The organism is Streptomyces sp. NPDC031225, from assembly GCF_055570355.1.
On the sequence record NZ_JBVIHJ010000001.1, the window covers coordinates 311,474 to 367,456 of the forward strand.

50 protein-coding genes and 2 pseudogenes (1 of these 52 running past the window's edge) are annotated in these 55,983 nt (G+C 70.8%); 20 read left to right on the forward strand and 32 right to left on the reverse strand.

The features are described from left to right. Positions 1-124 precede the first annotated feature (124 nt). From ACZ48Z_RS01460 to ACZ48Z_RS01475, 4 genes are all read left to right on the forward strand, one after another. The gene (locus tag ACZ48Z_RS01460) at positions 125-598 is read left to right on the forward strand and encodes a nitroreductase/quinone reductase family protein (RefSeq protein WP_468733740.1); all 474 of its coding nucleotides are present in this window, start codon (positions 125-127) and stop codon (positions 596-598) included. Positions 599-807: 209 nt separating this feature from the next. After that, a complete protein-coding gene (locus ACZ48Z_RS01465; RefSeq protein WP_468733741.1) occupies positions 808-1,446 on the forward strand; it encodes an NAD(P)-dependent oxidoreductase in 639 nt (212 codons plus the stop codon). Positions 1,447-1,460: 14 nt separating this feature from the next. Further along, positions 1,461-2,228 carry an SDR family NAD(P)-dependent oxidoreductase gene (locus ACZ48Z_RS01470; protein WP_468733742.1) on the forward strand — a complete coding sequence of 256 codons (768 nt, stop codon included), beginning with the start codon at positions 1,461-1,463 and terminating at the stop codon, positions 2,226-2,228. A gap of 102 nt (positions 2,229-2,330) precedes the next feature. After that, the gene (locus ACZ48Z_RS01475; RefSeq protein WP_468733743.1) at positions 2,331-3,974 is read left to right on the forward strand and encodes a tannase/feruloyl esterase family alpha/beta hydrolase; all 1,644 of its coding nucleotides are present in this window, start codon (positions 2,331-2,333) and stop codon (positions 3,972-3,974) included. Positions 3,975-4,968: 994 nt separating this feature from the next. Here the strand turns inward: ACZ48Z_RS01475 and ACZ48Z_RS01480 are convergent. After that, positions 4,969-5,784 (reverse strand): annotated as a pseudogene (locus tag ACZ48Z_RS01480) (carbohydrate binding domain-containing protein); the annotation flags it as partial. A gap of 139 nt (positions 5,785-5,923) precedes the next feature. On the opposite strand from ACZ48Z_RS01480, the gene ACZ48Z_RS01485 reads away from it, so the two are divergent. Beyond that, positions 5,924-6,373: a DUF6314 family protein gene (locus ACZ48Z_RS01485; RefSeq protein WP_468733744.1), complete on the forward strand. Its 450-nt coding sequence runs from the start codon at positions 5,924-5,926 to the stop codon at positions 6,371-6,373. Here ACZ48Z_RS01485 and ACZ48Z_RS01490 read toward each other — a convergent pair. Next, the gene (locus ACZ48Z_RS01490; protein ID WP_468733745.1) at positions 6,370-6,963 is read right to left on the reverse strand and encodes a histidine phosphatase family protein; all 594 of its coding nucleotides are present in this window, start codon (positions 6,961-6,963) and stop codon (positions 6,370-6,372) included. The two genes, ACZ48Z_RS01485 and ACZ48Z_RS01490, sit on opposite strands and share 4 nt — an antisense overlap. A gap of 73 nt (positions 6,964-7,036) precedes the next feature. Then, positions 7,037-7,477, reverse strand: coding sequence for a GNAT family N-acetyltransferase (locus ACZ48Z_RS01495; protein WP_468733746.1), 441 nt, complete (start codon positions 7,475-7,477; stop codon positions 7,037-7,039). Between the two features lie 84 nt (positions 7,478-7,561). On the opposite strand from ACZ48Z_RS01495, the gene ACZ48Z_RS01500 reads away from it, so the two are divergent. Then, positions 7,562-8,188 carry a DUF6461 domain-containing protein gene (locus ACZ48Z_RS01500; protein ID WP_468733747.1) on the forward strand — a complete coding sequence of 209 codons (627 nt, stop codon included), beginning with the start codon at positions 7,562-7,564 and terminating at the stop codon, positions 8,186-8,188. On the opposite strand, the gene ACZ48Z_RS01505 is transcribed toward ACZ48Z_RS01500, so the two are convergent. Further along, the gene (locus ACZ48Z_RS01505) at positions 8,185-9,618 is read right to left on the reverse strand and encodes an aminotransferase-like domain-containing protein (protein ID WP_468733748.1); all 1,434 of its coding nucleotides are present in this window, start codon (positions 9,616-9,618) and stop codon (positions 8,185-8,187) included. The genes ACZ48Z_RS01500 and ACZ48Z_RS01505 overlap by 4 nt on opposite strands. On the opposite strand from ACZ48Z_RS01505, the gene ACZ48Z_RS01510 reads away from it, so the two are divergent. After that, entirely contained in the window at positions 9,617-10,528 is a 912-nt protein-coding gene (locus tag ACZ48Z_RS01510) for a DMT family transporter (protein ID WP_468733749.1), read from the forward strand. The two genes, ACZ48Z_RS01505 and ACZ48Z_RS01510, sit on opposite strands and share 2 nt — an antisense overlap. Positions 10,529-10,620: 92 nt before the next feature. After that, on the forward strand, positions 10,621-10,815 hold the full coding sequence (locus ACZ48Z_RS01515) for a DUF1918 domain-containing protein (RefSeq protein ID WP_468733750.1): 195 nt from the start codon (positions 10,621-10,623) through the stop codon (positions 10,813-10,815). Position 10,816: 1 nt separating this feature from the next. On the opposite strand, the gene ACZ48Z_RS01520 is transcribed toward ACZ48Z_RS01515, so the two are convergent. Beyond that, complete coding sequence (locus ACZ48Z_RS01520; protein WP_468733751.1) at positions 10,817-12,043, reverse strand: glycoside hydrolase family 10-like protein; 1,227 nt, start codon at positions 12,041-12,043, stop codon at positions 10,817-10,819. Between the two features lie 148 nt (positions 12,044-12,191). On the opposite strand from ACZ48Z_RS01520, the gene ACZ48Z_RS01525 reads away from it, so the two are divergent. Both ACZ48Z_RS01525 and ACZ48Z_RS01530 read left to right on the forward strand, forming a co-directional pair. Next, positions 12,192-13,097: a 3-hydroxybutyryl-CoA dehydrogenase gene (locus ACZ48Z_RS01525; protein ID WP_468733752.1), complete on the forward strand. Its 906-nt coding sequence runs from the start codon at positions 12,192-12,194 to the stop codon at positions 13,095-13,097. A 225-nt stretch (positions 13,098-13,322) separates the two neighbouring features. After that, complete coding sequence (locus ACZ48Z_RS01530; RefSeq protein WP_468733753.1) at positions 13,323-13,580, forward strand: hypothetical protein; 258 nt, start codon at positions 13,323-13,325, stop codon at positions 13,578-13,580. 114 nt (positions 13,581-13,694) lie between these two features. Here the strand turns inward: ACZ48Z_RS01530 and ACZ48Z_RS01535 are convergent, their stop codons facing one another. The 10 genes and pseudogenes from ACZ48Z_RS01535 to infC form a co-directional block, all read right to left on the reverse strand. Then, entirely contained in the window at positions 13,695-14,234 is a 540-nt protein-coding gene (locus ACZ48Z_RS01535; protein ID WP_468733754.1) for an NUDIX hydrolase, read from the reverse strand. A 73-nt stretch (positions 14,235-14,307) separates the two neighbouring features. Beyond that, entirely contained in the window at positions 14,308-15,648 is a 1,341-nt protein-coding gene (locus ACZ48Z_RS01540) for a transcriptional regulator (protein WP_468733755.1), read from the reverse strand. 272 nt (positions 15,649-15,920) lie between these two features. After that, on the reverse strand, positions 15,921-16,994 hold the full coding sequence (locus ACZ48Z_RS01545; protein ID WP_468733756.1) for a PP2C family protein-serine/threonine phosphatase: 1,074 nt from the start codon (positions 16,992-16,994) through the stop codon (positions 15,921-15,923). A 261-nt stretch (positions 16,995-17,255) separates the two neighbouring features. Then, entirely contained in the window at positions 17,256-19,754 is a 2,499-nt protein-coding gene (gene pheT, locus ACZ48Z_RS01550; protein WP_468733757.1) for a phenylalanine--tRNA ligase subunit beta, read from the reverse strand. Further along, complete coding sequence (pheS, locus tag ACZ48Z_RS01555; protein WP_468733758.1) at positions 19,754-20,875, reverse strand: phenylalanine--tRNA ligase subunit alpha; 1,122 nt, start codon at positions 20,873-20,875, stop codon at positions 19,754-19,756. The genes pheT and pheS overlap by 1 nt, the downstream gene beginning before the upstream one ends. A gap of 189 nt (positions 20,876-21,064) precedes the next feature. Continuing rightward, a complete protein-coding gene (locus ACZ48Z_RS01560; RefSeq protein WP_468733759.1) occupies positions 21,065-22,183 on the reverse strand; it encodes a sensor histidine kinase in 1,119 nt (372 codons plus the stop codon). A 49-nt stretch (positions 22,184-22,232) separates the two neighbouring features. Next, positions 22,233-23,078, reverse strand: coding sequence for a TrmH family RNA methyltransferase (locus ACZ48Z_RS01565; protein WP_468733760.1), 846 nt, complete (start codon positions 23,076-23,078; stop codon positions 22,233-22,235). 155 nt (positions 23,079-23,233) lie between these two features. After that, complete coding sequence (gene rplT / locus ACZ48Z_RS01570) at positions 23,234-23,617, reverse strand: 50S ribosomal protein L20 (RefSeq protein ID WP_468733761.1); 384 nt, start codon at positions 23,615-23,617, stop codon at positions 23,234-23,236. A gap of 101 nt (positions 23,618-23,718) precedes the next feature. Next, a complete protein-coding gene (gene rpmI / locus ACZ48Z_RS01575) occupies positions 23,719-23,913 on the reverse strand; it encodes a 50S ribosomal protein L35 (protein WP_328745753.1) in 195 nt (64 codons plus the stop codon). A gap of 108 nt (positions 23,914-24,021) precedes the next feature. After that, positions 24,022-24,742, reverse strand: a pseudogene (infC, locus tag ACZ48Z_RS01580) (translation initiation factor IF-3). 339 nt (positions 24,743-25,081) lie between these two features. Here infC and ACZ48Z_RS01585 point away from each other — a divergent pair. Next, positions 25,082-25,447, forward strand: a complete 366-nt coding sequence (locus tag ACZ48Z_RS01585; protein WP_468733762.1) for a DUF1844 domain-containing protein — start codon at positions 25,082-25,084, stop codon at positions 25,445-25,447. Between the two features lies 1 nt (position 25,448). Here the strand turns inward: ACZ48Z_RS01585 and ACZ48Z_RS01590 are convergent, their stop codons facing one another. After that, entirely contained in the window at positions 25,449-26,180 is a 732-nt protein-coding gene (locus ACZ48Z_RS01590) for an SseB family protein (RefSeq protein ID WP_468733763.1), read from the reverse strand. A gap of 149 nt (positions 26,181-26,329) precedes the next feature. Between ACZ48Z_RS01590 and ACZ48Z_RS01595 the strand changes: the two genes are divergently transcribed. Beyond that, on the forward strand, positions 26,330-27,310 hold the full coding sequence (locus tag ACZ48Z_RS01595; protein ID WP_468733764.1) for a serine hydrolase: 981 nt from the start codon (positions 26,330-26,332) through the stop codon (positions 27,308-27,310). A gap of 16 nt (positions 27,311-27,326) precedes the next feature. Here the strand turns inward: ACZ48Z_RS01595 and mycP are convergent, their stop codons facing one another. Further along, positions 27,327-28,508: a type VII secretion-associated serine protease mycosin gene (gene mycP, locus ACZ48Z_RS01600; RefSeq protein WP_468733765.1), complete on the reverse strand. Its 1,182-nt coding sequence runs from the start codon at positions 28,506-28,508 to the stop codon at positions 27,327-27,329. Next, positions 28,505-29,362, reverse strand: coding sequence for a hypothetical protein (locus ACZ48Z_RS01605; protein WP_468733766.1), 858 nt, complete (start codon positions 29,360-29,362; stop codon positions 28,505-28,507). Before ACZ48Z_RS01605 ends, mycP begins: the two co-directional genes overlap by 4 nt. A 1,534-nt stretch (positions 29,363-30,896) precedes the next feature. Here ACZ48Z_RS01605 and ACZ48Z_RS01610 point away from each other — a divergent pair. After that, a complete protein-coding gene (locus ACZ48Z_RS01610; protein WP_468733767.1) occupies positions 30,897-32,099 on the forward strand; it encodes an amino acid deaminase/aldolase in 1,203 nt (400 codons plus the stop codon). A 1-nt stretch (position 32,100) separates the two neighbouring features. Here ACZ48Z_RS01610 and ACZ48Z_RS01615 read toward each other — a convergent pair whose 3' ends face one another. Genes ACZ48Z_RS01615 through ACZ48Z_RS01630 form a run of 4 tightly spaced genes read right to left on the reverse strand, consistent with a single transcriptional unit; the run spans position 32,101 to position 36,465 of the window. After that, positions 32,101-32,904 carry a DUF2510 domain-containing protein gene (locus tag ACZ48Z_RS01615; protein WP_468733768.1) on the reverse strand — a complete coding sequence of 268 codons (804 nt, stop codon included), beginning with the start codon at positions 32,902-32,904 and terminating at the stop codon, positions 32,101-32,103. A 21-nt stretch (positions 32,905-32,925) separates the two neighbouring features. After that, positions 32,926-33,717: a 3-oxoacyl-ACP reductase gene (locus ACZ48Z_RS01620; RefSeq protein ID WP_468733769.1), complete on the reverse strand. Its 792-nt coding sequence runs from the start codon at positions 33,715-33,717 to the stop codon at positions 32,926-32,928. Next, positions 33,714-35,087: an aldehyde dehydrogenase family protein gene (locus ACZ48Z_RS01625; RefSeq protein ID WP_468733990.1), complete on the reverse strand. Its 1,374-nt coding sequence runs from the start codon at positions 35,085-35,087 to the stop codon at positions 33,714-33,716. Before ACZ48Z_RS01625 ends, ACZ48Z_RS01620 begins: the two co-directional genes overlap by 4 nt. 19 nt (positions 35,088-35,106) lie before the next feature. Further along, complete coding sequence (locus tag ACZ48Z_RS01630; protein ID WP_468733770.1) at positions 35,107-36,465, reverse strand: glutamine synthetase family protein; 1,359 nt, start codon at positions 36,463-36,465, stop codon at positions 35,107-35,109. A gap of 95 nt (positions 36,466-36,560) precedes the next feature. Between ACZ48Z_RS01630 and ACZ48Z_RS01635 the strand changes: the two genes are divergently transcribed. Together ACZ48Z_RS01635 and ACZ48Z_RS01640 are read left to right on the forward strand one after the other, a co-directional pair. After that, entirely contained in the window at positions 36,561-37,298 is a 738-nt protein-coding gene (locus tag ACZ48Z_RS01635; RefSeq protein ID WP_468733771.1) for a FadR/GntR family transcriptional regulator, read from the forward strand. Positions 37,299-37,365: 67 nt separating this feature from the next. Beyond that, complete coding sequence (locus ACZ48Z_RS01640; RefSeq protein WP_468733772.1) at positions 37,366-38,055, forward strand: gamma-glutamyl-gamma-aminobutyrate hydrolase family protein; 690 nt, start codon at positions 37,366-37,368, stop codon at positions 38,053-38,055. 155 nt (positions 38,056-38,210) lie between these two features. On the opposite strand, the gene ACZ48Z_RS01645 is transcribed toward ACZ48Z_RS01640, so the two are convergent. Continuing rightward, positions 38,211-39,137 carry a LysR family transcriptional regulator gene (locus ACZ48Z_RS01645; protein ID WP_468733773.1) on the reverse strand — a complete coding sequence of 309 codons (927 nt, stop codon included), beginning with the start codon at positions 39,135-39,137 and terminating at the stop codon, positions 38,211-38,213. Between the two features lie 70 nt (positions 39,138-39,207). Here ACZ48Z_RS01645 and ACZ48Z_RS01650 point away from each other — a divergent pair, with 70 nt between their 5' ends. Further along, positions 39,208-40,332 (forward strand): TDT family transporter, encoded by a 1,125-nt coding sequence (locus ACZ48Z_RS01650; protein ID WP_468733774.1) that lies wholly within the window; start codon positions 39,208-39,210, stop codon positions 40,330-40,332. Here ACZ48Z_RS01650 and ACZ48Z_RS01655 read toward each other — a convergent pair. From ACZ48Z_RS01655 to ACZ48Z_RS01670, 4 genes are all read right to left on the reverse strand, one after another. Continuing rightward, the gene (locus ACZ48Z_RS01655) at positions 40,244-40,960 is read right to left on the reverse strand and encodes a helical backbone metal receptor (RefSeq protein WP_468733775.1); all 717 of its coding nucleotides are present in this window, start codon (positions 40,958-40,960) and stop codon (positions 40,244-40,246) included. The genes ACZ48Z_RS01650 and ACZ48Z_RS01655 overlap by 89 nt on opposite strands. Then, positions 40,957-41,526, reverse strand: a complete 570-nt coding sequence (locus ACZ48Z_RS01660) for a helix-turn-helix domain-containing protein (protein ID WP_468733776.1) — start codon at positions 41,524-41,526, stop codon at positions 40,957-40,959. The genes ACZ48Z_RS01655 and ACZ48Z_RS01660 overlap by 4 nt, the downstream gene beginning before the upstream one ends. 293 nt (positions 41,527-41,819) lie before the next feature. After that, a complete protein-coding gene (locus ACZ48Z_RS01665) occupies positions 41,820-44,429 on the reverse strand; it encodes an ABC transporter permease/substrate binding protein (RefSeq protein ID WP_468733777.1) in 2,610 nt (869 codons plus the stop codon). After that, the gene (locus ACZ48Z_RS01670) at positions 44,422-45,471 is read right to left on the reverse strand and encodes a quaternary amine ABC transporter ATP-binding protein (RefSeq protein WP_468733778.1); all 1,050 of its coding nucleotides are present in this window, start codon (positions 45,469-45,471) and stop codon (positions 44,422-44,424) included. Before ACZ48Z_RS01670 ends, ACZ48Z_RS01665 begins: the two co-directional genes overlap by 8 nt. A gap of 196 nt (positions 45,472-45,667) precedes the next feature. Here ACZ48Z_RS01670 and ACZ48Z_RS01675 point away from each other — a divergent pair, with 196 nt between their 5' ends. After that, entirely contained in the window at positions 45,668-46,597 is a 930-nt protein-coding gene (locus ACZ48Z_RS01675; RefSeq protein ID WP_468733991.1) for a 5'-3' exonuclease, read from the forward strand. A gap of 91 nt (positions 46,598-46,688) precedes the next feature. After that, positions 46,689-47,534 (forward strand): siderophore-interacting protein, encoded by an 846-nt coding sequence (locus ACZ48Z_RS01680; RefSeq protein WP_468733779.1) that lies wholly within the window; start codon positions 46,689-46,691, stop codon positions 47,532-47,534. Positions 47,535-47,700: 166 nt separating this feature from the next. Here the strand turns inward: ACZ48Z_RS01680 and ACZ48Z_RS01685 are convergent, their stop codons facing one another. The 3 genes from ACZ48Z_RS01685 to ACZ48Z_RS01695 form a co-directional block, all read right to left on the reverse strand. Continuing rightward, complete coding sequence (locus tag ACZ48Z_RS01685) at positions 47,701-48,477, reverse strand: ABC transporter permease (protein ID WP_468733780.1); 777 nt, start codon at positions 48,475-48,477, stop codon at positions 47,701-47,703. Then, the gene (locus ACZ48Z_RS01690) at positions 48,474-49,475 is read right to left on the reverse strand and encodes an ATP-binding cassette domain-containing protein (RefSeq protein WP_468733992.1); all 1,002 of its coding nucleotides are present in this window, start codon (positions 49,473-49,475) and stop codon (positions 48,474-48,476) included. Before ACZ48Z_RS01690 ends, ACZ48Z_RS01685 begins: the two co-directional genes overlap by 4 nt. 240 nt (positions 49,476-49,715) lie before the next feature. Next, a complete protein-coding gene (locus ACZ48Z_RS01695) occupies positions 49,716-50,330 on the reverse strand; it encodes a PadR family transcriptional regulator (protein ID WP_468733781.1) in 615 nt (204 codons plus the stop codon). A 211-nt stretch (positions 50,331-50,541) separates the two neighbouring features. On the opposite strand from ACZ48Z_RS01695, the gene ACZ48Z_RS01700 reads away from it, so the two are divergent. Next, on the forward strand, positions 50,542-52,122 hold the full coding sequence (locus ACZ48Z_RS01700; RefSeq protein WP_468733782.1) for an amino acid permease: 1,581 nt from the start codon (positions 50,542-50,544) through the stop codon (positions 52,120-52,122). A gap of 96 nt (positions 52,123-52,218) precedes the next feature. Here the strand turns inward: ACZ48Z_RS01700 and ACZ48Z_RS01705 are convergent, their stop codons facing one another. Continuing rightward, positions 52,219-53,580, reverse strand: coding sequence for a cytochrome P450 (locus tag ACZ48Z_RS01705; protein WP_468733783.1), 1,362 nt, complete (start codon positions 53,578-53,580; stop codon positions 52,219-52,221). A 58-nt stretch (positions 53,581-53,638) separates the two neighbouring features. Beyond that, positions 53,639-54,679 (reverse strand): terpene synthase family protein, encoded by a 1,041-nt coding sequence (locus ACZ48Z_RS01710; protein ID WP_468733993.1) that lies wholly within the window; start codon positions 54,677-54,679, stop codon positions 53,639-53,641. Positions 54,680-55,509: 830 nt separating this feature from the next. On the opposite strand from ACZ48Z_RS01710, the gene ACZ48Z_RS01715 reads away from it, so the two are divergent. Continuing rightward, positions 55,510-55,983, forward strand: partial view of an RluA family pseudouridine synthase gene (locus ACZ48Z_RS01715; protein WP_468733784.1) — the 5' portion only. 468 nt of this gene lie beyond the right edge of the window; only the first 474 of its 942 coding nucleotides appear in the window; its start codon is at positions 55,510-55,512; the stop codon falls past the right edge of the window.

Consider the following 55,983-nt stretch of genomic DNA (forward strand, 5'->3'; position numbering starts at 1 on the left):
GGGGTTGGAACCGTCGCATCAGGCGCCCCCTCCAAGACCATCCTGTCGTTCTCCCCCCCCCCCCCCCCCCCCGCCCCCGGCCCGGTCCTTGCCCACCACCAGGCATTCCCCCACTGGAGCCCTGATGAGCCAAGCCGACACCACCCGACGCAAGCGGCCCCCGGTCGCGTTGTTCCGGGCGGCCAACCGCCTGGTCCGCCCGCTGCTCGCCTCGCGTCTGCACGGCATCCTCAGCAGATTCCTGATGCTGCTGACCTACACCGGCCGCAAGTCCGGGCGCCGCATCACCATCCCCGTCGGCTACTTCGACTGGGAGCCGGGCACGGTCCTGGCCACGTCCTCGCAGAACACCTGGATCCCCAACCTGCGCACCGGCCCGACCGTCCACCTGCGCATCCGCGGCCGGGAGTACGTGGCCGTGCCCACTGTGATCGAAGATCGCACCGCGATCACCGCCCTGCTCGCCGAGTTCGCCGACCGCAAGACGCCGCGCGAGGCGAAGATGCTCGGCCTGCCCGGCGACCGCAAACCCACGCCCGAAGAGCTGAATGCGGCCGGCGGACGGAGCCGCTTCGTCCTCTTCCGGCTCCAGACCTGAACGGCGCGGATGACGCTGGCGGAGCGCGGTCTGGCCCCCTTTCGGACCGACCTGCCACCGCTCACGGATGGATCCATCAGCCGTGTCGCTCATCACGGGTGCCACCGACCCGCGAGTCCTCACCCGCAACGCCGTACTGCCGCTCATGGCTGTCGTCATCGGGAGCCCTCGGCTCCCACCCCTTCTGAACCTCACTGTTGGAGCACCTGATGCATGTCACCGTCTTCGGCGCCAGCGGCACCATCGGCCACCTGGTCGTCCATCAACTGCTGGACGCCGGGCACCACGTCACCGCCTACGTCCGGACCCCCGCCAAACTCACCCTCGCCGACGAGAACCTGACCGTGGTCACCGGCCAACTCACCGACACCGCAACAGTCCGCAAGGCCGTGGCGGGCGCGGACGCGGTGATCAGCGCACTCGGCCCGTCGCTGAAACGGTCCGAGAAGGGCACCGCCATCACTGACGGCACCCGCACCATCGTCGACGCCATGCGCGCCGAGGACATCACCCGGTTCATCGGCCTGGCCACCCCCTCGCTGGCCGACCCCCACGACAAACCGCACTGGAAGCCCAAGGTCCTGCCCGTCATGGCCAAGCTCGCCTTCCCCAATGCCCTGACCGAGCTGAAGGGCATGACCGAGGCCGTCACGTCCTCCCCGCTCGACTACACCATCGCCCGGATCACCAACCCGGTCGACAAACCCGCCACCGGCCGCATCAAGTCCGGCTTCCTGGGCCACGACAAGGTCGGTTCGGCGATGACCCGCGCGGACATCGCCTCCTTCCTCGTCTCTCAGCTCACCGACCCGCGTTACCGCCGCGCCATGCCCGCCATCAGCAACTGAAGGAGAACCCAGCCGTGAGACTCAGCACCGGATTGTCCGGCAAGGTCGTCGTCATCACCGGCGCGGGCTCGGGCATCGGCCGCGCCACCGCCCTGCGCTTCGCCGCACAGGACGCACGCCTCGTCCTCGCGGACATCAACGCCGACGGTGCCAAGACTGTGGCCGACGAGATCACCGTGGCCGGCGCCACCGCCGTCACCGTGATCGGGGACCTCAGTGACCAGCACGTCGTCAACCAGGTCGTCACCACCGCCAACGATGCCTTCGGCGGCATCGACGTGCTGGTCAACAACGCCGGCATCATGGACAGGATGTCCGCCGCCGCCGACACCGGCGACGACGAGTGGGAGCGCGTACTGCGGATCAACCTCACGGCACCGTTCCTGCTCACCCGCGCGGCACTGCCCCACCTCCTCGCCGGCGGCAACGGCGCCATCGTGTTCACCGCCTCCGAGGCCTCCCTGCGCGGCAGCGCCGCCGGCACCGCGTACACCGTCTCCAAGCACGGCATCGTGGGACTGACCAAGTCCCTCGCCGTCATGTACCGCGACAAGGGCATACGCACCAACGCCATCGCGCCCGGCGGCACGGTGACCGGCATTGAGGTCGACGCCGAGGAAAGCGCTCATGGCCCGTCCGTGATCGGCCGCTACGCCGGCAACTTCGGCCGCCCGGCAAGTGCCGATGAGCAGGCTGCCGCCATCGTCTTCCTTGCCTCCGACAGCGCCAGCAACATCAACGGCGTCATTCTCCCGGTCGACAACGGCTGGTCCGCAGTCTGAGCCCTTCGGTCCCTTCCTCTGTGGACGCGATGGCGACTGCACCGCTCCGTGACGGCATGACCGTGTACACAAATTCGATCTTTCAGCGATGAAAGGCACAGCATGAGCGATCACCTCCGCATCGCCAAAAAGAGCCTCACGGAATGGGTCTCGATGGACCCGCCGTCCAGGCCACCGAACATTGCCGACCGGTGCACGGTGCAGGCCGTTCAGGACGCCATTGCCCATCTCGGCGCAGTCACGGTCGTCTCGGTCACGCTGAACACCAGTGGCGAGTTCACCACGCCGTCGTCCGGCATGGGGCTGCCCCTGCCCACTTCCGTCATCAGCGGGCTACCGGAGTTCTGCGATGTGCTCGTCGAGCAGCAGACTCCGGGCGGGCACGTCGCGCACATCACGGTCTGGGTACCGCTCGACTGGAACGAGCGCTTCTTCGGCGTCGGCGGCGGCGGCACCCGCACCACGCTCGGGTGGCTTTCGCACCCGTTGATGCGGATGATGACGCTGCCCACCGCGATCCGCAACGGATTCGCCGCGGCCATGACGGACGCCGGCAACCGCGACCCGCGCGAGAACGAGTGGGCGCTCGACGCGAAGACCGGAGAGCTGGACCAGGAGCTGATCCGCAACTGGGCACATCGCAGCACCCACGACATGACGGCGATAGGCAAGGCGGTCACGGAGGCCATCCACGGCCGCTCACCGCGCTACTCCTACTTCCAGGGCGAATCCGGCGGAGGCCGACAGGCACTGGCCGAGGCGCAGCGCTACCCCGAGGACTACGACGGCATCTGGGCAGCGGACCCTGCCGTCAACTGGACGCGGATGATCCCCGCCGGCATATGGCCCGCACTGGTCATGAAGGAACACGACAACCCCCTGCCCCCAGCCAAACTGCGGGCGTTCCGCGCGGCGGCCATCGCCGCCTGCGACGGAGCCGACGGCCTCAAGGACGGAATCCTCGGCCCCTTCGAGCCCAGCGAGTTCGATCCCCGTCAGCTCGTCGGGACGCAGACGGCCGCGGGCCAGATCACCGACGCCGACGCCGACGTCATCCGCGAGATATGGGACGGCCCGAGAACCTCGACCGGCGAGTGGCTCTGGTACGGACTGCGCCCCGGCACCGAAAGCTGGGGGGACAACGTCCTGGGCATGGGCCTGTGCACGACGGCCGAAGTCGACGGCAGGCTCGCCGCCGTGCCGTTCTACATCGTCGAATCGTGGTACCGATGGCTGCTTCGCGACCCGGCCTGGGACTGGACCACGCTCACCTTCGAGCAGTTCGAGGAACTCTTCCAGCAAGCGGTGGACGAATTCACCGAGGTCGCCACCGACGATCCCGACCTCTCCCGCTTCTACCACAACGGCGGCAAGCTGATCATCTCGCATGGCGGTGACGACCAGCTGATCCTGCCGCAGGGAACGATCCACTACTACCAGCGAGTCCAGGAAACCATGGGCGGCGAGGAAGAGACGGCGAGGTTCGCGCGCCTGTTCGTCTCCGCGGGTGACGGCCACGCCTTCCCCACCCCCGGCCCCGGCCTGACCCTCGCCAACGGCGTCATCGCGCTCATGGAGTGGGTCGAGAACGCCAAGGCCCCCGACCTCATCATCGGCGAGGGCCACGACCTCGCCACCGGACAGATCACCACGACCAGACCGGTATACGCCTACCCGACCGTCCCCCTCTACGACGGCCAGGGCGACCCCAACGACGCCTCGAGCTTCACCGTCGGCGCCGTTTGAGCTGGTGCAGATCGCACGAGACCTGCCGCACCCCACTCGTGTGCATGCGGTCCCTGTTCCCCGACAAGGCACACACCGCCGGTCTGGTCCACTCCAGCGGACTGGACTGGACGCCGGTCCACCCCGGCAAGTCACCAACGGTCCCGCGACCGGCAGATTCCACTGTGCCCGGAAGAGCTGCCGGTTAAGGCATGCCCGGCCGTCTCACTGGACTTGAAATCTTCCGCGATCCCTGTCAGCGATCCCCATCGCCATCCTGACGCGCGAGCTCACAGGCATCACAGTGAAACCGGCGTTCCGGACGGAGCAGACCCATTTTCCCGCCTCCACGGCGGCCCGCGCAGCGGCCTGGGTTCCTGACGCGTAAATACGAACCGGCGTGGGCAAAACCGCAGGTAGCTGACCTCGCCTCCTGTGTTGCCGCCCCGCGGCGCGGTGTTGATCAAGGGTTACGGGGTGTGCGTCCTGCCCATTTACTCGCCCCACGGCGGGCGGCGAAGCCGCCCTGGGCCGCTGGCCTGCAAGAATGCGGAGCGGCAGACGAGCCGGGCCGTACGCCGGGTTTAATCCGAGGCGTAGTCAAACATGCGCGATATGCCCGGCGCAGGACCACCAGTACGACGAGGCTCCGGGCCTGTCGACAGGGTCAGGTCGGACAGGGAGACGATGCACGCCTTGGACAGGCGGAGTGCGTTCGTCGGCACCGGCCCCCGATCAAGATCCGGACCATTCCCGGGCCGACAAGCCGCTCTCCGCCTCGATTGAGGCTACATCCGCTGCTCAACGGCCTACCAACCGTGTACCACCCGCAGACCAAGGACCCGCTCGCAGGCTCCGCACTTCCGTCAGCATCCCGCTCCGCGTCCTGGCCCGCGCGTGTCAGAAATACCGACTACTGAAGTAGTCATTAGCCTTTTTCGCCCCCACTTCGACCCCGCACCTCCGCGTCATTGCCCTGACCTGCATAAATGAGACACCAGAAGATCAGAAGCTACTTCTCCTGGTACGACCGCTTGCGCTGGTAGCCCGAGGCCTCGCTGTAGTCCTCCATGGAGCCCGTGTTCACCAGGCAGCCGCCCGGGAAGCGCACGAAGCCCGGGTGCAGGGCGGCGATCTTCTCGGCGAGGTCCCTGCGCAGGCCGTTGGGTTCACCGCGGTAGGTGTCGCGCGGGAAGAGGGACACCATGTCGAGCGCGGCCGCGGCGGTGGAGGCCACGGTGAGGCGCCCCCCGGAGCTGGTGCGGGTGGCGGTGAAGGTGGCCGTGTACCGGGCCCAGCCGCTCTTCGTCACGGTCACCTTGCGGGCGGTGGCCAGGGTGCCGTCGGCGTCCTGGAGCGACACGTTCAACGCGCTGCCGGCCGCGGCCCGGGCCCACACCGAGAAGTCGTACTTCTTGCCCTCGTCGATGTGCAGCCCGGTGTTGTATCCGGCGTTCGTGACGGACGAACCGGCCGTCAGGGAGAGGTAGTTGCGGTTGCGCGCGTTCAGCCGTCCGTCGTCGTCCACGACCTGGGCCGCGCCGTCGACCGTCCACGAGGTCAGCGGGGTGTACGAGGAGTTGTCGGCGGTCGAGTACTCGAAGGACCGGTTCTGCACGAGTTCGGCGTACAGACCGCCGTCGGCGGCCCGGTTGATGTCCTCGAAGAAGACGCCGTACATGGTGTCGTCGATCTTCGCGCCCTTGGCGGACGGGTCGACGGTGATCGCGTAGTCGGTGACGTCCTCGGCATGGGCGGGGGCGGGGACCAGACCGGCGGCCACCAGCAGGGCGGTGGCGCTGAGACCGAGTCTCCAGCGGGTGCGTGACATGGATGCTCCGCGGCTCTCTGTCGAAAGGGGTGTTCGAGATATCGGACTGCGATCAGCACTTCGAACGGCAACATAGGGAGAGGGAAACCGGAGCGTCAACGGGGCGCGTGGTACCGAAAGTGTCGGAAGTGAGGGACCGGTGGATGCGTTCTGGCCAGTGGCGGATGCGTTGAGCTATCTGGCCGGGAGCTGGCGGACCGAGCGAACCGTTCGGGATCTGGCGAGCGGTGACGAAGGGCGCTTCTCCGGTACGACCGCTTTCGGCCAACTGGAGGGCGGCGGCCTGCTGTCCGAGGAGTCGGGCACCTTCACCTGGCGGGACGTGCCGCGCCCCGCCGAACGGACCCTCCGCTTCCTGCCGGGCGCGACACCGGGCACGGTGGACGTCCGCTTCTCCGACGGGCGCCCCTTCCACGGCCTGGATCTGACCCGCGGGCACCATGTCGCCGACCACCCGTGCGCGGCAGACCTCTACCGCGGCGAGTTCACCGTCCTGGACGCGGACCACTGGCGCACGGTGTGGCGGATCGGCGGCCCGGCCAAGGACCTCGTCCTGACGACGGACCACACCCGCGAGACCGCCGGCTAGGGTCGCGCGGGCTGGACCGGCACCCCCTCGAGGCGCAGGCTCCAGCGGCGGGCGCGGCCGGTGACGGTGATCGCCGACAGGGGACGTACGTCGATGTTCCAGTAGCTCGACGGCGGTGCCTTCAGGGCGTACACCATGGCGGCGCGGATCACGGCGGGTTCGGCGACGGCGACGATACGGCCGCCGTCACCGACGGGCCGGGTGTCGAGCCACTCACCGACGCGGGTGATGAAGTCGAGCAGCGACTCACCGCCGTGCGGGGTCGCACGCGGGTCCGCGAGCCAGGCGTCCACGGCCTCCGGCTCCCGGGCCATCGCCTCGCCGAGCGTCAGCCCGCGCCAGCGCCCCATGTCACAGTCCCGCAGGGCGAGTTGGACCAGCGGGGAGTAGCCGAGGGCGTCCCCGGTGGCGCGGCTGCGCGGCGTCGGTGAGCAGTAGCGCAGCTCGGCCGCCGCGAGCGGCAGCAGATCGCGGGCCGCAGCCAGCACCTCGTCCCAGCCGGCCTGGTCGAGCGGGCGGTCGTCCTCGAAGCGCTCGGTGAGCAGCGAGGAGCTTCTCGCGGCGGCGACGAACGTGACCCGAAGTTGCATGCGGCGATCGTGAGCCGCGAAAGTGCGCAGGTCAAGAGGCGTTACCGGGGAGTTACCCAGGATGCGAACGGCCTCACCGGTCGAAGAGCAGAGCCATCCACCGATCCGGCTCGGCCAGCGGCGCGAACCCCAGCTTCTCGTACACCCCGTGGGCGTCGTGGGTGGCGAGCAGGATGCGCCGGAGGTCGTACGGCCGCAGGTGCTCACGCACGGCGCCGACCAGCGCCGTGCCGATCCCCTTGTCCCGCACGGAACGGTCCACGTACACGTCGCACAGCCACGCGAAGCTCGCCAGGTCGGTGACCACTCGGGCATAAGACACCTGATCACCCGAAACCACCTCGTACACCCCGAAGTTGAGCGACGCGGCGATCGCCCGGTCCTGCTTCTCCCGTGACCGCCCGAGCGCCCAGTACGCGTCGGTGGACAGCCACCGGTGCACACGTCCGGCGTCGACGCGGCCTGTGTCGGTGGAGATCTCGTAGCCCTCGGCGAGGGGCGGGGTGTCGGTCATGTCGGCAGATTTACAGGCCGTGGATGTCGGCGTCGAACGGTTTTCCCGAGGGCCGTTGTCAGTGCCGGGTGCGATGCTGCGGACATGACGGCAATGACGACCGCCACGGACTACGGGTGGCTGAAGGAGCGGTACGAGTTCCTGATGGAGGCGTACTGCGTCACGCTGGTCCGCGACATCACGCCCGAGGAGCTGCTGGAGGAGCTGGGCGCCGAAGGGCGGAGCCGGATCGTCGGCGTGGAGGCGCTGGGCGGTCCGTCGTACGAGGTCGCCGAGCCCGGCCGGCTGTTCGTCTGCGCGACGGCGGTGGCCGACTGGACGCTGATGGTCGAGTACAACGGCTTCCTCGGCGTCACCCACGAGGCCATGCTGCCCGTCTCACGCGGCCGCAGGGTGGTCTCGCACTTCCTCAACGTCAACGCCGTGGACCACTTCTGCTGGTACGAGAACGGCGATCTGCGCCTGCACTTCGAGCCCCTGTTCGCCGACGCGCGCTACGGCAGTCATCCCGACGAACTCCTCACCGAGATGCGGGAGTCGGGACTGGACCTGGCCGAGCGCGACGAGGACGGCGACCACGACGCCTACTACGCGACGCTGACCGGGGCCTCCTTCGCCCTCGCCCACCGCCTCACCGGCATACGCCTGACCCCGGAGCTCTTCGCCACCGCCGGGTTCCTGTGCGGACTCGCGCCGGTGCCGCGCGGCTAGAGCACCTCGTCGCAGGCGGTCCGGAACCGGCGTACGCCTTCCTGGATCTCCTGCGGGCCCGCCACCGCCGCGAAGCTCAACCGGACGTGTCCGGCGGGAGGTTCAGCGCTGAAGTACGGGCGCCCGGGAGTGATCGCGACGCCCGCGCGAAGAGCCGCGGCCGTCAGAGCCGTCTCGGCCGTGCCGTCCGGCAGGCGCAGCCACAGGTGGTAGCCGCCCGACGGGATGTGCGGAAGGGCGAGTTCGGGAAGGTCCAGGCGCAGGGCGGTGGTCATCGCGTCGCGTCGGGCCTTCAACTCCGTCGACACGGACCGCAGATGGCGGGGCCAGGCCGGTGAGCCGACGAGTTCGAGGGCCGCTTCCTGGAGGGGGCGGGGGACGAAGAAGGTGTCGACGATCTGGATGGCACGCAGGCGTTCCAGGACCGGGCCGCGTGCGGCCAGGGCGCTCACCCGGAAGCTGGGCGAGGTCGCCTTGGTCAGTGAGCCGACGTGGACGACGACTCCGTCGGGATCGTCGGCGGCCAGCGGGCGCGGCAGCGGGCCGGCGTCCTCGTGCACGAGCCGTCGTACGAAGTCGTCCTCTACGACGAACGCGCCGGCCTCGCGGGCGATCCGCAGCACCTCGCCCCGGCGCTCGGGGGCCAGCACCGCGCCGGTCGGGTTCTGGAACAGGGGCTGGCAGACGAACACCCGGGCGCCGGTCGCCCGGAACGCGTCGGCGAGCAGGGCGGGCTTGACGCCGTCGGCGTCCACCGGGACGGGGACCGGCCGCAGGCCCGCCGAGCGGGCGATGGCCAGCATGCCCGGATAGGTGGGCGACTCGACGAGCACGGGTGCGCCGGGCGGGGCCAGGGCGCGCAACGCCGTCGTGAGCGCCGACTGACCGCCCGCGCTGATCAGTACCTCCGCCGCCGTGACCGCGCCACCGATGTTCCGCGCGAACCACTCGCGCAGTTCCGGCAGGCCCTCCGTGGGCGGCCGTCCCCAGGCGCCGGGGCGGCGGCCGGCACGGGCCAGCGCCGCGGACATCGCACGCTCCGGCTGCAAAGAGGGATGCAGATAGCCGCCGTTGAACTCGATCACCCCCGGAGGCGGGGCGGCCAGCGAGACCAGGACGCCGGACGCGTCCACCGAGCGCGGTACGCGGTCGGCGGCGCCGTCCGCGCTCAGCGCGACCTCCTGCCACGAGGTGTCCCCGGCCGGAGCCGCGGCGGTACGCGCCGGTGCGCGGAAGGCCCCTGCGCCGGGCCGGGTGATCACCAGGCCCTCGGCGGCGAGCTGGGCAAGGGCGCGGGAGACGGTGACCGGGCTGACCCGGAAGCGGTCGACCAGGGCCCGGCTCGACGGGAGCTTTCCACCGGGAGAGTAGCGGTCGAGCTCTTGCCTGAGCCGTACTGCCAGTTCATCAACGCTGCTACGCTCTTGCATGAGAGCAGAGAGTAGCGCTACTGCACCCACGAGGATAGCGGTCGACGTCCCCAAGAAGACCTTCGGCACCCTCTGGGCCGCCCTCGGCGTCGCCGCGTTCTCCCTCACGTTCCCCGCCACGGCATGGGGCCTGGAGGGCTTCGGGCCGTGGTCCCTCGTCGCGGTCCGGAGCGTCCTCGCGGCGCTGATCGCGGGCGGCTGCCTGCTGGCGCTGCGCGTGCCCGTGCCGAGCCGCCGCGACCGGCCCGGGCTCGCGGTCGTCGCCGCCGGAGTCGTCGTCGGCTTCCCGCTGCTGACCACGCTCGCCCTGCGGACCTCGACCACCGCGCACGCCGCGGTCGTGGTCGGTCTGCTCCCCCTGACGACCGCGCTGCTGTCCGCCCTGCGCATGGGCACCCGCCCCTCGCGCACCTTCTGGGCCGCCGCCCTCGCGGGCGCCGCCGCGGTGGTCGCCTTCACCGTGCAGCAGAGCGGTGGCGCCCTCACCGGCGCCGACCTGTATCTCTTCGCCGCCCTCCTGGTCTGCGCGGCCGGTTACACCGAGGGTGGCCGGCTGGCCCGGGTCATGCCGGGCTGGCAGGTCATCGCCTGGGCGCTGGTGCTGTGCCTGCCCTTCAGCGTGCCCGCGGCGGCGCTCGCCCTGTCCTACGAGCCCGTGCGGCTGACCGCGCACAGCGTCGCCGGGCTGCTGTGGGTGGCGGTGGGTTCGCAGTTCCTCGGCCTCGTCGTCTGGTACCGGGGCATGGCGGCGATCGGGGTCCCCAGGGCCAGCCAGTTGCAGCTGGCCCAGCCCCTGCTCACACTGGTGTGGTCGGTGCTGCTGCTCGGCGAGCACCTGACGGTGGCCGCCCCGCTGACGGCCGCAGCGGTGCTCGTGTGCATCGCCGTCACCCAGCGGGCGCGGGGCTGACCGGCGTGCACTCGCCGGTCCCAACCGGCCCCCGCGCCGTAAGATCGGGGCCACGAACCGCCGCTCCCGGACTTGGTGAGGAGGCACCGCTGATGCGCGCAACCGTGGGCGACCAGCTTGTCCAGCACGGCAGGGTGGTCGGACAGCAGGACAAGGTCGGCGAGATCGTCGAGGTGATGGGCCACGCAGGCGATCCCCCGTACCGCGTCCGTTTCGAGGACGGGCACGAGGGCGTCTGCTCACCCGGCCCCGACACCGAGATCCGGCACCGGCAGACCGGCCGGTGACTCAGCGCAGCGCGGTCGCCGGCTTCTGATAGTGGTCGGCGACCACCCGTGCCATGGCCCCGATCGGATCGGAGGCGACCTCGCGGGCGGCGAAGAAGACATGCCCGCGCGCCTGCTTGTACCGGCGCGCCAGCGTGAGGTGCCGCGACAGCTCGGCGGGGTCCTGCCAGGCCGCGGGCTGTGCCGGATCCCCCGCCTTGTACAGGGCCTCGCCCAGGTACAGCTTGGTCCTGCTGCCCTGCGCCTGCTTCGCCCACCAGGCCACCAGCTCGGCGTAGTCGGCGGCCGCGAAGCCGATGTGCCAGTAGAGCTGGGGCACGATGTAGTCGATCCAGCCCTCACGCACCCACTTGCGGGTGTCCGCGAAGTTGTCGTCGTACGACTGCACTCCCGCGCGGGTGTCCGAGCCGAGCGGATCGGTGGCGGCGTTGCGCCACACCCCGAAGGGGCTGATGCCGAACCGGGTGCCGGGCCGGATCCGCTTGATGGCGGCCGCCGTCTCCAGGACCAGCTTGTCGATGTTGTCCCGCCGCCAGTCGGCCCGGTTGGTGAAGTCCCCGCCGTACCGGTCGTAGGCGGCGTCGTCGTCGAAGGTCTGGCCGGCCACCGGGTACGGATAGAAGTAGTCGTCGAAGTGGACCGCGTCCACCGGGTACTTGTGCACCGCGTCGAGGATCGCGTTCTCGACGAAGGCCCGGACCGCGGGCAGCCCCGGGTTGTAGTAGAGCTTCCCGCCGTACGGCACCACCCAGTCCGGGTGCGTGCGCGCGGGGTGGGAGGCGGCCAGCTTCGTCGGATCCGTGTGGTTGGCGATGCGGTACGGGTTGAACCAGGCGTGCAGTTGCAGGCCCCTGCGGTGAGCCTCGGTGACCGCCGTGCCGAGCGGGTCCCAGCCGGGGTTCTTGCCCTGGGTGCCGGTGAGGTACTGCGACCAGGGCTCGTACGGCGAGGGCCACAGGGCGTCGGCGGTGGGCCGTACCTGGAACATCACCGCGTTCAGGCGGTCCGCCGCCGCCCGGTCGAGGTGCGCGATCAGCTCCGCACGCTGCTGCGCGGCGGTCAGTCCCGCCTTCGACGGCCAGTCCCGGTTGGACACGGTGGCCAGCCACACGCCCCGCATCTCGGTCGGCGCCCACCACGGACGCCGTGGCACGGCCGCGGCTGTCGAGGCCGTCGTCAGGGTCGACAGCGCGGCCAGCGCGAAGGCCCGGCGTGACAGATGTCCCATGTGCACTCCCCCAACTCCCTGGATCCGCGCTCACGGATCGTCTCCGGGCCCCAGAATGCCCGACGGATGACCGACCCCGGTGATCGATCATCGATACTTGGGAGTAACGTGCACGAACGGAGCAGGAACCGGACACGGCCGACCTGCCATGAGGCGAAGAACCAGTGAAAGGGACGATGTGACGGACTTCCCGGCGGGAGACATCGCGCGCGTCGGAGTGGTGGGCTGCGGCCAGATGGGGGCGGGCATCGCCGAGGTGTGCGCCCGCGCCGGTCTGGACGTCAAGGTCGCCGAGACCACCGGCGAGGCCCTGGAGTTCGGCCGCACCCGGCTGCTCAACTCCCTGACCAAGGCCGCCGAGCGCGGCAAGATCTCGGCGGACGAGCTGGCGGCCACGCAGGCACGCCTCAGCTTCACCACCGACCTCGGCGAGTTCGCCGACCGCGACCTGGTCATCGAGGCCGTCGTCGAGAACGAGCAGGTGAAGACCGAGATCTTCCAGGTCCTTGACCAGGTGGTGACCCGCCCGGACGCGATCCTGGCCTCCAACACGTCCTCCATCCCGCTGGTGCGGCTGGCGGTCGCCACCTCGCGGCCCGACCAGGTCGTCGGCATCCACTTCTTCAACCCGGCCCCGGTGCAGAAGCTCGTCGAGCTGATCCCGGCGCTCACCACCTCCGAGGGCACGCTGGCCCGCGCCCAGGCGTTCGCCGAGAAGCTGCTCGGCAAGCACGCGATCCGCGCCCAGGACCGCTCGGGCTTCGTGGTCAACGCCCTGCTGATCCCGTATCTCCTTTCCGCGATCCGGATGTTCGAGTCGGGCATCGCGAGCCGTGAGGACATCGACAACGGCATGGAACTCGGCTGCGCCCACCCGATGGGCCCGCTGAAGCTGTCCGACCTGATCGGCCTCGACACCGTCGCCTCGGTCGCCTACTCGATGTACGAGGAGTACAAGGAGCCCCTGTACGCCGCTCCCCCGCTGCTCCAGCGCATGGTCGACGCGGGCCGGCTGGGCCGCAAGTCCGGCTCGGGCTTCTACACCTACGACTGAGCACGGCTCAGGGCAGATTGCACAGTGCCCGTTTCAGGGTGCTGATGACACAGTGCGACCATCGCGGGCCCGGCGCTTTTCGAGCGCCGGGCCCGTGTCATTCACACACCGTGTGCGCGCCGGGCCCGCATATGCCCCTCGCACACTCTCCCGCAGCGCCCACCAGGCGAGTTGACTCTTCATGCGCATGCAAGGGATGTGACGACTACGGAAAGGAGCGGACTCGTGACCGCCGACCCGGAGCATCCCGTGATCCACGGAGAACTCGCAGAGTTACGACGCCGCCTCGATGTCGCGTACGCACGCGTCGAGGGCGGACTGGCTCTGCTGAGTCATCGTACGGAGGAGACGGACAAGGAGATCGACGATCTGAGCGCACGAATCATCGCCCTGGAGCACGCCCGTTGGCCGCTGCCCGCGATCTCGGTGATCACCGCCGTGGGCGCGCTCGTCGTGGCGATCTGGCAGACCCTGGGGCACTGAGGCTCCGGGACATCCGGGTGGGGGATCAGGACTGGGGGCTGTCCGGCGGATCAGGCCGGCAGAAAGAAACAGTGCGGCCCGGCCGCGACGCCGGGATGATCCGCCGGACAGGCCCTACGTGTCCTGACCGAGCCTCAGATGGTGCAACAGCAGTAACGCGGCCGCCATGTTGGCGGCCGGGACCTCCCCACGGGCGACCATGTCGGGAACGAGTTTCAGGGGGACCCATTCCCGGCGGTCCGATTCGAAGTCGTCCACGGGGTGCCCGATGTACTCGCCCTCGTCGGCCCAGTAGATGTGGTGCCGGGCGTCGGTGAGCCCGTTGGAGGGCTCCACGCTCATGAGGTGCTGGAGCGGCCCCGGCCGCCAGCCGGTCTCTTCCTCGAGTTCCCTGGCGGCCGCGACGGCGATGTCCTCGCCGTCCTCGACCACGCCCGCGGCGAGCTCCCAGCCCCAGCTGTCCGTGATGAAACGGTGGCGCCACAACAGGAGGACCTCGTTGGCCGCGTTCACCACTGTGGCGACGGCGACGGGCCTCAGCCGTATCAGGAAGTGGTCGAGATGCCGGCCGTCCGGCAGCTCGACATCGGCGAGATTGACGCTGAACCAGCGGTTTTCATACACAGTTTGTTCGTTCTGTTTAGTCCACTGCACGGTTCTGCCACCTTCCGTCGAGTAAGTGGCAATATCGCAGCAGGGACTATGGGGTCGGTGGTCTCGTGCCGGCCTACATCGGTACGCGCAGCGCCCCGTCGATCAGTTCGGCTGCCTCGGCCGTGCCCGCGCAGCCGCTCCGGACCAGATGCTCACGAACCGCTCTGAGCCTGTCGCGCAGGCGCTGCGACTCCATTCCCCGCGCCTGCTCCGCCATCTGCACAGCGGTGGCCACCGCCTTGTCGGCGTTGCCCTGGCGCAGTTCGATCGTGCTCAGCATGGCGAGCCGGTGCACCCGGCCGCGGTCGTGGGCCGGGTTGCCGACGGCGGCCGCGGCGTGCGCGGCCGCGGCGGCGAGTTCACCGAGGCTGAGGAGCGCCTCCGCCACCTGGACGTTGACGAGGCCCGGCTGGACATAGCCGGTCTCGTCCGGCTCGTATCCGCGCCGGATGCGTTCGGCGGCCTGCTCGGCCCGCCGGATGCAGGACATGGCGGTCGTGCCGTCGCCGAGGTGGGCGTACGCCTTGGCCTGCATCGCGTAGAGGTCGCAGGCGAGCGCCGGGGTGATGTGCTTGCCCGCGGCACGCAGCGCGGCCTCGGCGAAGGCGACGGCCTGGCGGTACTCCCGCATGAACAGGGACTGGTTGACGAGCAGCGCGATGACATACGCACCGAGTCCGCGGTCGCCGCTGGCCTTGGCGAGCCGCAGGGCCTGGTGGAAGTAGCGCTGGGCCAGGCCGTGCGCGTCGGAGTCGTAGGCGCAGATGCCGGCGACCGCGACGAGTCCGCCGGTGGCGCGGTGCAGTTGGCGGCCCGTCTCGTCGGTGTAGCTGCCGCGCAGCAGCGGGGCGGCCTCGGCGTTGAGGAAGCCGACGATCCGGGCGCGGGTCGCGATGCCGCCGGCCTTGCGGTACATCTGCTCGTAGTGGGTGCGGGCCGAGCGCAGCATGTCGAGGTCGGCCGCGGTGACCCGGTGCCGGCCGCCGCGGGACACGTCGACGTCCTCGGGCGGGTTCTCCCACTCCCACACGGGCATGACGGCGGGCGTGCCGGTGACCGCGGGGGCGCCCAGGATGTGCGGACGCTGCTGTTCGTCGGAGCGCCACAGGGCGGTGGCCCGCTCGACGAAACCGGACAGGGAGGTGCTGTGCGGTGCGGACGGTTCGCCCGGCACGCCGAGGCCGATGTCGTCGAGGGTGACGGGGCGTCGGAGCCGGCCCGCGAGCACCTCGCACATCAGGTCGGGAACCTGACCGCGGGGGCGCTGGCCCTTCAACCACCGCGCCACGGCGGTGTGTTCGTACCTGAGCGCGAGGCCGCGTGCCCTCCCGGCCTGATTCACATGTGCGGCAAGCCCCGCGTGCGAGATCCCGGCTTCGTCGAGGATCGCGTCGAGCAGAGTATTGGGCTGCATATATGCCCCCCGGGTGGCTCGGTGCGGACAGAGTAGTGCGTGCGCGCTCACACGGGGTGTGAACGGAGTGCTCGAATCCGCAGGGTGTGCGCACTGTTGCGGAGAGTTTCCAGCCGGTTGACTGAAATGCCTCGCAAGAGGCCGGCCGGGCCGCCGGCTCCCCCTCGTACAGTGCGGCGGCCCGTATCCGCGCCGTCCGCCGTGCCGCCTGCCCGACACTCCGTGGCTCGGCGGACGGCGACGGCCCAGGTGTGTTGTCACAAACTGCGTGGTCACAAGTGTGTGGTCGGCTGTGGGTGCGTCGCGCCTTGTCGCGTGGTTCCCGGCGCGCCTGCGGACTGTATGGGCTGACGGTCGTTGCGCAGCGCCAGTAAGGCGACGTCGTCCTTCGGCGTGCCTCCCGTGTGGTTCAGCAGCGCCGTGAAGACCGTGCCCAACACCGCCTGGGGCGGGGTGTCCACGGCCTCCTGAAGCGCCTTCGTCAGGGAGAAGAACCGGCCACGCGCGTCCCTCGCGTCCTCCGCCCCGTCCGTGTGCAGGACCAGGGTCTCCCCCGGCAGCAGCGGGCCGCACCGCAGCCCCGACAGGTCGCCGGGCAGCGGGAACGGGCCGAGGGGCGGCAGAGGATCCGCACTCGAAAGGGGCTGGACCACCGCACCACTGATCAAGTACGGCCAGGGATGGCCACAGTTCAGGGCGCGCATCTCGCCGTCCCTGCCGATCTCCAGGAGCAGTACGGTGACGAACTCCTCGGCGGCCGGGCTGTCGGGTTCCTGGCCCGAAGCGGGGTGTTCGGCGCGGTACAGCTCTCCGAGGTGGCGGCCCAGCGCGCGGTCCAGTCTGCGCAGCACGCCGCCGAGCTCGGGCTCGTCGTGCACGGCCTCGCGGAAGCTGCCGAGGACGGCGGCGGCCGTACCGATGGAGGCCAGCCCGTGTCCTCGGGCGTCCCCCATGACGACCCGGACGCCGTGTTCCGTGGCGACGGCCTCGTACAGGTCGCCCCCGATGCCTGCGCCCCGGTCGGCGGAGAGCTGGGCCGCGGCGACGGCCAGCCCGTCGACGCGCGGGGGCAACGGTCGCAGCAGCACCCTCTGGGCGGCGCCCGCGACCCGGCGGGCCTGCCGCAGTTCACGCAGCAGGGCGTGCCGGACATGGATGATCAGTCCGGTGCCCACCGCGAAGAACACGGCACTGGTGACGACCCGCGCGCCCAGCGCGTCCTGCTGCGCGAGCGGACAGGTCAGCTTGTAGGTGACGGCGACGGCGCCCCACATGGTGGGCAGTCCCGTCGCCAGCACACGGCGCAGCGACCCCACCCCGGGGACCGCAGCCTTGATGCACATCATGCCGATGGCCCCCAACCAGGCCCTGCACACGCAATCGGACCGGCCTCGAAAGGCCGGTCCGATTCTGTCGAGCGTATGGACCGAATGGGCCAGATCACCAGGAGAACTCACCCTATCGAGTGAGGTAACCGGATATGGGGGTGTGCGGGCGCGGCCCCACACCCCAGGGGCGCGGGGCCGCATCGATATGCGGCTCCGCCGCCTGGGCGCGACAAGCCACGACGGTGCCGCAGCCGCGAGACCCCCGCACCCCGACGGCGACTAGGCCCTCAGCACCGCCCCGGTCCGCTCGCCCGCAAGGGCAACAGCCGCATCCCGAGCCGCGGACGCCTCATCGACCGTCAGCGTCCGGTCACCCGCGCGGAACCGCAGCGCGTACGCCAGCGACTTCTTGCCCTCGCCCAGCTGGTCGGCGTTCTCGTACACGTCGAACAGCCGGATCCCCTCCAGCAGTTCACCCGCGCCTTCCCGCAGCGCGGCCTCCACATCGGCATGCGGGACCTCGCGGGGGACGACCAGCGCGACATCCTGCGTGGCCACCGGGAACGTCGAGATGGTCGGCGCCTGCGGAGTGTCGTCGCCGACCCGCTCCAGCAGGTCGAGGTCCAGCTCCATCGCGCAGGTACGCGCGGGCAGCCCGAACGCCTTCACCACCCGCGGATGCAGCTCACCGGCGTGCCCCACGACGGTGTCACCGACCACGAACTCGGCGCACCGCCCGGGGTGCCACGGCCCGTACCGGCCGCCCCGCACGACCAGTTCGACCCCGGCCTCACGCGCGACAAGGCGTCCGGCCTCGACGGCGTCGGCCCACCCGGCCGGACGGCCGGCGCCCCACCAGCCGGCCTGCTCACGCGCGCCCGCGAGCACGGCGGCGACATGGCGCGGCTGCTCCGGCAGCGCGGCGTCCAGTTCGGCGATCTCCTCGTCCGTGGGACGCCGGTCGACGGGCAGCACCGTGGCGACGCGCTGCTCCTCGCGCGGCAGGAAGACCAGCCCGGTCTCGAACAGCGCCAGATCGTGCGAGCCGCGGCCGCCGTTGCGCCGCAGCGCGCCGAGCAGCCCCGGCAGCAGCGACGTACGGAGCGCGGGCTCCTCGTCGTTCAGCGGGTTGGTCAGCTTCACGACCCGGCGGGCCGGGTCGTCGGCCGCGAGGCCCAGCTGGTCGAAGACCTGCTCGGAGACGAAGGGGTAGTTCGGCGCCTCGACGTACCCGGCGCCGGCCAGCACCCGGCCCGTACGGCGGTGCAGCCGCTGACGCCGGGTCAGGCCACGGCCGGCGGGCGGCCTGGGCAGCGTGGAGGGCAGGTTCTCGTAGCCCTCCAGCCGGATGACCTCTTCGGCGAGGTCGTTGATCTCCTGGAGGTCGGGACGCCAGGACGGCACGGTGACGATCAGCTCGTCCTGCCCGTACACGTCGCAGCCGACTTCCTGCAGACGCCGTACGACGGTCTCGCGGCCGTACTCGACGCCCGCGACCTTGTCGGGGTGGTCGGCCGGGACGCTGATGGTGTGCGGCGCCGACGGCGCGACGACCTCGGTGACACCGGCCTCGGCGGTGCCGCCCGCGAGCAGCACCAGCAGGTCGACGGTGCGCTGCGCGGCAGCGGCGGCGGCCTGCGGGTCCACACCGCGCTCGAAGCGCCGGGACGCCTCGGAGGAGAGCTTGTGGCGGCGGGCCGTACGGGCGATGGAGACCGCGTCGAAGTGGGCGGCCTCGATGACGACGTCGGTGGTGCCCTCACCCTCGGCATGGTCGGCGATCTCCGTGTTGGCGCCGCCCATGACCCCGGCGAGGCCGATCGGCCCGCGGTCGTCCACGATCACCAGGTCCTCGGCGTGCAGCTTGCGCGTCACGCCGTCGAGGGTCTGGATCTGCTCGCCCTGCGCGGCCCGGCGGACCCGGATGGAGCCCTGGACGAGTGTGCGGTCGTAGGCGTGCAGCGGCTGGCCGAGCTCCGTCATCACGTAGTTGGTGACGTCGACGGCGAGCGAGATCGGGCGCATGCCGACCTTCTGGAGCCGGCGCTGGAGCCAGATCGGCGAGCGGGTCTCGGGGCTCAGACCGGTGACGGTGCGCGCGGTGAAGCGGTCGCAGCCGAACGGGTCGGAGACCTCGACCGGGTAACCGAAGGCGTTCGGGCCGGGCACGTCGAGCAGGGCCGGGTCGCTGAGCGGCAGGCCGTAGGCGATGGCGGCCTCGCGGGCCACACCGCGGATGGACAGGCAGTCGCCGCGGTTGGCGGTGACGGCGATGTCCAGGACCTCGTCGACCAGCTCCAGGAGCTCGATGGCGTCCTTGCCGACCTCGGTCTCCGGGGGCAGCACGATGATGCCGTGGCTGCCGTCGTCGCCCATGCCCAGCTCGTCGCCGGAGCAGATCATGCCGTGGGACGTCTTGCCGTAGGTCTTGCGCGCGGAGATCGAGAAGCCGCCGGGCAGCGTGGCGCCCGGGAGGACCACGACGACCTTGTCGCCGACGGCGAAGTTGCGGGCGCCGCAGACGATCTCCTGCGGCTCGCCGGTGCCGTTGGCCTGGCCGACGTTCACCGTGCAGAAGCGGATCGGCTTCTTGAAGCCCTCCAGCTCCTCGATGGTCAGCACCTGGCCGACGACCAGGGGGCCCTTGAGGTCGGCGCCGAGGTGCTCGACGGTCTCGACCTCGAGGCCCGCGGAAACGAGCTTGGCCTGGACGTCACGGCCGGTTTCGGTCGCCGGCAGGTCGACGTACTCCCGCAGCCAAGAAAGCGGGACCCGCATCAGATCTCCATCCCGAACGGCCGGGTGAACCGGACGTCACCCTCGACCATGTCTCGCATGTCCTCGACGTTGTGGCGGAACATCAGCATCCGCTCGATGCCGAACCCGAAGGCGAAGCCGCTGTACTTCTCCGGGTCCACGCCACAGGCGGTGAGGACCTTGGGGTTGACCATCCCGCAGCCGCCCAGCTCGATCCAGCCCTCGGAGGAGCAGGTGCGGCAGGGGCGGTCGGGGTTGCCGACGGACTCGCCGCGGCAGACGTAGCACACCATGTCCATCTCGGCGGACGGCTCGGTGAAGGGGAAGAAGTTCGGGCGCAGCCGGGTCTTCATGCCCTCGCCGAACAGGGACTGGACCATGTGGTCCATGGTGCCCTTGAGGTCGGCCATGGTGAGGCCCTCGTCGATGGCCAGCAGCTCGACCTGGCGGAAGACCGGGGTGTGGGTGGCGTCCAGCTCGTCGGTGCGGTAGACGACGCCGGGGCAGATCACGTACACCGGCAGCTCGCGGGAGAGCAGCGAGCGGACCTGCACGGGCGAGGTGTGGGTGCGCAGCACGACGCCGGACTCGGTGCCGCCCTCGGGACCCTCGACGAAGAAGGTGTCCTGCTCACCGCGGGCCGGGTGGTCCGGACCGATGTTGAGCGCGTCGAAGTTGAACCACTCGGCCTCGACCTGCGGGCCCTCGGCGACCTCGTAGCCCATGGCCACGAAGACGTCCTCGATGCGCTCGGAGAGCGTGGTGAGCGGGTGGCGGGCGCCTGCCGGTACGCGGTCGTACGGCAGTGTGACGTCCACCGCCTCCTCGACCAGCACGCGGGTGTCCCGCTCGGCCTCCAGCTCGCTCTGGCGGGCGGCGAGGCCCTTGCTGACCGCGCCCCGGGCCTGGCCGACGAGCTTGCCGGCGGCTGCCTTGGCGTGCGGGGGCAGGGCGCCGATCTCGCGGTTGGCGAGGGCCAGCGGGGAGGCGCCGCCGGTGTGGGCGACCTTGGCCTCCTGGAGCGCGTCGAGCGAGTCCGCGGCCGCGAAGGCGGCGAGCGCCTCGTCCCGCATGCGCTCGATCTCTTCCGGTTTCAGGGCCTCGACCTCTACAGGGTCGTACGACTTGTTCGGTGCCGACATCTCTTCCCGTGCTTCCGATTGGCTGGCTGAAGGTCCCCGTCACCGACTCGCTCAGAGGTCGGAGGGCCGTCCATGGGACACGAAGGTGCCAAAGGCCGAGTCTAACGGGGGTGGGGCCGCACGCAGGACGCCCGGTCCGAGAGCGGCCCCCAGGTACGCGAATGCGCCCGCGGGCGGCTCGGGCGGATCTCAGGTGAGATAGGCCGGAACGCTCACGGGCAACGTAAATCGGAACTCGGCGCCGCCGCCCGGGGCGCGGCCTACCGTGATGGTGCCGCCGTGGGCCTCGACGATGCCCTTGACGATGTACAGCCCGAGTCCGGTGCCGCCGCGCTTGCTGCCCCGCCAGAAGCGGGTGAAGACGCGGTTCATGGACTCCTCCGGGATGCCGGGCCCCTCGTCGCTCACCGTGACCGACGTGCCGATGTCCTCTCCCTCTCGGGGGGACGCCGTGGGCGTGATGTCAATCGTGACGGTTCCCTCCCCGTGCCGCACCGCATTTTCCAGCAGGTTGCTGAGCACCTGGTCGACCTTGTCGGGATCGGCCCACAGGGCGGGCAGCGGCTGCTCCAGACGCAGCAGGAACCGGTCGGCGGCGAGGCCCGCGGCGACGTAGGCCTGGATGTGGCGTCCGACGGCGGCGCCGATGTCGACGGGCTGGCGCCTGAGTTCGAGGCGCCCGGAGTCGATGCGGGAGATGTCCAGCAGCTCGGCGATGAGCCGGGTGACCCGGTCGGCGTCCGCGTCGACGGTCTCCAGCATCAGCCGTTTCTGGTCGTCGGTGAACCTCTCCCACTTGGCGAGGAGGGTCGCGGTGAAGCCCTTGACGGAGGTGAGCGGGGACCTGAGCTCATGGGCCACGGTGGCGATCAGCTCGGCGTGGCTGCGCTCTGTGCGGCGGCGGGCCTCGGTGTCGCGCAGGCCGACGACGACGCGGTGGACGGGTCCGGTGGGCTCGGTACGCACGTAGGTGGCGGAGACGAGGACCTCACGGCCGCCGGGCAGCAGCAGATTCCGCTCGGGCTGGCGCCTGCGGATGGCGAGGCCGCCGTACGGGTCGGTCAGCTGCCACCAGCGCCGCCCCTCCAGGTCCTCTAATGGGAGGGCCTTCTCCAGCCGCTGTCCGAGGGCGTCCTCGGCGGGAAGTGCGGTGATCCGGGCCGCGGCGGCGTTGAAGCAGATCACGCGGCCCTGCTCGTCCGCGACGACGAGGCCGTCGGGCAGCTGGTCGGGATCGATGCCGAGCTCGGCGAGTCCACCGGCACAGGCCTCGGACACGCCGTGTGCGCTCCTCGTGCCGACACTCATCCCCGCACCCCACCTCTCAGGCGTCTGAGGGGCCCCCGAGCTGGTCACCCTACTGGTTCTCGGTGACGGAGCGGCACCCTCCGGAGGCGCGCTGCGCACGGGCTGACGCATAGAGACATACGGCGGCCGCGGTGGCGAGGTTCAGGCTTTCGGCTTTCCCGTGGATCGGGACGCGCACCACGGCGTCCGCGAGTGCGCGGGTCTCCTCCGGGAGCCCCCATGCCTCGTTGCCGAACACCCACGCGGTCGGCCCGCCCATGGTCCCCCGGTCGAGCTCGTCGTCGAGGTCGTCGGTCCCGGCCCCGTCGGCGGCGAGGATGCGCACCCCGGCGTCCTTCAGCCCCTGTATCGCCTGCTCCACGGGCACCCCGACGGCGACGGGCAGGTGGAACAGGGAGCCCACGGAGGCGCGTACGGCCTTGGGGTTGTAGAGGTCGACGGAGGCGTCGGTCAGTACGACGGCCTCGGCGCCGGCGGCGTCGGCGCACCGCAGCACGGTGCCGGCGTTCCCGGGGTCCCGCACGTTGGCGAGGACGGCGACGAGCTTCGGCCGGGCGGCGAGGATCTCCTCGAAGGGGGTGTCGAGGAACCGGCAGATCCCGACGAGGCCCTGCGGGGTGACGGTGGTCGAGATGTCGGCGATGACGTCCTCGGCGGCGAGGTGGACGCGGGCGCCGGCGTCCCGGGCCTCTCCGACGATGTCCGCGTAGCGTTCGGCCGCCTCCACGGTGGCGAACAGTTCCACCAGACCGTGCCCGGCGGCCTCCCGCACCGCCTGCGGCCCCTCGGCCAGGAACAGCCGCTCCTTCCCCCGGAAGTTCCGCCTGGCGAGCCGCCGGGCGGCGGAGACACGGGGCGAGCGGGGGGAGATCAGCTCGGGGGCAACCGGGGGCATCGCGCTCACTTTCAACCAACTTTCCGCCGCAACGGCGATCAACCACGAGGGCGGAAGCCGGCGATGCCGCGCCCACCCCGCCACTCAACGCAACGGACCCGCGGGCAGCAGCCCACGGGTCCATCAAGTCACGTCGGCCTAGAGCCGGCGCGGCGTCACGCGGCCTTGGGCGCGTTCACGTCCGCCGGGAGGGCCTTCTGGGCGACCTCGACGAGCGCCGCGAAGGCGGGCGCGTCGTTGACGGCCAGCTCGGCCAGGATCTTGCGGTCCACCTCGATGTTGGCGGCGTTCAGACCCTGGATGAGGCGGTTGTACGTCATGCCGTTGGCGCGGGCAGCGGCGTTGATGCGCTGGATCCACAGCCGGCGGAAGTCGCCCTTGCGCTTCTTGCGGTCGTTGTAGTTGTAGACCAGCGAGTGGGTGACCTGCTCCTTGGCCTTGCGGTACAGGCGCGAACGCTGACCGCGGTAGCCGGAGGCCGCCTCGAGGATCGCCCGGCGCTTCTTGTGGGCGTTGACTGCCCGCTTGACGCGTGCCACTTGTTAACTCCTTGTAGCGGGGCCGTGGTTGGACTCACACGGCCCGGAAACGATTGGGTCCCGGTCCTGACGTACGGCGTTCGCTGGGAACGCCGCGTACGTCACTTGCCGAGAAGCTTCTTGATCTTCTTGGCGTCGCCCGGGGCCATCTCGGCGTTGCCGGTCAGGCGGCGCGTCACGCGGGACGACTTGTGCTCGAGGTAGTGGCGCTTGCCGGCACGCTCGCGGAGCACCTTGCCGGAGCCGGTGATCTTGAAGCGCTTGCTGGAACCGCTGTGCGTCTTGTTCTTCGGCATAGCGCCGTTCTCTCCTCGTCGGTGGCGTTCCGGTGCCCGGTCGTGAAACCGGGCACGGTGGAACGCGCTGTTGGATCGGTTACGTCCTGGGGACTCGCGTCCCCGGGGTCACGCCTCGGCCGGAGCCTCCACGGGCGCCTCGGCCGAAGCCTCGTCGTCCGCGGTGAGTGCGTCGTCCTCGGTGAACTCGTCACCCTCGGACTCCGCGACGTTCTGCGACTTGCCGGGGTTGGCCTTCGCGTCAGCCTTGCGGGCTTCCTGCGCCTGGCGCGCCTCGGCCATCGCCTCGGTCTTCTTCTTGTGCGGACCGAGAACCATGATCATGTTTCGGCCGTCCTGCTTCGGATTCGACTCGATGAAGCCGAGGTCCTCCACGTCCGACGCGAGACGCTGCAGCAGTCGGTAGCCCAGTTCGGGCCGGGACTGCTCGCGACCACGGAACATGATCGTGATCTTGACCTTGTCGCCCTGCTTGAGGAACCGGACGACGTGACCCTTCTTGGTGTCATAGTCGTGCGGGTCGATCTTCGGCCGGAGCTTCATCTCCTTGATGACCGTGTGCGCCTGGTTCTTGCGCGCCTCACGGGCCTTCATGGCCGACTCGTACTTGAACTTCCCGTAGTCCATGAGCTTGCAGACCGGCGGACGCGCGCTCGCCGCAACCTCGACCAGGTCGAGGTCGTACTCCTGCGCGAGCTCCAGGGCCTTGGCAAGCGGAACAATCCCGACCTGCTCGCCGCTCGGACCGACAAGTCGCACCTCGGGAACGCGAATCCGGTCGTTGATACGGGGTTCGGTGCTGATGGATCCTCCTCGGTTAGCACCACACGGCCATCTGGCGGACGGTCGCGCTTGTCTGTGTTCGACCGACCTAACCGCCCCGAGGCACAAAAAATGCCCCGGACGATCACAAGACGGGGCTCCAAAACACTGCCGGAGCACCGCCACGATGATCGCGGGGCGCGCTTTCGGGCGACTCCATCGTCCGTACGGAACGATGGTGACCGCCTGACCGGGGTGACCCGCCGTCCCGGAGGACGGTCAGGTGGGAGATCGGAGCCTCCACTTGTGGGCCGGGCATATGAATGTCCGGCCGGTCGTCACACAAGGTTAGCAGCTACCAGGGGGTGGTGCGAACCGCCGTGCACCGGGCCCTATCGTGTGGGACATGAGTGACACCCCTCCCGCGTCCCCTGAGTCCCCCGACTTCGACGACATGACCCGCGACATCGCCGAGGTCCCCGCCGTCGAGGTGATCGTGACGGTCGCCGTCAACCTGATGAGCGCCGCCGCGGTGAAGCTCGGCCTGACCGAGGAGGGCGACAAGTACAAGGACCTGGACGAGGCCCGCAAGCTGGTGACGGCCCTGGCCGGTCTGCTGGACGCGAGCACCACGGAGATCAGCTCCTTCCACGCGGCCCCCCTGCGCGACGGTCTGAAGTCGCTCCAGCTGGCGTTCCGCGAGGCGTCCCTCGTCCCGGACGAGCCGGGCCAGGGCCCCGGCGAGAAGTACACCGGCCCGGTCTACGGCTAGGTCACCCGCGTACGTACAGGGGCTCGCCCGGAGGCGTGGCACCGGCCGGCAGGACTGCCAGGTCGAGGCCGCGCACCAGGCGGGCCCTCAGTGTCTCGTCGGCGGCGAGGCGCCGGGCGACCGCGTGGACGCCCGCGTCGTGCGGTACGGCAGGTTCGAACACCAGGGCGAGCGTGCCGTCGCCCCGGCCCGGACCGAGATGGGCCCGCAGCACCGCGCGCACGTCGGCGACCGCCGCACGCACCGCGTCCACGACCGCCGGGTCGGCGAGCGGGTCCGTGGAGGTACGCCCCTCGGCGAGGGCGAGCAGCGCGGGACCGGTCAGCTCGAAGGGCACCGGCCCCGCCAGATCCAGTACGACCGTGTCGGCCTTCTCGTGCGCGGCGGCCTGCAGCGCCTGGTGCAGGGGTACGGCGACGGGGCGGGCCTCCGGGTCCCAGCGGGCCAGCGAGCCGGTGGAGGTGAAGGCCGGCAGGGCGGTCCTGGATCCGGCCTTGAGAGTCGGCACGGCCATGTCGCTGGTCTTCTCGCGGCGCAGGCCCTTCTCGTCCTCCTCGACCTCGCCGAGCACGGCCACCACCGGGACGAGCAGCCGAGCCCGCTTCAACGCCTCCAGGACGGGCCCCACGGCGGCGCGGTCCTCGGCCCAGGCCGCCAGTGCCGCGCTCAGCCGGGGATCGGCGGAGCCGTCGTCGTCGGAGAAGCCTGGGTCGGGAATGTTCTTGTTCGCCACGGTCACCGACCCTATAGGGGGCTTGCTGCTGCGCTTGTGCGGGCCCGGAAACCCGCCCGTGACCGCTTTCACGGGTTTCTCAGAGTTCGCTGACACAGCTCTAACGTCCGTCTAACGGCCCGCACAGTCGGCGGCCGGACGATCGCGGCATGGAGTCCTCCAGAGCCGCCAGACGCCGGGCCCGCAGAGTCCCGCGCCGGTCCCTGATGTACACCGCGCTCGCCTGCGTCGCCGTCGTCGGCGTCACGGCCGGGGGCACGGTCTACGTGAAGGCGCAGGCGCACTCCGCGGTGAGCGCCGTATCGTCGGCGGCGGCTCCGGTCTCGTCGTCCCCGGCGGCCACGACTCAGGAGGCGGCCGTGACGGAGCCGGTGGATCTCGACGCGCTGCTCGCCGACGCCATGAAGTCGGTGAGCGTGACGGGCCGCGCGAAGGTGTCGGCGGCGGTCCTCGACCTCGAGTCGGGCGACAGCGCGGTGCACGGCGACGGCGTCTTCGACACCGCGAGCATCGTGAAGGTCGACATCCTGGCGGCGCTGCTGCTCCGGCACCAGGAGGCGGGCACGAAGCTGAGCGAGCGGGAGAAGGCGTACGCCACCACGATGATCGAGAACAGCGACAACGCCTCGGCGTCCGCGCTGTGGGACATCATCGGGAAGGCCTCGGGGCTCGACGCCGCCAACGAGACGTTCGGGCTGACCGGCACCCAGGGCGGCGACGGAGCTCTGTGGGGGCTCACCCAGACCACGGCCGCCGACCAACTCACCCTGCTCCAGCAGGTGTTCGGGGACGACTCGGAGCTGAGCGAGGGCTCGCGGTCGTATCTCCAGGGGCTGATGGGGCGGATAGAGGCCGACCAGCACTGGGGTGTCTCGGCGGCGGCCGACGGCTCCGGCTGGGCGCTGAAGAACGGCTGGCTGCCACGCAGCACGACCGGGCTGTGGGACATCAACAGCATCGGACGGGTCACGGTGGACGGCCACGACTACCTGGTGGCCGTGCTGTCGAACGGCAACTCGACGCAGGCGAAGGGGATTTCACTGGTGGAGGCGGCGGCGAAGGCGGCCGTGTCGGTCTTCACCGGTGGGGCCGCGTCGGCGAACGCCACGGCCGCGGCTGTCGTCAGGTGACCGTCGTACGCCCTGCTCAGAAACCCTCGTAGGAGCGGCGGGCGCGGCGTCCGCGCCAGAGGAACACCGCGGCGACCAGCAGGACGCCGCCGAAGCCGCCCGCGAGCGGGGCCGCCCAACTGGCCGTGCCGTCCTGCGAGTCGGCGGTGTCGGGGCCGGAGCCGAAGTACTTGTCGCCGTAGGAGGCCGCCTGCAGGCCCTCCGGCTTGAGACGGTCCGCGGCCTTGAGCGCCGCCGCGGGGTCGATGAAGCCGAAGCCGCGGGAGTCGTCGCGGCCACCGGCGGGGGCGTTGCGGGCCGTGTCCTCCAGGAGCCGTTTGATCTGCGCGGGCGTCAGGTCCGGGTGCGCCGCCTTGACGAGGGCGGCGGCGCCGGAGACGAACGCGGAGGCGGCGCTGGTCCCCCACCCTTCGTAGTACTTGTGGTCGGGGTCGGCGATGACCACGTCGTCGCCGGGGGCGGCGACCGTGGCGTACCAGCGGCGGGTGGAGAAGGAGGCGCGGGTGCCGTACTTGTCGACGGCGGTCGCGACGATGACGCCCGGGTAGGCGGCCGGGTAGGAGATGTGGTCGCCCTTGTCGCCGCCGTTGCCGGCCGAGGCCACGACGACCACGCCCTTCTTCAGCGCGTACTGGACGGCGTCGTCCTCGCCGGCCTCGGGGTGCGCGGAGGCGGAGTCGTCGCCGAGGGAGAGGTTGATGACGTCGGCGCCGTGGTCGGCGGCCCAGCGGATGCCCTCGGCGAGTGCGTTGCCGCGGGTGTTGCGGGCCTTGGTGCGGGCGGGGTCGCCGTCCTCCAGGATCACGCGGACCGGGAGGATCCTGGACTCGGGGGCGATGCCCAGGACGCCGTCGCCGTTGCCGATGCCGTGGCCGTGACCGGCGATGATGCCGGCCATGGCGGTGCCGTGCCGGGCCCAGGTGCGGTCGCCCTCCGTGGCCCCGAAGCCGATCATGTCCTTGCCGGCGAGGACGTTGCCGACGAGGTCGGGGTTGTCGGCTTCGACGCCGGTGTCCAGCACGGCCACGGTGACGCCCGCGCCCTTGGTCGTCCGCCAGGCCTCCTGGGTGTGCATGGCGTCCAGGGCCCACTGCTTGGCGCGGATGCCGTCGGCGTGCGCGGCGGTGGGCGGGACCAGGGCGACGGAGGCGGCGAGGAGGACGCTCAGGAGGCCTGCCCGGCGGGGGATGACGCTCATGAGGACTGCTCCGGGGGCGAGGTGACGGTCTTGCGCAGGGCGCGTTCGACGCGGTCGGCCAGACCCTTGGCCTCGTTGCCGAGGCCGGCCTGGGCGGTGGGGGTCGTGTCGCCGGAGTCCATGGCCTTCTCGGCGGGCTCCGGGGAGTCGACCGCACGGCCGTCCGCCCAGCCGGAGACTGCGTAGGCGACGACGGGGGCGTCGGTGAGGACGGAGATCGTCCAGGAGGCCCGCTGCCGGGCCCCGAAGTCGGCGGCGAGGGTGTTCTTCGCCGCGTACGGCAGGGGCATCAGGTCGGTGCGGGCGTCCAGGTCCTCCTTGCTGAAGCGGGTGCTGAGGGCGCGCATCGCCGTGGCGTCGGCGTCGGTGAAGAGGAGGCCGACCGTGGTGACGTAACTCTGGGTGGCGTCCGTGTAGGTGGCGCGCAGCAGGCGTTCGCAGCCGACGGGGGCGAGGGCCTTGCGCAGCAGCGGGTCGAAGGCGTCCTTGCAGCCGCTGTCGGGGGCGACGGCGATCCGTGTCCACGTACGGTCGGCGCCGCCGGGTCCTGCGCCCTGGCCGTCCACGGTCGGCGGGAACAACTGGTCGACGGGAACGCTGTGCCACAGCTCTCCGGCCTTGGCGAAGCTGTCGCCGCCGCTGTCCTCCCCCGAGTCCCCGATCAGCCAACTCCCGGTCACGGCACCGCCGATGAGTCCGAGCCCGAGCACGACGCAGGCGGCCACCGCGACGATCCGCGCCGGAATCCGCAGCCCCCACGGTCGCGGCCGCGGCCGGTTCTCGTACCCCACCTCGGGCTCCCCGAGCGACACGACAGGCCGTCCGTTGCCGGGAGTTCCGGCATGCGGGGGCATGGGGGCGCTCCAGGACAGGGAGGGGTCGGGAGACAGGGAGGCCGTACTCCGGGAACCTCCGCCGGGCGCCGGGCGGGGCGGGGCTGCGGGGGCCGGGGGCCCGGAAGGGGAGCCGGCCGGGGCGCGAGGTGGGGCCGGCGGGTCTGCCGGTGCCGGGGGCGTGCGCAGGGCGCCGGAGGCCGACGCCTCGCGGGTCGGACGCGGCGGGAATCCGGGACGAGCGGGCCCACCCGGCTGCCGGCCTTCGGAAGCGGCACCGGGACGACCGGACCCGGGGCGGGTCTGGGGCACGGGCGGTACCGCGGACGTCCCCGCCGGGGAGGACGCGGGCGCACCGGGCTGCCGGCCCGTGGAGGCGGAACCGCCGATACGACCGGGCCCGGAACCGGGGCGGGGCTCAGGCACAGGCGGTACCGCGGGCGCACCTGGCTGCCGGCCCGTGGAGGCGGAACCGCCGATACGACCGGGGCCGGAACCGGGTGCGGGGGTGCCGCCGGAGGGCGAGCCGGTGCGCCCCGTACCGGACGGCGGTGCGGCCGGGACGGGACGTATCCGGAAGGTCGTCTCCGACGCGGTCTCGGCGGGGGCGCCGGTACGGCGTGGGGGGACCGAGGGTTCGGAACCGGGCCGGGGCGGTACGACACCGGGCGTGCCGGCGGTGCCCGGTCCGGGCCCGGCGGGGGGCGCCGCGTTCGTCGGGCGGGACTCGGCGCCCGGGGCGGTGTCAGGGAAGCGGGCCGAGGCCGGGGGCGGGGGCGGAACACTGCCGGGCAAGGGGGCTTCCGGGTTCGAGGAGCCGGGGCGCGAGGTGTCCCGAGGGGCGGACGCGTCATCCGTGGTCGGCGTCGGGCCGGAGCCCGCGTCGTTCGTCGCGCGTATCGGAGGCCGGCCTGCGGCGGACGGTCCGCCGAACTCCCGTCCCGTGTTCATGTCGCCGAACGCGCGGGACGCCGTGGCATCGGCGTCCTGTCGACCGGCGTCACCGCGCCCCTGTCGACCGGAGTCACCGAACACCCGCTCCCCCGCATCCCCACCGGACCCCTGCCAGTCGAACCCTCCGAACACCGGTCTGCCCGGCGCCCCGGTGGTCCGTCGGCCACGCTCGCCGAACGCCTGCCAGTCGGAGCCGTCGGTCACACGCCCACCCGGCTCACCGGATTCCGCGGAACCGGGCTCGCCCTCCCCGGCCGTCGGCGGCTGAGCCGGCCGTGGCGGTGTCGTCGGGCGTGGGGGGATCGAGGCGCGGCGTGCTTCCGTACTCATGCGCCCCCCGTTTCCTCATGTCCGGGCCGTTCGGTCGTGCGCGGGCCCTCGCCGGTGGTCGCCGGTGTGGAAGACGGCCGTCCGGGCACGCATACCCGCACGGGAGGGCCGGCATCCCGGCGCGGCGGCGACGGGGGGCGAACAGCCCTGCGTGCGTGCGCGTCACTCTACGGGTTGTTCCTGGGCGAACGGGAACCAGTCCGCGAGGCCGGGGGCATCTGCCCGGATCGTCCCCCTACCCTGCGGTAATCCTGTCTGGCAGTCTTCGTTCATGACTGCGCGCGCCGCCGACCGGGCCCGTTACGACCGGGCCACCGCTCTTCTCGACGCTCCTCTCGCGATCGTGGACCTGGACGCCTTCGATGCCAACGCGGACGATCTCGTCCGCCGTGCGGGGGGCAAGCCGATCCGCGTCGCCAGCAAGTCCGTGCGGTGCCGGGCACTGCTCGAACGTGTCCTGGCGAAGGACGGATTCGCCGGGATCATGTCCTTCACCCTCGCCGAGTCCCTGTGGCTGGCCCGGGGCGGATTCGACGACGTCCTGCTCGCCTACCCGTCCGCCGACCGTGCCGGATACGCCGAACTCGCCGCCGATCCCAAGCTGGCCGCCGCGGTGACGGTGATGGTCGACGACCCCGCGCAGCTCGCCTTCATCGACGAGGCCCGCGCCGGCGGCACCGAAGTCATCCGGGTCTGCCTGGAGTTGGACACCTCGCTGAAGCTTCTGGGCGGCAGGGTGCGGGTCGGTGCCCGGCGTTCGCCGCTGCACTCCCCCGCACAGGTCGCCGACATGGCTCGCGCGGTGGCCCGGCGTCCCGGGTTCAAGGTCGTGGGGATCATGGCCTACGAGGGGCACATCGCCGGTGTCGGGGACGCGGTGGCCGGACGGCCGTTGCGTTCCCGGGCCGTACGGCTGATGCAGGCCACGGCCCGCCGGGAACTCGTCGAGCGGCGGGCCGCGGTGGTGCGCGCGGTGCGGTCCGTCGTACCGGACCTGGAGTTCGTCAACGGCGGCGGCACCGGCAGTGTGCAGCACACCGCCGCGGAGGACGCCGTCACGGAGATCGGTGCCGGGTCGGGGCTGTACGTGCCGAGGCTGTTCGACAACTACACGTCCTTCAGCGGGCGTCCGGCCGCCCTCTTCGCGATGCCCGTCGTGCGCAGGCCCGGGGTGGGTGTCGTGACCGTCCTCGGCGGCGGCTACCCGGCCTCCGGCGCGCCGGGACCGGACCGGCTGCCGGTGCCGTATCTGCCGGAGGGGCTGAAGTACGACCCGCAGGAGGGGCCCGGCGAGGTGCAGACCCCGCTGCTCGGCGCGCCCGCCGACGATCTGCTGCTGGGCGACAAGGTGTGGTTCCGGCACGCCAAGGCCGGTGAGCTGTGCGAGCGGTTCGAGGTGCTGCACCTCATCGAGGGGGACGTGGTGACGGCGACCGTCCCGACGTACCGCGGGGAAGGTCACACCTTCCTGTAGGTCAGCGCTCGGGGCCGACCGGCCGGATTCCCTCGGTGATCCGGTCCATGTCGGCGAGCGGCGGTCCGTCCGGGCCGCCGTCGAAGGCGAAGCGGACGATGACGGCGGCCGGGGCCGGGGAGCCGCGGCCGGAGCCGGGGGTGAAGGCCAGTGACTGGACGTAACCACCGGGCCCGTCGGCCGACTTCACCTGCCAGCGCACCACGTATCCGGCGCATCCGGCGACCGAGACCCGCTCCGATCTGAGGACCCGGTGGCTCTCGATGCCGCCGTCGGGGTGCCGGCCGGGTTCCTGGCCGCCGTAGGAGGTGTCGGCGGCCTGCGGTATGTCCTTCTTCGCCAGGGATGCCGGGGACCTCCCGGAGTGCGGGGGCAGGGTGCGGGTGAAGACCCTGCCCCCGCCGGTGGTCATCACCATGTTGTCGCGGGTGACGTACTTCGACGGGGTCCAGCCGTCGGGCAACGGCAGGCTGATGCCGTCGAGTTCGTCGACCAGGCGGGGCGGGGCCGGGGAGCTCGCGGAAGCCGACGGAGTCGCGGCCGTCGGTGCCGTGTCCGCCACGACATCGTCCCCGTCGCCGCGGGCCAGGGCGTACGCCCCGGTGACGATCGCGGTGACGAGGACCGCTCCGGAGACCGTCAGGGCGACGGCCTTCGCGCGCCCCGAGGCCCCGTCGGCCGGTCGTGGCGGGCCGGGGGCCTCGGGGGCGCGTCGGTGGTCCGTCCAGGCCGTCCCGTCCCACCAGCGCTCCAGATGGGGGGCGCCGGGGTCCGGGTACCAGCCGGGCGGGAGCGTCCTGCTCATTGCGGCACTGTAGGGCGAGACCTACAGCGGTGTGACGTAGGCGCCCGAGATGCCGCCGTCCACGAGGAAGTCGCTGGCGTTGACGAAGGAGGAGTCGTCGCTGGCCAGGAAGGCGACGGCGGCGGCGATCTCGTCGGCCTCGGCGAACCGGCCGACCGGGATGTGGACCAGGCGGCGGGCGGCACGCTCGGGGTCCTTGGCGAACAGCTCCTGGAGGAGCGGGGTGTTGACCGGGCCCGGGCACAGGGCGTTGACGCGGATGCCTTCGCGGGCGAACTGCACGCCCAGTTCACGGGACATGGCGAGCACCCCTCCCTTGGAGGCGGTGTAGGAGATCTGCGAGGTGGCGGCGCCCATCCGGGCCACGAAGGACGCCGTGTTGATGATGGAGCCCCTGCCCTGCTGCCGCATGTAGGGGATCGCGGCCTTGCAGCACAGGTAGACGGAGGTCAGGTTGACCTCCTGGACGCGCTTCCACGCTTCCAGGCCGGTCTCCAGGATGGAGTCGTCGTCGGGCGGGGAGATGCCCGCGTTGTTGAAGGCGACGTCGACGCTGCCATAAGTGTCGTACGCCGTCTTGAACAGGGCCTCGACCTGTTCCGGGTCGGTGACGTCGACCTTGACGAAGAGGCCGCCGACCTCGTCGGCGGCCGCCTTGCCGCGGGTCTCGTCGACGTCGGCGCAGACGACGTTCGCGCCCTCGGAGGCGAGCCTGCGGGCGGTGGCGAGGCCGATGCCGCTGCCGGCTCCGGTGATGACGGCCGTGCGGCCGACGAGGCGACGGCACACGATCTGGTCGGTCGAAGAGGTCACTGGGCGGGGCCTTCCGTGCTGATGAAGACGTTCTTGGTTTCGGTGAAGGCGGATAGGGCGTCCGGGCCGAGTTCACGGCCGAGTCCGGACTGTTTGTAGCCGCCGAAGGGGGTCGAGTAGCGGACGCTGGAGTGGGAGTTGACGGACAGGTTGCCCGCCTTGACGGCCCGGGACAGGCGCAGGGCGCGGCCGATGTCGCGGGTCCACAGGGAGCCGGAGAGGCCGTACGGGCTGTCGTTGGCGAGGCGGATCGCGTCCGCCTCGTCGGTGAAGGGCAGCAGGACGGCGACGGGGCCGAAGATCTCCTCGCGGGCGGCCTCGGAGTCGGGCGCCTCGCCGGTCAGGACGGTCGGCGCGAACCAGAATCCGGGCCCGTCGGGCGCGCTGCCGCGCAGGCCGGGGGCGTCGGCGGGCACCAACGCCCTTACCCGGTCCAGCTGTTGGCGGGAGATCAGCGGGCCCATCTCGGTCTTCTCGTCGGCCGGGTCGCCCACGACGACGGCCTTCAGGGCGTCGGCGAGCAGTTCCCGGACCTCGTCGAGGACGGACTCCTGGACGAGGATGCGGGTGCGGGCGCAGCAGTCCTGGCCGGAGTTGTCGAGGAACGAGAAGGGGTCCACCGCGGCCTTGAGGTCGGCGTCCGCGAAGACGATGTTGGGGCTCTTGCCGCCGAGTTCGAGCGTCACCGGCTTGATCTGGCGGGCGCAGCGTTCCATGACGTCGCGGCCGGTGCGGCTGGACCCGGTGAACACGATCTTCGCGACGCCGGGGTGTTCGACGAGGGCGGTGCCCGCGACCGGGCCGTGGCCGGGCAGCACCTGGAAGAGGTCTTCCGGGAGCCCTGCCTCCAGGGCGAGTTCGGCGAGCCGCAGGGCGGTCAGCGGGGTCGTCTCGGCGGGCTTGAGGACGACGGCGTTGCCGGCGGCGAGCGCGGGGGCCGTACCCCAGGCCGCGATGGGCAGGGGGAAGTTCCAGGGTGCGATGACGCCGACCACGCCGAGCGGTTCGAGGATCGTGATGTCGAGGCCGCCGGCGACCGGGATCTGGCGGCCGTTCAGCCGCTCCACTCCCCCGGCCGCGTAGGCGAGGAGGTCACGGACGTTGCCGGCCTCCCAGCGGGCGTTGCCGAGGAGGTGGCCGGCCTCGCGGACCTCCAGCCGGGCCAGTTCCTCGACGTGCCCGTCGACGACGTCGGCGAACCGGCGCAGCAGCCGGGCCCGGTCGGCGGGGGCCGCCGCGGCCCACTGCACCTGGGCCCGGGCGGCTCTGGTGACGGCCGCGTCCACGTCGGCCGCGGTGGCGGCGGGGACGGTGGCGACGACCTCCTCGGTGGCCGGGTTGAGGACGGTCAGCTCATGCTCGTATGGCAGCGGGGACAACGGAGAACCTCTACAGACGTTCGAAGGAGCGGCGCAGCTCCCAGTCGGTGACCGCCGCGTCGAAGGCTTCGAGCTCGACACGGGCCATGTTGCGGTAGTGCGCGACGACCTCGTCGCCGAAGGCGGCCCGGGCGATCGGGCTGTTCTCCCAGAGTTCGGCGGCTTCGCGCAGGGTGGTCGGGACGTGGGCGTAGTCGGCGGTGTAGGCGTTGCCGGTACAGACCTCCGGCAGCTCCAGTTTCTGCTCGATGCCGTGCAGGCCGGCGGCGACCAGTCCGGCGACCGCGAGGTACGGGTTGACGTCACCGCCGGGCAGCCGGTTCTCGAAGCGCATCGACCGGCCGTGGCCGACGACCCGCAGCGCGCAGGTGCGGTTGTCGTGGCCCCAGGCGACGGCCGTGGGGGCGAAGGAGCCCGGCTGGAACCGCTTGTAGGAGTTGATGTTCGGGGCGTAGAGCAGCGAGAAGTCCCGCAGGGCCGCGAGCTGTCCGGCGAGGAAGTACCGCATCACGTCGGACATGCCGTCCGGGCCCGCCATCGCGTTGTTGCCGGCGGCGTCGGCGAGCGAGAGGTGGATGTGGCAGGAGTTGCCCTCGCGCTCGTTGTACTTGGCCATGAAGGTGAGGGAGACGCCCTCCTGCGAGGCGATCTCCTTGGCGCCGGTCTTGTAGACGGCGTGCTGGTCGCAGGTGACCAGGGCCTCGTCGTAGCGGAAGGCGATCTCGTGCTGCCCGGGGTTGCACTCGCCCTTGGCGGACTCGACGGTGAGCCCGGCGGCGGCCATCTCGTTGCGGATACGGCGGAGCAGGGGCTCGATGCGGCCGGTGCCGAGCACCGAGTAGTCGATGTTGTACTGGTTGGCCGGCGTCAGCCCCCGGTAGTTGGCGTCCCAGGCCTGCTCGTAGGTGTCCTTGAAGACGATGAACTCCAGCTCGGTGCCTACCTGGGCGGTGAAGCCGTGCTCGGCGAGCCGTTCCAGCTGGCGGCGCAGGATCTGGCGCGGGGCGGCGACCACGGGCGAGCCGTCGTTCCAGCCGAGGTCGGCCATCAGCATGGCCGTACCGGCGTTCCAGGGCACGCGGCGCAGGGTGCCGAGGTCGGGGTGCATGGCGAAGTCGCCGTAGCCGCGGTCCCAGGAGGACATCGCGTAGCCGTCGACGGTGTTCATCTCGGTGTCGACGGCGAGGAGGTAGTTGCAGCCCTCGGTGCCGTGGTGGAGTACCTCGTCGAGGAAGAAGCGGGCGGCGATCCGCTTGCCCTGGAGCCGGCCCTGCATGTCGGGAAAGGCCAGGACGACGGTGTCGATCTCTCCGCTCGCGACGAGGGCGTGCAGCTCCTCGACGCTGAGCGGGGGTGTGCGGTCTGCCACGGGAGAGCTCCTTCGGCTGCTGCGCGTTTTTCCGACCGGGCCGGGAGCCATAAGGTATTGCTCTGAACCATTGCTTGGGAAGGGGGCTCGGCCATATGTCGGTGGACGCTGACGGCGGCCCGGACGACCGGCTGGCGCCGGTACTGCGGCCGGTCAGGGCGGGCAACGGCTTCGAGGAGGCGCTGGAGCAGATCCTGCAGGTCGTGCGGCTGGGGCTGGTACCGGGGGGTGAGCGGCTGCCGGCCGAACGGGAGCTCGCGGAGCGGCTCGGGATCAGCCGGGTGACGCTGCGCGAGGTACTGAAGGTGCTTCAGGACCAGGGGCTCGTGGAGTCGCGGCGCGGCCGGTACGGGGGCACGTTCGTGCTGCCCCGTGCGCGGGACGCGGTCGGCGAGGACGAGCTGCGGCGCCGGATCGCCGAGGCGGACATCGAGGACGTGCTGCGCTTCCGGGAGGTGCTGGAGGTGGGTGCGGCGGGGCTGTGCGCGACGCACGGCCTCACGGCCGAGCAGACACAGCGGCTGCGGGAGGCACTGTCGGCCACCCAGGAGGCGCCGCTGGCCGACTACCGGCGCCTGGACACGCTGCTGCACCTGACCATCGCCGAACTGTGCGGATCACCGACCCTGACCGCGCAGTACGCGGCCGTGCGGGCCTCGGTGAACGACCTCCTCGACTGCATCCCGCTGCTGGTCCGCAACCTGGAGCACTCCCAGCGCCAGCACGCCGGACTGGTCGAGGCGGTCCTCGACGGGGACGCCGACGGGGCGCGGGAGATGATGCGGGAGCACTGCGCGGGGACGGCGGCTCTGTTGCGCGGGTTCCTGGCGTGACCTTGCCTCTCGCCGCCCCGAGGCGCAAAGGTATGGGCCTGCGCCATTGCAAGCCTGGGAGGGCCGAGTGACCGTACGACCGCTGATCGGCATCAGCACGTATCTGGAGGCCGGGGCGCGCTGGGGTGTCTGGGAGCTGGAGGCGGCGCTGCTGCCGGCGGGGTATCCGCGGCTGGTGCAGCGCGCGGGCGGCCTGGCCGCGATGCTCCCGCCGGACGCCCCGGAGCACGCGGCCGCGACGGTGGCCCGTCTCGACGGTCTGGTGATCGCGGGCGGCCCGGACGTGGAGCCGGTCCGCTACGGCGCCGCACCCGAGCCCCGCACCGGCCCGCCCGCCCGGGCCCGGGACGCCTGGGAACTGGCCCTGATCGACGCGGCGTTGGCGGCCCGCGTGCCGCTGCTGGGCATCTGCCGGGGCATGCAGCTCCTGAACGTCGCCCTCGGCGGCACGCTCGTCCAGCACATCGACGGCCACGCGGAGATGCCGGGCGTCTTCGGCCGGCACCCGGTCAAGCCCGTACCGGGCACGGTGTACGGCGACATCGCCCCGGAGGAGACCTCCGTTCCGACCTTCCACCACCAGGCGGTGGACCGCCTCGGGGCCGGCCTGCTCCCGTCGGCACACGCCGCGGACGGCACGGTGGAGGCCGTCGAACTCCCCGGCGAACACTGGGTCTTGGGGGTTCAGTGGCATCCGGAGATGGGCGAGGACCTGCGGGTGATGCGGGCCCTCGTCAAGGCTTCGGCTGACGCCTGAGGCCGTCGGCCCTTCCCGTCCTCCGGGGGCTCCGCCCCCGGGCCCCCGCTCCTCAAACGCCGGAGGGGCTATTTTCAGCCCGTCCGGCGTTTGAGGACGAGGCCCTTCGGGCCGACGGGGGTCTGGGGGCGCAGCCCCCAGGGACGGGGCGGCGATCACCCCCGTGTGAGCGACAGCAGGTCCCTCGCCGGGCCCACCGGACGGTGCCCCGTGGGCCACACCGCCCGCAGGTCCCGCGCCAGCGACACCCCCTCCACCGGCACCCGGACCAGTCGGCGCATCGCCAGTTCCTCCCCGAGCGCCAGTTCGCTCAGCACCGCGGGCCCCGCTCCGCTCACCGCCGCCGCCTTCACCGCCGTGGTGGAGGAGAGTTCGATGAGGGGGCGGGCGAGGCCCCCCAGAGCCGCGTCCAGCACCTGACGTGTGCCGGAGCCCTTCTCGCGCAGGATCAGCGGCGTCGTGGCCAGTTCGGCCGCTTCCACGGGGCGTCGGCGGCGGGCCCACGGATGCCCCGGTGCCGTGACCACGATGAGGTGGTCGTGCGCTATCACCACGGAGTCCAGGCCGGTCGGCACCGTGAGGCCCTCGACGAAGCCGAGGTCCGCCTCGTCGGCGAGCAGCCGTTCGGCCACCGTCGAGGAGTTGCCGGCCTGCAGGGACACCGCCGTGTCCGGACGACCCGCGCGCAGCGCCAGCAGCCACCCCGGCAGCAGGTACTCCGCGATGGTCATGCTCGCCGCCACCCGGAGCCGGGAGTCGCGGCGGACCCGCAGCGCCTGCGCCCCGGCGTCGAAGGCCGCCGCGGCCTCCACGATCCGCCGCGCCCAGTCCGTCACCAGCGCCCCGGCGTCGGTGAGCCGTGAGCCGCGGGGCGAGCGGTCGACCAGGGCCACCCCGAGCTGCCGTTCCATGGAGCGGATCCGGCTGCTTGCCGCGGGCTGGGTGATCCCCAGCTCCCGGGCGGCCCCGCCGAGGCTCCCCAGCCGCGCCACGGCGAGCAGCAGTTCCAGCGCCCCGAGATCGGGCACCCGATGGGACAGTCCGCCGCCCCCGGTCGTCCCGCGCTCCTCCGCACCGCTCATAAAGACAGCTTATGCCCTCATAGAGCCATACTCCCTGGTCCCGGCCCTCCCCCGGCGGGAGGGTGGAGTCATGGTCACCGCCGTCCGTCACCTCGGGCCGAACTGGTACGCCGCCGTCATGGGCACCGCGATCGTCGCCACCGCAGGCACCGCGCTCCCCGTGCACCTCCCCGGCCTGCGCACGATCTGCGCCGCCGTCTGGCTCCTGTCGCTCCTGCTGCTCGTCACCCTGCTGTGCGCCCGCGCCCTGCACTGGCGCCACCACGCCGACCAGGCCCGCGCCCATCTCCTCGACCCCGCGGTCGCGCCCTTCTACGGCTGCCTCGCGATGGCCCTGCTCGCCGTCGGCGGGGGTGCCCTCACCGTCGGCCGGTACTGGATCGGCATTCAGGCCGCGGTCGCTCTCGACGCCGTGCTGTTCACCGTCGGCACGGTCGCGGGACTCGCGGCCGCCGTCGTCGTGCCGTACCTCATGGCCGTAGGGCACAAGGCGGAGCCGCAGCACGCCACGCCCGTGTGGCTGCTGCCCCTGGTGGCGCCCATGGTGTCGGCCGCGCTGGGCCCGCTCCTGGTTCCGTATCTTCCGGCCGGTCAGGCCCGGGAGACCCTGCTCCTGGCCTGTTTCGCGATGTTCGGGCTCAGCCTGCTGGCGACCCTGGCCATGCTGCCGCTGGTGTTCGCGCGGATCGTCACCGGCGGACCGCTCCCCCTCGCCCTCACCCCGACCCTGTTTCTGGTTCTCGGCCCGCTCGGCCAGTCCACCACGGCCGTCGGCAAGTTCGCCGATGTGGCCCCCGGTGTCGTACCGGCCCCCTACAGCCAGGGCTTCGGGGTCCTCGCGGTCCTCTACGGCGTCCCCGTCATGGGGTTCGCGCTGCTGTGGCTGGCGCTCGCCGGCGCGCATGTGATCGCCGCCCGGCGGCGCGGGATGGGGTTCTCGATGACCTGGTGGGCGTTCACCTTCCCGGTCGGCACCTGTGTCACGGGGGCGGCGGCGCTGGCCCGGCACACGGGGCTCGTCGTGTACGACGGGCTCGCCGTCGCGCTGTACGGCGTCCTCGTCGCCGCCTGGCTCACGGCCGCCGTGCGCACCGCGCGCGGGGTCCTCAGCGGAGCGCTGCCCGCAGGGCCTCGCCCAGTGCTTTCGGCGCCGCTGCCAGTGAGGGTCCGTACCACGTCAGGTGCCGTCCGCTGACGAGTGCGCAGGGCAGACCGGGGAAGGCCTCGGGACCGTCGTCGGGCGTGAAGCGGTACGGCTCGTCGGGCAGGACGACCACGTCCGGTGCCGCCGCCCGCAGCTCTTCCAGCGGGACGCGCGGATAGCGGTCCGCGTGCGTCGCGTACACGTGGTCCACGCCCAGGCAGGACAGCACATCGCCCGCGAAGGTGTCCCGGCCCAGCACCATCCACGGCCGCCGCCAGATCGGCACGACCGCCGTGATCCGGCGCGAGGGGGCCGCGAACACCGACCAGGCCTCCTCGGCCTCGTCCAGCCAGCGCGGCCGTACGGCGCCACAGGCCGCCACGACCCTCGCCAGTTCCCGGAAGGCCTGCGGGACGTCCCGGACCTCGGTGACCAGGACCTCCAGGCCCGCCTCGCGCAGGGCCGCGAGATCCGGTTCCCGGTTCTCCTCCTCGTTGGCGATCACCAGGTCGGGGGCGAGGTCGACGATCCGGTCGAGCTTCGGGTTCTTGGTGCCGCCGATCCTGGTGACGTCGAGGTCCGCCGGCTCGGTGCACCAGTCGGTGGCGCCGACGAGGGCGCCCGGTGCCGAGCGGGCGATCGCCTCGGTCAGCGAGGGGACGAGCGAGACGACCCTCACTGCCGGGGCCGGTCCTGGACCGCCTCGATGTTCTCGGCCACGGCGACGACGACCACGCGGGTGTCCGGCACGGTCGCGCGCCAGCGGTGGCGCACTCCGCCGGTGAGATAGAGGGTGTCGCCGCGGCCCAGGCGGTAGGCGCGGCCCTCGGCCTCGACGTCCACCGCACCGTCGGCGACGTACATCAACTGGTCGTTGCGGTACTGGAATTCGCGTCCCGCGTCGTGGTCGCCGGTGAATTCCTGGGCGTGCATCTGGTGGTGACCGCGCACCAGGGAGCGCATCCGGGGTTCGCAGTCCGGCTCCGGGCCCTCCGCGTGCACGACGTCGACGCTGCACGCCGGGTCGGCGGCGGCGAGGAGTTCGACGGCCGTGGTGCGCAGGGCGTCGGCGACCTTCTCCAGGGAGCCGCGGCTGGGCCGGGCGCGTTCGTTCTCGATCTGGCTCAGGAAGGGGACCGAGAGGCCGCTGCGCTCGGCCACGACGGCGAGGGTGAGCTCCAGCGCGCGGCGCCTGCGGCGCACGGCGGCGCCCACCCGAAGGGGCTGTTCCTTGTGGTCGCCCATGGCTCCGGCTCCCTCCTGCGCTCGTCGGTCCCGAGACACGTCTCCTGATGAGTTGTCTGCACCCTACGCATGTTCGGCAAACCGTTTCACGCGGCCGTCACATCCATGTCACGCGGCGTGCGACCGTACCTCACACTTCACGCCAGACGAACGGCCCCCCGCAAACTGTCGGGGGGCCGGGTTTCGGTCACTCGCCCATCGCGGGACGTCCAAGTCCCCTAGTCGGCATCGGAGTTCGGGCGATGGCGTAGCTCTATGTGGTTGGCCGAATCCTTACCGTGGTTCCCGAGCGGTTATGACCCTGTCATCCGCCCGGCCATCTCCGGGTGCTCCTTGAGCCAGGCGGCGACCGCCTGCTCCTCGTGCCCCTGGCCGTACTTGTTGATCTCGCCCTCCAGGGTGCCCAGCTCGTCCTCGCTCATATGGAAGCCCTTGATCCACTTGGTGAGCTGCGGGTACTGCCCGGGGAACTTCTCGTTGGCGATGGTGCGGATCGTGTTGCCCTCGCCGAAGAGCTTCTTGTCGTCCTTCAGCTTGGTGAGGTCGTACTGGCTGTACGCCCAGTGCGGCGACCACAGGACGACCGCGACGGGCTGCTTCCTGGCGTAGGCGCGCTTGAGCTCGGCCAGCATCGCGGGCGTGGAGCCGTCGACGACGTCGTACTCCTTGTCGAGGCCGTAGCCCGGCAGCACCTTGCTCTTGAGGAGGCTCATCTCGCCGGTGCCCGGTTCGATCCCGATGATCTTCCCGTCGAAGAGGGACGCCTTGCCCTTGAGATCCTCGTAGGACTTCACGCCCTTGACGTACGACGGCACGGCGACCTCCAGCGAGGTCGGCCGGTACCAGGTGCCGAGGTCCTTCAGTCTGTCCTGGTTCTTGTCCCAGTAGTTCTTCTGCGCGTACGGCAGCCAGGCGTCGAAGTTGAGGTCCAGGTCACCGGAGGCGAGGCCGGTGTAGACCGGGCCGACGTCCATCTGCTTGAGGTTCAGCCGGTAGCCGCGGGCCTCCAGGACGTTCTTCCAGAGATACGTGACGGCGATGTCCTCGTCCCAGGGGAACCAGGCCACGTCGATCGGACGCTCCGTCTCCGCCGCCGCCTTCTGGACGGGCGCCAGCTTGTCGACCAGCCCGGGGTTCTGCTTGAGCCAGGTGCGGACAGCGTCCTGCTGCCTGCCCTGACCGGCCTTGTTGATCTCGGCCTCCAGGCCGGTGAGCTGCTTCTCGTCCAGCTTGAAGTCCTTCAGCCACCGCGCGACGACCGGGTCGTCGGCCGCGAGGTCCTTGCGGCCGACGGTGTGGATGCCGTCGCCCGAGCCCCAGGCGCCCTCGGGGTCCTTGAGCTTCTTGAGGTCGTAGTCGTTGTACGCCCAGTGCGGCGACCAGAGCGTGACGACGATCGGGTCCTTCTGCGCGTACGCACGCTTGAGCTCGGCCAGCATCGCCGGCGTGGAGCTGTCGACGACCTTGTACTCCTTGTCGAGGCCGTACGCCTTGAGGACCTTGCTCTTCAGCAGGGCCGTCTCCCCGGCACTGGACTCGATGCCGGTGATCTTCCCGCCGAACTCGGAGGCCCTGCCCTTGAGGTCGGCCAGGGAGTTGATGTCCTTCATGTACGACGGGACGCTCAGCTCAAGAGACGTCTTGTCGTACCAGGCGCCGAGGTCGTCGAGCTTGCTGCCGTACTTCTTCCAGTACTGCTCGTGGGTCGTGGGCAGCCAGGCGCCCGTCATGAAGTCGACGTTGCCGGCGGCGAGCGAGGTGTAGAGCGGGCCCGCGTCGAGCTGCTTGGCGTCCACCTGGTAGCCGCGCTGCTCCAGGATCTCCTTCCAGAGGAACGTGGAGGCGACGCCGTCGTCCCAGGGGACGTAGCCGATGCTGATCTTCTTGCCCTGGCCGACGTCCTTGCCGCCCGCGACGGCCGTGGCCTCGCCGGAGGCACCGCCGAAGATCCCCATGCCGCCCGCCACGAGGGCGAGCACCACGACGCCGATCACGGCGATCTGGGGGCGCGGACGGTAGGACCAGATCTTCAGCCCGCCCTGCGCGACGCGGGCCTTGGCGGCGGCTCGGCGGCCCAGCGGGGAGACCTGGGTACCGAGCGCGCCGGTCATGCGGTCGAGGTAGATCGCGAGGATCACGATGGCGACACCGGCCTCGGAGCCGAGACCGACGTTGAGCTGGCCGATGGCCTCGTTGACGTCGCCGCCGAGGCCGCCGGTGCCGACCATGCCGGCGATCGCGGCCATGGACAGGCCGAGCATGATGACCTGGTTGACGCCGGCCATCACGGTGGGCAGCGCGAGAGGCAGCTGGACGCGCAGAAGGGTGTCGCGGGGGCTGGTGCCGAACGCCTCGGCGGCCTCGACGAGTTCCTTGTCGACCTGGCGGATGCCGAGCTCGGTCATGCGGACGCCGGGGGCGAGCGCGAAGATCAGGGTGGCGACGATGCCCGCGGAGGCACCGGTGCCGAAGAACAGGATCGCCGGGATGAGGTAGATCATCGCGGGCAGCGTCTGCATGAAGTCCAGGACGGGGCGGACGATCCCGCTGACCCGGTCGGAGCGGGCCGCCCAGACGCCCACGGGGACGGCGATCACCAGCGCGATGATCGTGGCGACGAGGACCAGCGAGAGGGTCGTCATCGCGTCCTCCCACAGTTCGAGGGAGTCGATGAAGGCGAATCCCGCGAAGGTGAGGACCCCGGCGAGGGTGCCGCGCAGCCAGAAGGCGATCACGGCGAAGATGCCCGCGAGGAGCAGGGGATGGGGCGCCTGGAGGACGGCGTCGATACCGTCGTAGGTGCCTGTGAAGACGGTCTTGAGGAAGTCGAAGAGCCAGGACACGTGGTCGAGCAGCCAGTCGACGGTGTCGTTGACCCAGTCGCCGAGCGGGATCCTAGGCATGGGCCGCCTCCGTGTCGCCGATGAAACCGACCAGGCGCTGCTGCGGGACCACGCCGACGACTGTGCGGTGCTCGTCCAGGACGGCCACCGGGTGCGTCGACCGGGCGCTCATCGCGCAGAGCTCGGTGAACGGCGTGTCGGGCCTCGCGGTCTCGCAGTCGCTCGCGCAGCCGCAGTCGGCCTCGTCCCCGCGGACGTCGGTGTCCATGACGGCGGACGCGGTCAGGACGCGGGAGCGGTCGACGTCCTTGGTGAAGGAGGCGACGTAGTCGTCGGCGGGCCGCACCAGGATGTCCTCCGCGCTGCCGGTCTGCACGATCCGGCCGTCGCGCATGACGGCGATCCGGTCGCCGAGGCGCATGGCCTCGTTGAGGTCGTGGGTGATGAAGACGATGGTCTTCTTCAGGGTCTGCTGGAGCTGGAGGAGCTGGTCCTGCATGTCGCGGCGGATCAGCGGGTCGAGCGCGCTGAAGGACTCGTCCATGAGGAGCAGGTCGGCGTCGGTGGCCAGGGCGCGGGCCAGGCCCACGCGCTGCTGCATGCCGCCGGACAGCTCGTCGGGCCAGGACTTCTCCCAGCCGCCCAGGCCGCACATCTCCAGGGCCTCGGTGGCCCGCGCGATGCGCTCGGCCTTGGCGACGCCCTGCACGGCGAGGCCGTAGGCGGCGTTCTCCAGCACACTGCGATGCGGGAAGAGCGCGAAGTGCTGGAAGACCATGCTGATCTTCTTCGCACGTACGGCACGCAGTTCGCGGTCGGTGAGCGCGGTGAGGTCCTGGCCGTCGAAGCGGACATGGCCCGCGGTCGGCTCCAGGAGGCCGTTGAGCATGCGCAGGAGTGTGGACTTGCCGGAGCCGGACAGTCCCATGACGACGAAGATCTCGCCCGGGTCCACGGTGAACGAGGCGTCGATCACCGCGGCGGTGGTGCCCTCGGCGCGCAGCCCCTCCCGGTCGGCACCCTCCCGGAGCCGCTCGACGGCCTCCTGCGGCCGTCTTCCGAAGACCTTGAACAACTGCTCTGCCTCAAGCCGTGACGACACGGGCACCTCTCGCCTCTCGACCACTGGGGGGGGAGACGAAGGTCCGGAAACAGTTGAAAGTGCAACCTGCCTCGCTCCGAGGCGGCGCCTGCCCTGATGACTTTCGGCCAAACACATCGGTGGCCCAGTTCACAGGACGCTCACACCCGCCCGTCGAACTGCGCGCCGACGGCCTGTGTCGGTGGTGTACGGCATGATGCGAGACGTGACCGGACGACTGATGCTCCTCGACACCGCCTCGCTCTACTTCCGTGCCTACTTCGGCGTACCGGAGTCGGTGAAGGCGCCCGACGGCACGCCGGTGAACGCCGTGCGCGGGCTCCTCGAATTCATCGACCGGCTGGTCAAGGACCACCGTCCCGACGCCCTGGTGGCCTGCATGGACGCCGACTGGCGCCCCCAGTGGCGGGTAGACCTCATCCCCTCCTACAAGGCGCACCGTGTCGCCGAGGAACGCGAGACGGGCCCGGACGAGGAGGAGGTGCCGGACACCCTCTCGCCGCAGGTGCCGATCATCGAGGCCGTCCTGGACGCGCTCGGCATCGCGCGCGTGGGCGTGGCCGGATACGAGGCGGACGACGTGATCGGCACGTTCACCGGCCTGGCCAAGGGCCCGGTCGACATCGTCACGGGCGACCGCGACCTGTACCAGCTCGTGGACGACTCGCGCGGGGTGCGGGTGCTGTATCCGCTCAAGGGTGTCGGCACGCTCCAGCTGACCGACGAGGCATGGCTGCGCGAGAAGTATGGCGTCGACGGCCGCGGGTACGCGGATCTGGCGCTGCTGCGCGGCGACCCGAGCGACGGCCTGCCGGGCGTACCCGGCATCGGGGAGAAGACGGCGGCCAAGCTGCTCGCCGAGTTCGGCGACGTGGCCGGGATCATGGCCGCGGTCGACGACCCGAAGGCGAAGCTCACGCCGTCGCAGCGCAAGCGGCTGGACGAGTCGCGGCCATATGTCGCGGTTGCGCCGAAGGTGGTCAAGGTCGCCGACGACGTCCCGCTGCCGCAGGTGGACACCGCGTTGCCGCGCACGCCACGCGACCCCGCGGAACTGGAGAAGCTGGCAGCCCACTGGGGGTTGGGGGGATCATTGCAGCGGCTGATGGCGACGCTCAGCACGTAGATATTGCTTTCGCTTTCCACGAGTGGCATGCCATCGCCAGGGGGGCGGATGCTAACTTAGGTAAGCCTAAGCATTGATTCGGGAGGCCGCCATGGCAGAAGGACCAGGACGCAAGCCGCGGACACCGCGCTCCGCGCAGGTCGTCCGCACCGAACGCCTCACGCCGCACATGCAGCGCGTGGTGCTCGGCGGCGACGGACTCGCCGACTTCGCGGCGGACACCTGCACCGACCATTACGTCAAGCTCCTGTTCCCGCCCGACGGCGTCACCTACCCCGAGCCCTTCGACATCCAGCGGATCCGCGAGGAACTGCCGCGCGAGCAGTGGCCCGTGACCCGCACGTACACCGTGCGCCACTGGGACCCCGAGCACCGCGAGCTGTCCCTGGACTTCGTGATCCACGGCGACGAGGGCCTCGCCGGCCCCTGGGCGATGCGCGTCCGGCCCGGCGAGACCGTGCGCTTCATGGGCCCCGGCGGGGCCTACGCCCCCGACCTCGACGCCGACTGGCATCTGCTCGTCGGCGACGAGAGCGCGCTGCCGGCGATCGCCCGTGCCCTGGAGTCGCTGCCCGACGGCGCCCGGGCGCACGCCTTCGTCGAGGTCTCCGGGCCCGAGGAGGAGCAGAAGATCGACTCCGACGTGGACGTCGTCTGGCTGCACCGCGGCTCCCGGCCCGTGGGCGAGGCCCTGGTGGAAGCCGTCCGCGCCCTTGAGTTCCCGGCGGGCCGGCCGCACGCCTTCGTCCACGGCGAGGCGCACTTCGTGAAGCAACTGCGCCATCTCCTGCGGGTCGAGCGTGCGATCCCGCGCGAGGACCTGTCGATCTCCGGCTACTGGCGCCTGGGCCACAACGAGGACGGCTGGCAGGAGTCCAAGCGGGAGTGGAACGCGCGCATCGAGGCGGAGCAGGAGGGGGCGGCGCCGGCCGCCTGAGGCATCTGCGAAACCTGAGGCATCTGCGAAAAGGGGCGGCACCTTCGAAGGTGCCGCCCCTTCATCGCGTCCGGAGCCCGTCCTGCCCGGAAGCCTTCACCGCGTCCGAAGTCCGTCGTCCCCGGAAGCCGTCACCGCCTCCGGAGCCCGTCCTGCCCGGGAAGGGTCACACCGAACGCTGGTACGACCGGAACGTCCGGATCGACAGCCACACCGCCACCACGGCGAGTCCGAGCAGCGCTGCCCCGCGACCGAGCACCACACCCCAGTCCGGGTCGGCGGACAGGGCCGAACGGCCCGCCACCATCGCCCAGTTCAGCGGATTGAAGTCGGCGACGTGCCGCATCCAGGACGGCATCTGCGAGGGCGCCATGAAGGCGCTGGACAGGAAGGTCAGCGGCAGCAGCAGGAAGGTGTTGATCCCGATGATCGACTCCCGCTCCCGCACCAGCATGCCGAGCGCGTTGGACAGCGCCCCGAACACGGTGCCCAGCAGGACCGCGGCGAGCACCAGGACGGCGATCCCGGCGATGCCGCCCGGGTAGTCGGCCCCGCCCAGCAGCCCGAGCAGCACGATGACCACCGACTGGAAGGCGGTGACCAGGCCGTTGTTGACCACGTTGCCGTTCATCAGGGCGGCCCGGCTGACCGGAGTGGTCAGGAAGCGGTTGAGGGTGCCGCGCTGGATCTCGTCCAGGGTGCTCATCCCGGCCCACATGTTGGAGCCGAGCGCGCTCATCACGACCACACCCGGGACGAGGTAGTCGAGATAGGAGGTGGTGCCGAAGCCGCCGAGCTCGACGACCTTCCTGAAGAGACTGCCGAACAGGAACAGCCAGATCACCGGCTGGATCAGCGTGATGATCGCGTACGCGGGCTGCCGTACGAACACCATGAGTTGACGTTGCGTCATGTACCAGGTCTGGGAGACGGCGATGCTCATCGGGCACCCACCAGGTCGTCGGCGTCCGAGTAACGGCGGCCCGCGTAGCGCAGGTAGACGTCGTCGAGGGACGGACGGGCGACGGTCGCGCTGGCGACCTTGACCCCGGTCCGCTCCAGGGCGGCAAGGAGTGCGGGTACGGCGGCCGCCCCGTCGTCGGCGCGGACGCTGACGCGGTGTCCGTCGGCCAGCACCTCGTGCACGCCCGGTACCGCGCGCAGGGCGGTGGTCAGCAGCGTGCCGCCCGCGTCGCCGAGTGCCTCGCGCAACTCCAGGTGCACGGCGTCGCCGCGGAGTTCGCCCTTGAGCGCGTCCGGGGTGCCCTCGACGACGATCCGGCCCCGGTCCACGACGGCCACGCGCTCGGCGAGCCGGTCGGCCTCTTCGAGGTAGTGCGTGGTGAGCAGGATCGTCAGCCCCTCCTGTCCCGCGAGCCGGCCGATCTCGTCCCACATCGCGGAGCGGGCCTCGGGGTCGAGGCCGGTGGTCGGCTCGTCGAGGAACAGCACCTCGGGCCGGTGCACCAGGCCCAGGGCGACGTCGAGACGGCGTCGCATGCCGCCCGAGTAACCCTTGACCGGACGCCGGGCGGCGTCGGTGAGCGTGAAGCGTTCGAGGAGCTCGTCCACCCGGCGTTCGAGCGCGGCGCCCTTCAAGCCGTAGAGCCTGCCCTGGAGTCGGAGGTTCTCGCGGCCGGTGGCGACCGGGTCGGCGCCGGACCCCTGGGCGACCACGCCGATGGCCCGGCGGACCCGGTCCGGGTGGCGCAGCACGTCATGGCCCGCGACCGAGGCCGAACCCGAGTCGGGGCGGGCCAGGGTGGTGAGGATCTTGACGGTGGTGGACTTGCCGGCGCCGTTCGGGCCGAGCAGGCCGAAGACGCTGCCCTGCTCGACGACGAGGTCGATGCCGTTGAGGGCGGTGACCTCACCGCCGTAGGTCTTGATCAGTTGACGCGCCTCGATCGCGGGCGCACGGGTGTGCGTCACGGCGTTCATGCCGGCGTTCGAATCGACGCCCGTATCGGCGTTCGCCTCGGTGTTCGTCTCGGTATTCATCGCGGTGCTCTCCTGAGTGAGCGGATGAGTGGACGGATGACGACTGATCCGCGTGAGGAGCACCGGGCTATCCTGGGTGTGCCGCACCTCGATCGCCTGGATGTGCCTCAGGGCGGATTCAGTTCGGGGTTCGAGGCCCCGGCGGGCTGCTCCAACAGCCGTGCCGGGGCCTGTTCTTGTTCAGGTCACGACGTCCTGCCCGGATCCCGGCTCGTGGTACCCCTTCCACTCCTCGATCCCGGACAACGTGCCCTTTCTGAGCTCGTCGAGGAAGCCGCGGACCCACGCCGCCTCCGCCTCGACCATGTGGAGCTGGTACTCGTTCTCGACGAGGAAGAGCCGGGGCAGCGTCTCGTACAGCTTCTCCAGCGCGCCCCGGCCGCTCGCCACCTTGACCTCCAGCGCGTCCAGCCGCTCCTCGAGGAGCGGCACCACCTCATCGGGGTGCAGTACGCCGAGCAGCGAGAGCGCGGTCTCGAAGATCGGGAACTCCTTGGCCGGGAAGGCGACCAGGTCGGACATCCACTCGGTGGTCTCCTGACGCCCGGCCTCGGTGATGCCGTAGACGGTCCGCTCGGGCCGGTTGCCCTGCCGCTCCACGTCCGTGACCTCGACGAAGCCGTGTTTCTGGAGACTCTGGACGACCGTGTAGAGCGAGCCGTAATTGATCTTCGTGCTGGAGTCCTTGCCCTGACGGCGCAGGGTCTGGGCGATCTCGTAGGGGTGCATCGGCTTCTGCCACAGCGTCGCCAGCACGGCGAGCGCCAGAGGGTTGCGGAGCTTGCGTCGCTGCATACCGATTCACCTCGCATCCGAATATCCGTAGCCGAACATATCGCGATGCCGGAAGGGTCGTCAATAGACACGATGTATCGCGTTGAGAGGGGTCACGCAAGGGCGTGAGCACTTGGGTGCGCCCCGGACACGGTCGCGTCACGCAGCCGAAACAGCCTCTCCCTAATTTCTGTCACCCGACAGGAATTCCGCGCCCAAGGCAGGTGCCGCCGTGACGACGACCACCCCCTCCGACGTCCGCCCCGATCCCCCGCACTCCTCCGCCCCCTCCGACGACCGCTCCCTCGCCGAGTTCGGCTATCCCCAGGAACTGCACCGCAGCCTGGGCCGGTACGCGTCCTTCGCGGCGGGGTTCTCCTTCATCTCGGTCCTGACGACCGTCTTCCAGTTCTTCGCCTTCGGATACGCGTTCGGCGGCCCGGTCTTCTTCTGGGCCTGGCCGATCGTGCTGGCCGGCCAGTTGCTGGTGGCGGCGTGCTTCGCGGAACTCGCGGCGCGCTACCCCATCTCCGGCGCGATCTACCAGTGGTCGTCCCGCCTCTCCAACGCCACCTTCGGCTGGTTCGCCGGCTGGATCATGGTGATCGGCCAGATCGTGGTCGTCGGAGCGGCGGCGCTCGCCCTCCAGATGGTGCTGCCGGCGATCTGGCCGGGCTTCCAGCTGGTCGGCACCGACCCGGCGCCGACGTCGGCGGACGGCGCGGCGAACGCGGCGGTCCTCGGCGTGATCCTTCTGGTCCTCACGACCCTCGTGAACGTCGTCGACAACCGCGTGATGTCCCTGATCAACCGGGTCGGCGTCACCGCCGAGATCATCGGCGCGGTCCTCATCATCGTGCTGCTGCTCACCCACTCCGAGCGGACGCCCACGATCACCTTCCACAGCGCGGGCGCGGCTCAGACCGGCCTGCTGGGCGCCCTGCTCGTCGGCTCCTTCACGGCGGCGTACGTGATGATCGGCTTCGACAGCGCGGGCGAGATGAGCGAGGAGACCCGCGACCCGCGCCGCACCGCGCCCCGCACGATCCTCACGGCACTCGGCGCGGCGGGCCTCCTCGGCGGCCTGATCGTCCTGGCCGGCCTGCTGGCGGCCCCCAGCCTCACGGACGGCCACCTCGCGGTCGACGGCCTCAGCTACGTCCTCACGAGCAGCCTCGGCGACGGGGTCGGCAAGGTCCTGCTGGCCGACGTGGTGGTGGCGATCGCGGTGGCCACCCTGGCCATCCAGACGGCGGCCAGCCGCATGCTCTTCTCCATGGCCCGCGACGGCAGGCTCCCGTTCGCCGCCCGCCTCGCGCGCGTGAACCCCCGCACGGGCATGCCCACCGCGCCCGCCCTGGCCGTCGGCGTCCTCGCCGCCGCCCTGCTCCTGCTCAACTTCGCCTCCCCGGAGGCGTTCCTGGCCATCGGCACGACGTGCATCGTGATGCTGTACCTGGCCTACGCGATGGTCACCGGGCCACTGCTGATCCGGCGCATACGAGGCGAGTTCACCTCGGAGGGCACCGACGAGACAGGCGCCCGCCTCTTCTCCCTGGGCCGCTGGGGCATCCCGGTCAACGCCCTGGCCCTCCTCTACGGCCTCCTCATGACCGTCAACCTGGCCTGGCCCCGAGCAGAGGTGTACGACCCGGCGGGCGGGCACTGGTACTTCCAGTGGTTCACGGTGCTGTTCCTGGTGGTCACGGTCGGACTGGGAGCCCTGTACCGGCTCTGGAGCGCACGAGGAGGGCACTCCGCGCCGGAGGCGGCACTCCCTGTGCCTCCTCCGGCATCGGTTCCCCAGCCGTAGCAGGGGTACGGGTCCATCCTTCCCCCCGGGGCCGGACAGTAGGCAGGTGGCCGGACGGACCGCGAGAACGGCCGTGCGCGCCGCCCTGTCCGTGACCTACGGCCGGACGCTCTCAGCCACGTGCTCGCTCTTCAGTCCCTCCACTCGGACCTGGACCCGGTGAGGGGTCAAGGTCATACGGGGTTCGATGGTCGGCGTCTGAAGGTCACCGCGCGAGAGTCGCCAGTGGGTCACGATCGTGGACAGGGCCAGTGTCGCCAGAGTCATCGCATAGTTGTCGCCGAGGCACTTGCGGGCGCCTCCCCCGAACGGGATGAGTGTGCCGCGCTCGTGTTCCTGCTCCGGAAGCCATCGGTCGGGATCGAAGCTGTCGGGCCGCGGATTGAATCGTGCGTCGTGGTGGATGAGATACGGGCTGTAGACGAGGGTGGTCCCGGCCGGGATCACGGCGTCCGCAAGTGGGGCTTCGGTGCTGGTCGTCCGAGTGAAGATCCACCCGGGGGGATAGAGGCGCAGGGTCTCGGTGATGACCCTGCGTGCCAGGTCCAGCCGCGGGAGATCATCCCAGGTGGCGGTTCGGGCGCCGAGGACCTCGGTCGTCTCGGCGCGCAATCGCTCCTGGACCTCGGGGTGTTGGCACAGGAGATGGACGGCCCAGGTGAGAGCCACTGCGGTGGTGTCGATGCCGGCGACGAGCAGCGTCATGATCTGAGCGTGGATCTCTGCGTCGCCGAGGCCGTCTCCCGACTCGTCACGCGTCGCGAGAAGCATCGACAGGACATCACCGCGGGCCTCACCCTCCTGTCGGTACAGGCTGATGGTCTTGCTGACCGCGGCCCATGCCCGGTTGCGGGCCCGTTCGTAGCGCTTGTTCGACGGGAGCGGCAGGCGGCGCAGCACAGGCGGAAGGACAGCCTGCTGATAGATACCTCGGAAGATGTCCGGAAGGCAGGCGCTCACGGTGTCCACAGCGGGCGCCGCTGCTTCAGCCGTGAACAGCGTCCGAGCGATGGTGTCGCTCGCGAGGCCGTACATCTGCTCGCCCACTTCGATGGTCTGCCCGTCACTCCAGCCGGTGGCGAGCGTATCGATCCGGTCGGTCATGATGGCGGCGTACTCACGCAGGCATGTACGCGAGAACGCCGGCTGCAAGCTGCGTCGTTGCCGCCGGTGCGCACTGTGCGGGCAGGAGGCGATGCCGTCCCCGAGCGCGTTTCCGACCCGCTCTATGATGGGCCCGCCCTTGTCGTATATTCGGTCGTTCAGCAGGACCTGCTGAACGAGTTCGGGCCGGCAGACCACGACGGCCGTTTGCGGCCCGAGCCGTATCTGCACCAGATCGCCATGAGCGGGAAGGGTGTTCAGGAAACCCAGCGGGTCGCGCAGCAGCGGGAAGAGATGTCCGACGACCGGCAGTGCCCCGGGAGCGCGGGTGATGCCTCCATGGTTCTTGGCCATAGCGCGTTGTTCCCCTTCTCGTCGATCGAGGATGGTGTCGGGCTCGTGGACCGACCGGTCAACCACAACTCTGGCGGGGCACGTCGTCCAGGCTCGGGAGCAGCACCTGCAGATGGTCGTGCTGCTGATCCAGCTCGCCCGGCGTGGCGGGAATCGCATAGCGGGTGGTGTTGCGGTACCAGTGCAGGCATCCGTTCGTCCACTGCCGCATTCCGGCAGTGACCCTCAGGATGTCCTCACAGGTGCCGCGCGGTACGCCACGGCCCATCAGGAAGGGCATCAACTGCTCTTCGGCCGCCAGGAAGTCGGCCACTCGCTCCTGCACCTTGGCGACGGCCACGTCGACAGCTTCCTGGAAGGACATTCCGTCGGCGTGCTGCATGACGATGACAACGTTGTGGAAGTCGCCGCGCTGCTTGTCCAGGTGAATGGAATGCAAGTCGTTCTGCCACGCGACCACATCGCTCGCGGCTTCGACGATCTCCCTGAACAGGCTTGTCTCGTATATGTCTTGGGGTACCTCCACCCGCTGACTGAGTTCGACGAGATCGAATCCGAACTCCATGCCCACGGAAAGTCGCCTGGTATGGGTGAAACTGTCGATCCCGGGGGGAGTGCCACGGAACCGGTTCTCGGACTCCTCGGCAAATCCCTGGAAGAACAGGTCCAGGTGCCGGTTCAGCCGCCCGCGCAGCCCTGGCGAGAGCCTTTCGCGGGTGCGGATGGACAGATTCGTGAGCGCCTTGGTGAAAGGAGTTCGTTCTCGTGGAGGGGCGGGGTCCTTTCCGTTGGTGATGATGTCCATCAGGCGGCGGTGGACCGGTCCCCAGGCTTCCGGAGCGTCATAGACCTTCAATGTGTGCAGGTCGTCCAGGATGAAGGTGAAGAAAAGCCATTCCGCGCAGAGACAGAGATCGCGGAACGAGGCTTCCGGATAGGTCCAGGCGACGAAGTTTCCATAGCCTGCTTCCAGCCGCTCGCGGCCGCCTTCTGTCTCTGTCAGCCCGAGGCTCCACCCGAGTGAGTGGACGTACTCCTCGATCCTCCGGGCGTACGGGCTTACGGCCGGGGGGGTGGGCTCCGCATACGTCGGGATCATGGCGAGCACTGGGTCCTCCATGTCTGTCGCGCCGGAACTGAATGACGCGGGCCGGTGGTCGGGAGGTTGTCGGTTCTCGCGGGGAGAAACCGGGGAGCTGCTGGGCGAGCGGTGCCTCACGAGGCCGCGCGAGGACGTCTCCGTCTGCGCTGTGGGCGAGGCCGCTCACGGGCGGGCCCCGAACGGGCGGATACGGCGGTGACCGGGGTGGGCGACGGCACGGGTTCCCCTTCCGTGACGGCGCGAGCTGAACGCGCCGGCTCCAGTCGTACGCCCTTTAATCACATCGCAGTTCGGTCCCCACCGGAAGTGGGCGCCGTCGATCCGGTCGCGAAGGAGTCGATGCCCAACCGGACGGCCCCGGAACACCGACGTCCGTTCGGCGGGCCGGGTCAGGCGAGGGCCGGATCATCGGAGGGAAACGGCCGTGCCGAGCCACCGTGGCCATCGACCGGGTGCCTGCACAGGACACACGGCATCGGGTGAATCCGGTGGAGGTCGAGAGGGGAGGCTGACAGCTGAGCGGTGACCATGGCGACTCCCACGAGACAAGGCCATGGAGGCGCGGACGACTCCCAGTAGACGCAAGGCCCTCACGCAGGTACAAGTGATCGCGTGGGGGCGCATGGGAGCGCAGAGGTGATCACGCAATCGCATCGACGGGCCAGCTGGCCGCGTACACCACTGAACGCGCCGATGCGCCGGAGCCTGTAGCGCTGCGCCGGAGCACACAGGCGTTCAACACGGGCGCTCAACGGTGTGAGAGGTCCCGCCTCGCCCAGCGCTCCTCCCTCGCTGTCGGTCGGTTCCTCCTCTTACCCTTGATCGTGATGAGACGCCGGACACCGCCCCCGCCCTCTCCCCTGCCGCAGCGCGACGGGGTGGATCCGGTGCGCCTGAGGCTGCCTCCCGGGGAAGCCTGGGCGACCGTACGCGATCATCTCGTGGCACGGCTGGCCGCCGGAGCCGGAGTGATCGACGACATGCTCGACGTGGGGCGGATCGTGGACGTCGCAGGGCGTCCGGTGCCGCGGGACATGGCGTATGTCCCGGGGATGTTCGTGTGGTTCCACCGGGACCTTCCCGACGAGGAGCGGGTGCCCTTCCCGGTCGAGATCGTGTACCGGGACAAGCACGTGGTGGTGGCCGACAAGCCGCATTTCCTGGCCACCACACCGCGCGGCAGCCATGTTGCCGAGACCGCCCTGGCGCGACTGCGACGGGACCTGGATATCCCGGCCCTCGGCGCGGCGCACCGGCTGGACCGGCTGACGGCGGGGCTCGTGCTGTTCGTCGTACGCCCC

Coding starts and splice junctions, on each gene's coding strand:
- ACZ48Z_RS01460 (WP_468733740.1), top strand. CDS start 125: ATGAGCCAAGCCGACACCACCCGACGCAAGCGGCCCCCGGTCGCGTTG.
- ACZ48Z_RS01465 (WP_468733741.1), top strand. CDS start 808: ATGCATGTCACCGTCTTCGGCGCCAGCGGCACCATCGGCCACCTGGTC.
- ACZ48Z_RS01475 (WP_468733743.1), top strand. CDS start 2,331: ATGAGCGATCACCTCCGCATCGCCAAAAAGAGCCTCACGGAATGGGTC.
- ACZ48Z_RS01490 (WP_468733745.1), bottom strand. CDS start 6,963: ATGCAACTTCGGGTCACGTTCGTCGCCGCCGCGAGAAGCTCCTCGCTG.
- ACZ48Z_RS01495 (WP_468733746.1), bottom strand. CDS start 7,477: ATGACCGACACCCCGCCCCTCGCCGAGGGCTACGAGATCTCCACCGAC.
- ACZ48Z_RS01500 (WP_468733747.1), top strand. CDS start 7,562: ATGACGGCAATGACGACCGCCACGGACTACGGGTGGCTGAAGGAGCGG.
- ACZ48Z_RS01510 (WP_468733749.1), top strand. CDS start 9,617: ATGAGAGCAGAGAGTAGCGCTACTGCACCCACGAGGATAGCGGTCGAC.
- ACZ48Z_RS01505 (WP_468733748.1), bottom strand. CDS start 9,618: ATGCAAGAGCGTAGCAGCGTTGATGAACTGGCAGTACGGCTCAGGCAA.
- ACZ48Z_RS01515 (WP_468733750.1), top strand. CDS start 10,621: ATGCGCGCAACCGTGGGCGACCAGCTTGTCCAGCACGGCAGGGTGGTC.
- ACZ48Z_RS01520 (WP_468733751.1), bottom strand. CDS start 12,043: ATGGGACATCTGTCACGCCGGGCCTTCGCGCTGGCCGCGCTGTCGACC.
- ACZ48Z_RS01525 (WP_468733752.1), top strand. CDS start 12,192: ATGAGGCGAAGAACCAGTGAAAGGGACGATGTGACGGACTTCCCGGCG.
- ACZ48Z_RS01540 (WP_468733755.1), bottom strand. CDS start 15,648: ATGCAGCCCAATACTCTGCTCGACGCGATCCTCGACGAAGCCGGGATC.
- ACZ48Z_RS01545 (WP_468733756.1), bottom strand. CDS start 16,994: ATGATGTGCATCAAGGCTGCGGTCCCCGGGGTGGGGTCGCTGCGCCGT.
- pheT (WP_468733757.1), bottom strand. CDS start 19,754: ATGCGGGTCCCGCTTTCTTGGCTGCGGGAGTACGTCGACCTGCCGGCG.
- pheS (WP_468733758.1), bottom strand. CDS start 20,875: ATGTCGGCACCGAACAAGTCGTACGACCCTGTAGAGGTCGAGGCCCTG.
- ACZ48Z_RS01560 (WP_468733759.1), bottom strand. CDS start 22,183: ATGAGTGTCGGCACGAGGAGCGCACACGGCGTGTCCGAGGCCTGTGCC.
- ACZ48Z_RS01565 (WP_468733760.1), bottom strand. CDS start 23,078: ATGCCCCCGGTTGCCCCCGAGCTGATCTCCCCCCGCTCGCCCCGTGTC.
- rpmI (WP_328745753.1), bottom strand. CDS start 23,913: ATGCCGAAGAACAAGACGCACAGCGGTTCCAGCAAGCGCTTCAAGATC.
- ACZ48Z_RS01585 (WP_468733762.1), top strand. CDS start 25,082: ATGAGTGACACCCCTCCCGCGTCCCCTGAGTCCCCCGACTTCGACGAC.
- ACZ48Z_RS01595 (WP_468733764.1), top strand. CDS start 26,330: ATGGAGTCCTCCAGAGCCGCCAGACGCCGGGCCCGCAGAGTCCCGCGC.
- mycP (WP_468733765.1), bottom strand. CDS start 28,508: ATGAGCGTCATCCCCCGCCGGGCAGGCCTCCTGAGCGTCCTCCTCGCC.
- ACZ48Z_RS01605 (WP_468733766.1), bottom strand. CDS start 29,362: ATGCCCCCGCATGCCGGAACTCCCGGCAACGGACGGCCTGTCGTGTCG.
- ACZ48Z_RS01610 (WP_468733767.1), top strand. CDS start 30,897: ATGACTGCGCGCGCCGCCGACCGGGCCCGTTACGACCGGGCCACCGCT.
- ACZ48Z_RS01615 (WP_468733768.1), bottom strand. CDS start 32,904: ATGAGCAGGACGCTCCCGCCCGGCTGGTACCCGGACCCCGGCGCCCCC.
- ACZ48Z_RS01635 (WP_468733771.1), top strand. CDS start 36,561: ATGTCGGTGGACGCTGACGGCGGCCCGGACGACCGGCTGGCGCCGGTA.
- ACZ48Z_RS01645 (WP_468733773.1), bottom strand. CDS start 39,137: ATGAGCGGTGCGGAGGAGCGCGGGACGACCGGGGGCGGCGGACTGTCC.
- ACZ48Z_RS01650 (WP_468733774.1), top strand. CDS start 39,208: ATGGTCACCGCCGTCCGTCACCTCGGGCCGAACTGGTACGCCGCCGTC.
- ACZ48Z_RS01660 (WP_468733776.1), bottom strand. CDS start 41,526: ATGGGCGACCACAAGGAACAGCCCCTTCGGGTGGGCGCCGCCGTGCGC.
- ACZ48Z_RS01665 (WP_468733777.1), bottom strand. CDS start 44,429: ATGCCTAGGATCCCGCTCGGCGACTGGGTCAACGACACCGTCGACTGG.
- ACZ48Z_RS01675 (WP_468733991.1), top strand. CDS start 45,668: ATGCGAGACGTGACCGGACGACTGATGCTCCTCGACACCGCCTCGCTC.
- ACZ48Z_RS01680 (WP_468733779.1), top strand. CDS start 46,689: ATGGCAGAAGGACCAGGACGCAAGCCGCGGACACCGCGCTCCGCGCAG.
- ACZ48Z_RS01685 (WP_468733780.1), bottom strand. CDS start 48,477: ATGAGCATCGCCGTCTCCCAGACCTGGTACATGACGCAACGTCAACTC.
- ACZ48Z_RS01690 (WP_468733992.1), bottom strand. CDS start 49,475: ATGAACGCCGTGACGCACACCCGTGCGCCCGCGATCGAGGCGCGTCAA.
- ACZ48Z_RS01695 (WP_468733781.1), bottom strand. CDS start 50,330: ATGCAGCGACGCAAGCTCCGCAACCCTCTGGCGCTCGCCGTGCTGGCG.
- ACZ48Z_RS01705 (WP_468733783.1), bottom strand. CDS start 53,580: ATGGCCAAGAACCATGGAGGCATCACCCGCGCTCCCGGGGCACTGCCG.
- ACZ48Z_RS01710 (WP_468733993.1), bottom strand. CDS start 54,679: ATGATCCCGACGTATGCGGAGCCCACCCCCCCGGCCGTAAGCCCGTAC.